The following is a 57,671-nucleotide window of genomic DNA, read 5'->3' as shown; positions in this document are numbered from 1 at the left end:
AGATTGATTGCGCAGCATGAGATTACGATCTGCAAGGCAATGTATGTGCAGGAGCGGCAAGATGACTGATCGGGAGCAAGCAACTGATTTGATCCTGCGAGAACTCAGTGAGACTCTGCCTGCGATTGATGAGAGCCAGTTCGTACAGCTTATAAATGAATTGATGGTACCTGGTAGACGTGTACTTGTAATGGGTGTCGGTAGAGTGCTCATCGCTCTTAAGGCCTGGGTAAAGCGGCTCGTTCATTTGGGGATCGACATCAATTATGTTGGTGATGAGTCTGAGGGGCCGCTGCACAAGAACGATCTTTTGATCGTTGGATCCTCATCAGGTGAAAGCAAACTGCCAGTGAGAATTGCTCAGATTGCTGCTGAAACAATTGGTGCATCAGTATTCTATGTCGGGTGTACTGCTGGGAGCAGTGTTGATCGCCTTGCAGATAGCAGGTTGATACTCAAAGGCAGAACAAAGTTTGCTACCGAAAACGAGTATCCTTCCCAACAACCCATGTCATCTCTTTTTGAACAGCAGGTTTTCCTATTGGGTGACGTGCTTGCATTAGAAATTATGAGAAGGCGAAATTGGACTGAAGAGCGCGTGAAGCAAAATCATGCGAATCTTGAGTAATGCTTGTCGATCTGCAGAGTCGCTAGATCTGCATGCTTCAGTTGTACGGCATATGCGGTCTAGCTGAGAAGGAATGAGGGTCGGCGAGATCTCGCAGGTGCCTCCGCAGCAAAGCGAGGACAGCACCGAAGAGATCTACGCCGACCTCTTCGAGCGTGCACTTTGGTGTCGCTGCGCTCGTTTTTGCTCGCACTTCGCGTCAAATCTGTGCCTGATGGGCAATAAATGTACTAAATTAAACCCCCTATTACCTGAAAGGGGGTATCGTGGATCCATTTTCCTCTGTGTTATGAAGAGCGCATCTGCCAAGATGTCGCACCATCTAAGTTATTGGTTGCAGCCACATGCTTCTTTTATGGACTGTTCGGGCATGAAATTTTTTGCGATACAAGAGGCGAATGTACTTACAAAACGATCCACCCTGTCAGTGATTGAAACACTCTTCAAGTCATTTATTTCAAACTTGAGCACTTTAGAATCCTCTGATAGATACATGCACCTGTTGTTGCTCTGTAATAGGAGAATTGAACGAGCTCCATTTACTTGAAGTACCTGAGCAACTTCATCAAAGCTATCAATCTGCTTTCCGGATGTGTTGTCTTCTGAACTATCAATAATGAGCCAATCTATAAGATGCAAAGGTAGATCGGCAGCGATTTTGCTGTTTTCGCAGGTCACTATGGTTTTGATCCCATGTCTTTGTGTGATTTCGCATGCTTTACGCATGGTTTCAACTGGGATATCGCCTTGAACCAAACAGAGGCTCATTCCATCAAACAGCGATCTCCTCTTTTCAAGATCATGTGCGCTGAGCGTGGAATTCGCTCCTAAAAAAGTTGTAGTTATTACGTTAGTAGCATTACTCAGCACGAGTACACTGCGTCCGGTTTCATAGTCAGCGCGTCGATGGACGCCATCGGCATTTATGCCTTGTTGGTCAAGTTCTCGAAAGATTGAGTCTGAGGCAGAGTCATCTCCAACGTTTCCAATGAGGGAGGCCTTATGTCCAAGCTGAGAAACCATGATAGCTTGACGTGCTCCATGTCCGCCTATCCTTATGGAGGAAGCGGTAGCAAGCGTGTGAGAGTTTTTCAAAAAAGAGTCGGGAGTAGAAAAACACGTTTCGATATTGATATTGCCAATAACGAGTATTCGCTTAGCGCTTTTCTCAGATGGCGAAGCGATAGTATTTTGATTATTCAGAACAAGCTCTTGTGTGAATGTAGTTGGCTCATCTTTCTGTCGCATTCTTGCGATAAGTTTCTCGCAAATGAAGGCACCAAAATCCGCATTCTTAATGGTATAGCTTGAAAGATCTTCCCCCTTTTCAGGGATCTTTTCTGCTCCTTCATCGTTTCTTAATGAGGCAATTGAATAGTCATCGGGTGCATGGTAGTGCAGGTCTTTGAGGAGGGCTTTGAGCTCTTTTGCAGATTCGTAGTGTGAACAAACAACGCCGGTTATGGCACCACTTCCTATTTTGTCGAGCAGCGCATCGGTTGGTTCATGGAATACAGAAGTCTTTCCAAAAGCCAGCCCTTGATCGACAAGGCATTGCTGAAAGCCAGCAATAAAGTCTGGTGTCCGCCTGCCTGCTGCTGAAAGGCATGCAACTTGTTTGTGTCCTTGAGAAACGAGCTCCATGGTTAGTGAATAAGCAGCATCTTTATAGAGCCGCAGTAAGTTTTTCTCACCACCGCTCGGTCCAATTGTTATGAGCTTAGCTGAGCTTTTATTAAATAAAGCCTGATGGATCTTCAAGCTGTTAAGCGAGAGTGGCTCCCAGATAATTCCTGATGATCCTGATCGGAGAGCAGATTGAATGTTGTGGCATTCTTGATCGTGATCTAGATCGCTGATATATACCAGAGGCGTGTATCCATGTGCTTGGCAGGTTCTTAAAATGCCGTCCAAAGTGGAATCGAGCGATGTGCTCGATCTGAAGATAACACTCACCATCCATTCTTTTGGAGCACGAGCTCGAGCGTATGGTTCATAGCGATAACGGCGCACAACATCGAGCACGCGTTCTCGCGTTTTTTCGCTAATGCTTGCGTCTTTATGATTCAGAATTTTTGACACTGTCGAAGGGGAGATCCCTGCCAGCTTAGCTATAGCTTTAATGTCCATGGCTTGCCCCTTCAACGCATCTATCTATCTCATCTTAATCAAGCAGGGCAAACTTTGGGAGTCGTTTTGATTTCTGTATGTATTACCTCTCATCGAGATTAATCAACCGCTGGCCGATCTTTTTATTCTGTGCGCCTAGGCTCTACTATTTTGATAGTAAGGGAAAACAAATTACGAAAATGTTTTCCTAGTTGATGGGACGTGGCAGTGAGCAGAAGAAAGATGTACGAGGTGAAGGGAGGAAGTATGTTTGGGAAATCAGCCCGTCTGCATGGGTTGGATGATCGTTTTTCCACGAAAGCGCTCGTGCTGATTCCAATTGCAGTTGGCATAAACATTATTGGGGGCACATTGTGCTCGATGCTTAAACTTCCGCTTTTTCTCGATACAGTAGGTACGCTGATTGTGGCGTGTCTTTCAACCCCTTTTTCTGCAGCTATAACTGGATTGCTGACCAATATATTTTTGGCATTTGTCGCAAACCCTGTCTTCTTGCCATATGCGGTTGTCAGCATGCTTTGTGGCCTTGTGGTCGGCTTCCTTGTGCGAGTTGGAATGTTTAGAAACGTCTATGGTGCAATTTTTGTCTGGATAGCTTGTACCTTGGTTAATTCCATTTCCGCTGCTCTTATTACGACATTCGTATTTGGTGGTGCAACTGGTGTGAATGGAACGTCATTAATTACAGCGGCATTTGTCGTTGCCATGCGCGACATTCTCCTTTCAGTTTTCTCTTCATCGTTTCTCGAAAACCTCATCGATAAGGGCATCACAGTTTTCATCGCCTATGCCGTCTTTAAGAAATTGCCGCGCAGACTGCTCACTAGCTACGGACCGAGTTTGGATTCTGAGTTGCTCGAAGATGAGGTTGATCGGGAGTTGTAGGAGCTCAACGTGATGCTCGGCAAGATACGCAATGAAGCAGTGAGGAGGAAGAACCATGAAAGAATCTATTCACACTCAACCTTCATCACGTATAGGCATCTTGCATCAACTCAATCCGATCTCAATGCTCAGCTTTGTTTTGTTAGGTGGAGTGGCTGCAGCGATATGGCCAACCGTGCATCTCGCTTCGGTACTCATTGCTTTTTATGCTGTTCTTGCAGTAAGGAATCGTGGTTTCAAAGATTTTTTGAAAGTTATATTGGGATTCGGTATCCCTATGACTCTTATGCTCGTGCTTATTCAAGGCGGCTTCAACGTACGGAACAGTACGCCGCTATTTAGTATTGGCTGGATACATTTTGGAGCAGAAGGCGTACGATACGCCTTGCATACCGTGCTAACCATTTTGGCATTTTTAGCTGGTCTGCTTCAAATGAATGCCGCAGTGAAGCCGGGAACGCTCGTTGCTGCGTTGGGCGAGCGTGGCGTCCCGCCAAAAGTTCAATATCTTGTTTTGGCGAGTCTTTACGTAGTGCCACAGATGCAAAGAAGAGTTCGTGCGATTCGTGAGGCCCAAGAAGCCCGTGGGCTCAAAACGGGAGGTAGCCTTCTTACGCGTATAAAGGCAACTGTCCCATTGTTTGGCCCGGTGATTTTATCTTCGCTTTCTGATGCTGTGGAGCGAGGAATGGCTCTTGAGGCTCGTGGATTTGGACGACCTGGAGCTTCGCATGAAAGCTACGTCACAATTCCAAAGAGTAATAAAGACCTCATTGCTTTGTGCTTTGGTGTACTTCTGCTTATTACATCGCTCCTATATCGTTTCTCGATTTTCCAATCGTGGCTGGTTAGGTGATATCGATGACAGAGTCTGTTATTTCAATACATGATTTTTCTTTCCGATATCCAGGTGAATCGAGGTATGCGCTTCAGCATATAAGCTGCCAGGTTGAGCGTGGGGAGTTTTTTGGCATCGCAGGAGCCAATGGATCAGGCCGATCAACACTTTGTAGTGCATTAGTAGGCCTTATCCCACATTACTTCCGAGGTAAATATCGAGGTAGCATTCATGTTCTTGGTCTCGATACACGATCAGTGCCTGTGTCCGATCTGTCTTCAAAAATAGGATTCGTATTTCAAAATCCATATAACCAATTATCGTGGACGGCTGAGACTGTAGGCGGAGAGCTTGCCTTTGGGCTAAGTAATTTTGGATTCTCGAGAAAAGAAATGATTTCCCGGATCGAAAAGGTCGCTGCTCTTGTAGGTATCCAGGAACTTTTGGATCGTAGTCCCTTTGAGCTGTCCGGTGGTCAGGTTCAACGCGTAGCGCTGGGCTCAGTGCTGGTATTAGAACCCGAGATTCTTCTTCTTGATGAAGCGGCAACACAGTTGGATCCTCTGGGCGCTGAGAGCATCTTTGAAATTGTAAAAGAGCTGAATCAAGGCGGAACTACGGTTATTTCGGTTGATCAGGATATAGAGCGCTTAGCCTCTCTGTCTGACCGAATGATGATTCTGAACGATGGCATGCTTGCAGCCTTAGGCACTCCGTGTGACGTGTTTACGTCACACGATGTTGGACAGTTTGGCGTGCGCTCATCGGATTATTTTGAGATATCTAAGGCTTTGAGAGATGCACGCATGACAGCGCATGAACTGACGTTTAGCCAAAGTGAAGCAATCAGTGTAGTGAAGCAGGTGATCGAAGGATGAATATCGTCTTTCGTGATGTGAGCTTCTGTTATTCGAATGGGGTGCAGGCTCTTTCGTCAGTGAGCGTAAGTATCGATGGACTTGAGCCTGTGGCAGTGGTTGGAAAAAATGGATCTGGAAAAACAACGCTCTTAAAGCACTTGAATGGCATGCTAAGCCCCACTAAAGGTCAGGTCTGCATTAATGGTGTCGATGTTACAACTCGAGCAACTGCCGAATGGGCTCAGTCAATTGGATATGTCTTTCAGAACCCGGACGACCAACTCTTTCTTGAAAGCGTAAGGGCTGAGTTAGAGTTCGGCCCCAAACAAATCGGTTTGGATCACGTCGAAATACGTCATCGGGTTGATGTTATTTCGAAGCTGATAGGTCTTGAGGATGTGCTTGATTGTAATCCCTATGATTTATCACCTTCTGAAAAGAAGTTCTGCGCCTTCGGTTCAGTTCTTACGATGCGTCCCTCCATTCTTGTGCTTGATGAGCCAACGTGTGGTCAGGATGCACGTGATCTGGATCGCCTTGCAGACATCATTGCGAGATTGCAGGATGCTGGCTGTCTTGTTATGGCGGTATCTCATGACATGCGTTTTGTTGCCCGCTGGTTTCCTCAGCTCATTGTGATGTGTGAGGGAGCGGTGCTTGCTGCTGGAGAGACACACAACCTATTGATGCAAAAAGACCTACTCGAACGCGCATGCGTATTGCCGCCTCCCGTAACGCAGGTTGCATTAGGAGCTGGGATCAGAAGCCCGGTTAGTAGCGTAGCCGAGCTAATACGATCAGTCGAACAAGGAAGGAACGACAAATGAGTGATGTAGTCATACAGATTTATGGCATTCGTACGGTAGAAGATGCACGGATGGTTGTATCAAGTGGTGCTTTGCATATTGGCGTGAGTTATGGATCGATACAGCACACACCCGGCCAGCTCACGTGTGAACAAGCGAAAGAAATATTTGAAGGCGTTCAACCTGAGGCGGTACGAGTTGGCTTGACCTGTGCTACAGATATTGACGAGATTACCAATGATTTGAACCAAGCGATGCCAGATGTGCTGCATCTTTCAGGCGATATTGATGGGATCTTGCCAGAGGATGTTTGCGAATTGAAAAGGCGCTTTCCAAAGCTCAAGATCATGCAAGCGATTCCTGTGCTTGACGGAGTGCCGCTACATGAACAAAAGGCTTTGGATTACGTGAGGGCTTATGAAGCTGTAAGCGACTTCTTCCTCATCGATACGAAAGCGCCACATGCTGATGATATTGGTGCAACAGGCTTGACTCATGATCGTGGCATCGATGCGAAAATTGTTGCGTCCACAACAGTACCGTGCATTATTGCTGGCGGACTTGACGAGCATAACGTTGCTGAGGCAATCCATGAGGTCGAGCCATGGGGTGTAGATTCGTTTACACACACGAATTACAGCGATAGTCGTGCACATGGCCTGCGGTGTAAAGATCCAGATAAGGTACGTGCCTTCGTGGAAGCTGTTCGCAATGCGTGAGGTCATTGTCATTGGTGATTCAAATGTAGATCTCGTCGTACATTATCCGCAGGTCAATTCAGTGGAAAGCGCCCGTCAGGTCAAATGGGAATATCCTGAGGTAGCGTGCGGAGGTACTGCATTTAACACAGCGGCCGCTCTTGGTCGTTTAGGCGTACCATGCCACCTCATAACTACCGTAGGCGATGACCCAAATGGAAAAGCTGTTGTTGAAGGACTCCAAGCAGCTGGGGTCGATACAGATGGCGTCATAGTAAATCCCGAGCTTACAACGGTAACGGTCTTTGCCTTTATCGATGATCAGGGTGAGCGGTATCTTTGGGGATGGCCACGGCAGCATCAGTCGTTTCTCGAAATAGACGAGAAGAAAATCGATTTTGATCGAGTGCGTACTGCTGGATGGGTTCATACATCAGGCATGTCATTAGTGCATGATTCATCCGCACGAAAAACAATTGAAATGGTATTACGGGAGGCTCATGAAGCAGGAGTGCCTACCTCGCTCGATTTAAATCTCCGCGTTGATAATGGAGTGCTTGATCAAGAGTTCGCTCATGTGATTGAAGGCATGCTCGACAACGTGAGCTGCTTGTTTGGATCGGGTCCAGATGAATATGCCTATTTAGGCTCAGAAGATTGGATGGGAAACGCACGGAGACTCGCTACCAAAAGCAGGATTATTGTTGCTCGATCTGGGGCGGCTGGATCCATTGTTTTTTCTGATAACGACCAGTGTGTAGTGCCTGCATTTGATGTGCCAGTCAAGGACACCGTTGGAGCCGGTGATGTCTTTAATGCTGGCTTTATCGGTGCTCTTCTTAATGGACAAAGTTTATTTGAGGCGCTGAGGTGGGGAAACGCGGTTTCTGGCTATTCAGTTGCGCACACAGGCGCAAGTACTACACCTTCCAAGCAAGCATTGCTGCAGTTCATCGACTCAGCTGAATATCGTCAAGAAGTAATTCAGGAGGAATGCTGATATGGAGAAGAAGAAAGTCATTCTCGATTGTGATCCAGGTCATGATGATGCGTTTGCAATTATGCTTGTAGCTCAACATTTAGATGTGCTCGGTATTACGACAATCGGTGGGAACTGCTCTTTAGAAAATGTAACGAGAAATGCCATTCATGTTCTTGAGGCAATAGGAAAAGCTGATGCGATTGGGGTGTATCCCGGGCATAGTTGTCCTATGGTTGCACCGCTGGTAACAGCACCCAATTTTCATGGTGAGACGGGACTTGATGGGCCGATATTTCCTGAAGCCACACATGTCGCTTCAACGATGCATGGAGTCGACTTCATTGTTGATACCGTGATGAACACCGATGATGTAACTCTTATTGCAACAGGGCCATTAACGAATATTGCAGCGGCAATAAATAGAGAGCCCCAGGTGGCAGAGCGAGTTAAAGAAATTTGCATTATGGGCGGTTCTGTTACGTTTGGAAATTGGACTCCGGCAGCTGAGTTCAATATTTATGTTGACCCAGAGGCTGCTAGTAGAGTGTTTAACAGCGGTGCCCACATTAAAATGACCGGTATTAATGTAACGAGACAGTGCTGTATTGGTTTGGAGCATGTTGAGCAGTTCCGAAAAATCGGGACGCATGCTGCAGTGCTGGCAGCTGAGTTAACCGACTTCTTTATTGAACAGGATATAAAAGCAGGAGAGCCTCCAATTGCCTGCATGCATGATGCTTGTGCAGCCGCGTGGATCATTGAGCCAAGCCTTATTGTCTCAGCTCCTATGCATATTGACGTTGAACTACATGGATCGCTAACGCGCGGCATGACTGTGTGTGACTATCGCCACCTCAGAGGTGTCGATCCAAAGGTTGAAATTGAACGTCAGGCTCAGATGTCCCTGAGAGGATCTGCAGCAAATGCTGATGGTGCTCTTGAGCTCGACTTTAAGCGCTTTATGGATCTACTGTATTCAACGCTTGCCGCTTATAACTAATGAGAATAGATAGCCTACATAGCACGTGTTCACAGTTCGCCTCGAGTTTCGACTTGGTGATCTGGGATTTTGATGGCACAGTGGCAAACACCGCTGAGGATGTTTGGGGCTCGTTGTCTTTTGCGGCAAAGCAAAAGGGAACAGAGATCCCGGATGTGTTTATGCAGAGTGCAGAATATCTTGCTTTGCCTGTAGCAACGATAGCGAAGCTTCTAATCCCTGATTTAGCAGAACGAGATGTGTTGTCTTTTGAAGCCGATGTGAGTCATCACTATCGTGAACTCAGCGACTTTCCGAAAACGATCCTGTATGGCGGGATGGAAGTACTGCTGGCAGAGCTAAAGCTGAGGCATCAGAAAAGCTATATCGTGACAAATAAGCCTTTAACTGCTTTAGAGCGAATTCTTATGCTGAAGCAATGGGGGTCTTTCTTTGATGGCTGGGTTTCTGCAGAGAAAACGCCAGAGGAGTACATCCCGAAGGGTGAGCTCTTTTTAACTGTTATTGATGGGATGGGTGTAAAAAAAGATAGCTCAATAGTTGTAGGTGATTCGGCGTCTGATATTGACGCTGCACATTTTGCTGGAATTAGAAGTATTGCAGTGACATATGGCGATGGAGATCCGTGTGATCTTATTGCTGCAAAGCCTCATCTCATAGCAACAAGTGTTCAAGAGCTTACACAGCTTCTTTTAGGAGGTGGGAAAGGTGTTGAATAGTTTTGAATTACAGATTGGTACTCGGTTTGTATTTGGTTTAGGTGCTTTGCAACGGATTGGCGAAGAGCTTGAGTCATTAGGCGCTCGGCGGATCATGCTCCATTACGGAGAGGGGGACTATCTGATTCCTCTGCTGCAAGAGATTCGTAAGATCCTCGATTCAGCTAGCATAGAGGTTTTTGAGTTCGATGGTGTTCAGGCAAATCCAAGACTATCGCTTGTTCGGGAAGGAATAAGGCAGGCTCGCGATCAGCATATTGACGTGGTGGTTGCAGTTGGTGGAGGCTCTGCAATTGATTCTGCTAAAGCGATTGCGCTTGGCGCTGCCTCTGAATGTGATGTTTGGGATTACTTTCGTGGTGCCGCTGTTCCGAGGCACACATTGCCAGTAGTCGCAGTTGTTACTATTCCGGCAGCTGGTAGCGAATCAAGTCAAGTGGCTGTATTAAGCGATGATAAGACAAAAAGTAAGCTACTCGTTAGTCATCCAATCATGCGTCCGGCAGTAGCATTGATGGATCCTGGGCTTACATGTACCGTTCCGATAGCTCAGACTGCGAATGGGATTGTGGACATTTTCTCGCATGTTTGCGAGCGCTATTTTAACGAAAGTGCTGAATTCGGTGTTATTGATCGTATGTGCGAAGGCGTCCTGAAGTCCATTGTTTATGCAGGTAAGACTCTTGCTAATCATCCAGAAGATCTTGCAATGAGATCTGAAATTATGTGGATATCTACCATCGCCCAAAACGGTACGCTTGGCGTTGGAAGAGAACAGGATTGGTCAACTCACCTATTGGCAAATGAGCTGAGTGCACTATATGACTGTGTGCACGGGCAAACGATTTCAGCAATCATGCCGGCTTGGATGGTTGCTGCGAGATCAGCGAATACCGCGCGCTTTGCTCGCTTTGCAGAAAAAGTTTTCAACGTATGCGATAACAATGAAACCTCTTGCTCCCAAGCTGCAATTGTTCAAACGGTTAATTTCTTTCGAACCCTTGGTATGCCTTGCTCTATGAAAGAGCTTGGTGTGAGGACTGATCGAATCGAAGAGATGCTCGACGCTATTCCATTTGAGGGTTCAGATCAGGCAATTGGAGCAGTGCGTCGCCTCAATCGCGAAGCATGCAAACACATTTACCTCCAGTCTGCTCAAGGAGCTGATCTCAGCTAAACAGAACGTACAAGAGAGGCGCTTGTTGAATCAAAAAAATGGACTGCTTCCTTTTAGGTAAGTCTTTTGGGGGATGACGAATGAATCTCTTAATTTCTAAACATCGGGGAGTAAATGCCCCATCTACAAAAACTGGACCACCACGCTGCAAAAAGATTCGAGCATGTTTATGAATTGATCCTGTTTATCCCTAGCAAGCTAAAGGAGTTCTGATGTCTGACGCAACTATTACGCGCCAGAATGGCGTTCCAGTCCCAGAAGAAGGGACTGAAGAATGGTTGAAATACAACAAGATGGCGAAAGTTGCGGTGCCCATCGTGTTGGTTATATTTACGCTTGGCGTTCTTATGCTGCAAGCGTTTGGCATGATTTATGTCAATATTGGTGAGCAGCTGGGGGAGCCTGGCTTGGCACCACTCATCACTTCGATACCCGGCATTGTCCTTGGTATCGTATGCGTGATTTACGGCTCGCTCGGCGACTTCCTATCCCTCAAGAAGATGCTTACACTTGGAACGATAGTTTTCGTTGCTGGCTCAGCCTTAGGTCTTTTGGGACATTTGAGTATCTGGATTGTAATCGCGGCTCGTGTGATTCAGTCAGCTGGATGGCAAGTTTCTGGTTCAATCTTTTTGGTGTTGGTTTCTAAATATATTGCGAAGCGAGATCGCGTAATTTGGTATGGCATTTTTGTTGCAGTCTTTAGATTTGCAGCAGCGCTCGGAGTCTTCCTTGCTGGCTATATGACCTTGATCGATTGGCGGCTTCTTTTCGCAATTGGTCTTGTCGCCGCACCTTTTATTCCGATCCTTGCAAAGAATCTTCCAGATGATCATGCTGCGGGGGCAACCATTGATGGCATCGGGTTTACGCTGATTGGTCTTTTTGCAGCATCTGTAACTATGTACTTTACCGACATGTCAACGTTCTGGCTCGTTGCATGTGGTGTAACGCTCATTGCATTTATTGTCTACATCAATAAAGCGAGCAATCCTTTCATTACTCCGAAGATGCTTACAAACCCTGCCTTTGCCATGACCATGGTCGTGATCTTCGTCGGGTACTTCTTTAGTTACACACTCAATGCGGGCATCAACAATATTGGAATGAACGTATTTGGGTTGGATTCCTCTCAAGTATCTAATCTGCTAGTGTGGTCAATCATTCTTGCCGCAGTTATGGGATTTGGTGCTGGTCCAATCATTCGAAGGATTGGGCGCAAAGCATCGGTGATTCTCGCGCTCTCATGCATGGGTCTTGGTTTGATCTTAGTTGCGTTTTGTATACAGCATGGTGAAATTTGGGCGTTGGGCGTGGCTCCGTGTCTCTACTATTTTGGCACCTCCTTCTTCTACCAGCCGATAGTTGATACTGCAACCTTGACGGTGAGCGCTGAAGAATCGGGCCGCGCACTAGGCTTTAATGATTTGTTGCAGGCAATTACTGGCTCTGTTGGCGTTGCCTTATTCGGGCAGATGATGGCAAATGGAGCGATGTCGGGGGGCAGTCTATTTGGAACTCCGGCGGGCTTAGCTTCTACGTACGTGAACGTTTTCATGATCGGTGGAGCTATTGTTCTTGGGGCAATGGTCATCTTCGCGCTCTCGATGAACATGATTTATAGCCGTTCTCGCGCTGCAGAGGATGAGGCATAGCTCTTCGCAGTGGAAATGCTTGTCGATATGTAGAGTCGCTAGATCTGCATGCTTCAGCTGTACGGCGTATGTGATCTAGCTGAGAAGGAATGAGGGTCGGCGAGATCTCGCAGGTGCCTCCGCAGCAAAGCGAGGACAGCACCGAAGAGATCTACGCCGACCTCTTCGAGCGTGCACTTTGGTGTCGTTAGGAGCATGTTTGCCCGCACTTCGCGTCAAATCTGTGCCTAACGGGTAATAAATGTACTAATACTAACCCCCCTATCACCTTGAAAAGGGGTGTTATGGGATCCATTTGCTGTGAGTTTGGCTCGGTGAGCATGTTGGTGCGATTCTCATAAGTGGCAAGTGCTAATAGAGGGGAGTTGCTCGCTCGGTCTGGTGTCTCAGGCAACCCCCGCCCAGTGACCGAACGCAGTCAGTGATCGGCATGCAGCATCGAAACCTAGTGTGCGTTCAGCCACTCGTCACCGCTACAAATCGACCCACATTTAGCGACCAAGCGCTACCTGCGATCAGCGCGGCACGCATCGCAAACCTGTCACGCTCAGCGACGCGCCACTACCTTTGAGCGGTGTGCAGCTTGACGCAGTAGCTCTTGCTTTTTACAATCACATTACAACTTGATGAGGATCGTTACCGGTTATGGGCGACACCGAAAGTTGGGCTCTACCCGCTTTCCGTGTTGCCCGTCCGTTTTCAGTGCTTGGAGCTATTTCGTGCTAACGATCGTCAAGGTGCTCAACAACAACTTTGCTCTTGCTGTCGATGAGGCGGGCAGAGACTGCATTGCTATGGGAAAAGGCATTGCCTTTGGTCGGCGGTTTGGCGATGAGATTGATCCAGAAAAGGTTGAGCGCCTCTTTACCCAGCATGTGCCTGAGCTTTCGCGCAGGCTCGTTGATTTGGCACCGCTGGTGCCTGAGGAATACTTTGATGCGGCTCGCGATATTGTGGATCACGCCCGCCTGCGTCTTGGCCATGAGCTTGATGATGGCATCTATCTGGCCTTAGCAGACCATATTCACTTTGCAGTTGAGCGTGCCCAGTCAGGCATTATGGTTACCAACCACCTCACCTTCGAAATCGGGATGGTGTATCCCGAGGAGTTCGAATGCGCACAAACCGCGCGCGCGTTTCTTGAGCGTATCTTTGACGTGAGCTTGCCGGCTGATGAGGCTGCCTTTATTGCTTTGCATTTTGTGAATGCTGGCACGGGTGTGGGTATGGAAGGCACTGCTGAGATGGCGCGAATCGTACACCGCGCAGTTTCGATCGTGAGCGAGATGCTCGAAATTGAACTCGACCGGGAGTCGCTCGCATACTATCGTTTCATGGTTCATTTGCGCTTCTTTGCCCAGCGCGTCGTGGGCGGTGCGTCTTGTGATTCGGCGCCCTTGCCAGAAGACCGCCGCCTCATCGCCATGGTGCAGCATGAATACAGGGACGCTGCGGCCTGTGCTGAGGCAGTAGCTGAGTTTGTGGAGTGTGAGCATAACGAGGTTGTTCCACCAACTGAGCGGATGTATCTCGCCATGCATATTGAGCGCTTACGATCGGGTGGTCTCAGTGCGCGTCGCGAGGGGGATCCGTAGCCAAGCGGCCTCCGTGCGCGGCGTGACGAGGATCACGAGGGGATCCATAACCCGAGCAGCTTCGCCGATCACCCGCGACGAGGATCCAAACCCCGAGCAGCTTCGTTGATCGCCCGCGCAGTCAGCGTCAAGTTTAGGAAAGGTATGTGAAAGGAGAGATCGTGTTTAAGTATCTGCAAAAGGTCGGGAAGGCCTTTATGCTCCCGATCGCCATTTTGCCAGCAGCAGGTCTGTTGCTCGGCATCGGTGGTGCCTTGAGCTCAGAAGGCACCATTGCAGCGTATCCAGCGCTTGCGGTGTCTTGGCTTCAAGCCATCTTTAAAGTGATGAGCGCCGCCGGAGGCGTGGTGTTCTCCAATTTGGCCATGTTGCTCTGCATTGGTCTTTGCATTGGGCTGGCCCAGCGCGATAAGGGTGTAGCAGCTCTTGCTGGTGTGACGGGCTATTTGGTTATGAATACCTCGTCAGCAACCTTGCTTTCAATTTTCAATCCCGAGGGCGCGGCGATTGATACCGGCGTTGTGGGCGCTTTGGTGATGGGCCTGATTGCGGTAGCGCTTCATAATCGGTATCGGAATATCCAGCTGCCTCAGGTTTTGGGCTTCTTCGGTGGCTCGCGTTTTGTGCCGATTGTTACCAGCATTGCCGGTATTTTTGTCGGTGCCGTCTTCTATCTCATCTGGCCACCCTTCCAGCAGCTGCTTGTTGCAGCCGGTGAGGCAATCTCTGCTGCTGGCGTGATCGGAACCTTCTTCTACGGCTTCTTGATGAGGCTTTCTGGAGCAGTTGGCCTGCATCACATGATTTATCCCATGTTTTGGTATACCGAGCTCGGCGGCATTGCAACCGTTGTTGGCGAGCAGGTAGTTGGCGCTCAGAAGATCTTCTTTGCTCAGCTGGCTGATCCTGCGCACACCGGTCTGTTCACTGAGGGCACGCGCTTTTTTGCCGGTCGTTTCTCAACCATGATGTTTGGTCTGCCTGGTGCGGCGTTGGCGATGTATCACTGCATTCCAAAGGAGCGTCGAAGCAAGTATGCAGGTCTTTTCTTTGGCGTAGCGGCAACGTCGTTTTTGACCGGTATTACCGAGCCGCTTGAGTACATGTTCCTCTTTGTCTGCCCGCCACTGTATGTCCTGCACGCCTTCTTTGATGGCGTTTCGTTCCTCATTGCTGATCTCTTAAAGATCCGCATTGGTAATACCTTCTCTGGCGGCATGATCGACTTCTTGCTCTTTGGCGTCTTACAGGGCAATGCTAAGACAAATTGGCTGCTGCAGATTCCATTTGGTGCAGCGTGGTCGTGTCTCTATTACTTCTCATTCCGTTTCTTGGTTTCCAAGTTCAACGTAAAGACCCCTGGTCGCGATGCTGATGACGATACGGATACCACGCCAGTGGCTGTTCCTAACGCTGCAAGCAATCTCGTAGAAGATGCGCGTGTGATCATTACAGCGCTTGGTGGACCGGAAAATATCGAGGATGTTGATGCCTGCATTACGCGCCTGCGTGTGGGCGTTCATGATTCCAGTAAGGTGGATCGCGATTTGTTGATGAAGCTCGGCGCAGCTGGGGTGATAGACGTGGATGGAGGTATCCAGGCCGTCTTTGGAGCCAAGGCTATTCTGTATAAGAGTGCGATATTGGACGAGCTTGGAATTGAAGAGTAGAGCGGCAGCGTATGAGCTGTTTGAGAAGGGATGGGTGCTATGCCACATGCATTAATTGAGGAGCTCAAAGGAAAGCTGATCGTAAGCGTGCAGGCATACCCAGGCGAGCCACTCCGAACCCCTGAGATTATGGCAGCCATGTCGCGTGCATGCGAGCTCGGTGGCGCTGCGGCTATTCGTTGCCAGGGTCTTGCCGATATTGCTGCTATTAAGGGCAGGGTCGAGGTTCCGGTGATTGGCCTTTGGAAAGACGGTCACGAGGGCGTGTACATTACGCCAACTCGTCGCCACGCCCTTGCCTGCGTACATGCTGGTGCCGATATTGTTGCCGTTGATGCGACCGGGCGTCCGCGCCCTGATGGCAGGCCGTTGTGCGAAACCTTAGATGCAATCAAAGAGGCGGGAGCCTTCGCGATGGCCGATTGCATGACCTTTGAAGACATTGAAGCGGCGGTAGATTTGGGCTTTGATCTTGTCTCAACAACCTTGAGCCACGGAGTTGCTGCAACGGACTGCACGATGGCAGACGGTCCAGATCTAGAACTTCTCCGCCGCGCAACCTCGGTTTTTCCAGATGTTCCTGTCATTTGTGAGGGTCGCGTGCATACGGCAGAAGATGCGCGTCAAGCGCATGCAGCCGGTGCCTGGGCAGTTGTGGTGGGAACGGCCATTACGCACCCAACCTCAATTACCAGCTGGTTTGCAGAGGCCATGCAGTGAGGTGGTGCACGGTAGGCGCTTGTACCCTTTGAGTGAGTATCACTGAGGCGTTTGGATAACCTTGAGGTAAGTCTGAAAGAGCTGGACGGTTTGAGCGGCGATCGCCCGTTAGCCTTGAAGCAAGCCTAAGAGAGCTGGGCGATTTGAGCGGCGATCGCTCGATAGCCTTAATGAGCGCCTAGAAGAGCTGGACGGTTTAGCAGCGAGTACCTGTTTGACCGTTCAGCTCTTTCGTATCTTTGCCGGTTCGAGCCACTCGGCAAGAAGGGGCTCTCACCCCGTGATCACCGGCTTCTCTGCCGCATGCGTAGCATCAGGGTATACTGAAGCTCATCCGCCACGGCCGAGGAGGTCATATGCCAGTTATTCCGAGCAAGCCTCTCACTATTTCGGAGGCTACCGGTAACGCCCCTGATATCGTGATCATCACTGGCATGTCTGGCTCGGGCAGAACCCAAGCCATGCATGTCTTTGAGGACATGGGCTATTTTTGTATTGATAATTTGCCGCCGCGCTTGATCTTGCAGTTGGCGGGCGTCATCGGAATCAATTCCGGCATTGGTCGCCACTTGGCAGTAACCTGCGATCTCAGAAGCCAGGGCCTGTTCGACGAGTTGCTCGATGTCATAAAGAGCCTTGAGGAACATGAGCTGTCTTGTCGCATTGTCTTTTTGGAAGCCTCTGATGAGGTTTTGATCCGCCGGTATAGCGAGAACCGTCGCCGGCATCCTTTGGCGGGCAATAGTGAGACCACAGCCGATGCGATTCAGCGCGAGCGTGTCCAGCTCAGAAGTGTCAAAGAGCGCGCCGATATGGTGATTGATACGAGTAGGCTTCGCACCTCAGCCCTTAGAACGCGCTTACGGAATGCATTCTCAGAGCTGAGTGACCAAGAGCTTATGGATGTACATGTCTTTTCCTTTGGCTTTAAGCACGGTATGCCCGTTGAGGCAGATCTCATGATCGACGTGCGTTTCTTGCCCAATCCATTTTATGACCCAGAAATGCGGCCGCTGACGGGTCTTGATGAGCGCGTGTCTACCTTTGTGCTTGAGCACCCCAAGACAAAAGACTTTTTGGATGCGTGGTTTCGCCTGCTTGATGCGGTGATGCCTGGCTATATTGCGGAAGGAAAGCCCCAGCTCTCCATTGGTATTGGATGCACGGGAGGCCAGCACCGCTCAGTTGCAATTGCTGAGGCAACGGCTCGCTATCTTGAGCGCCATCAGTATCACGTCGGCATTTCACACCGCGATCTGCCCCGTGCGGGTCTACCTTCCTAAGATGGATGTCGCAACACAAAACCCGGCGTTTCGCGTTGTTTCCCTTGGAGGGGGAACAGGTCAGCCGGCATTGCTCCGTGCCCTTAGACGCACCGGGTACCCCCTTGATATTGATGCCATTGTGGCCATGGGTGATGATGGGCGCTCTTCAGGCATTTTGCGCGAGCGCGAAGGAATGCTGCCTCCGGGTGATTTGCGCAAGTGTTTAACGGCGCTTGCGGCAGAGCCAGAAGGCTCGCTTGCCCGCGCTTTTGAGCATCGCTTTGATTATCTGAACAACCATGCCATGGGAAACCTCATGATTGCTGCCCTGGTAGGGGAGGGCGACAGCTTTCCTGCTGCCATTGGGTGCTGTGCGCAGCTTTTAGGCTGCGTAGGAAATGTATTGCCCTCAACTTTGGATCCCATTTCGCTTCGGGGTACGACGATTGCCGGAGAAGAGGTTGCTGGTCAGGCAATGCTTTCATATGGATCGGGAAGGCTGGATCGGATTTGGCTTGAGTCTGCTTTCAAAACGACTGATCAGACACCTCAGGAAGGAACTGCAGCGGGCTCAGGCTCACGCGCACAGCAAGCTGCAACGGATCCAGGTTCGCTCGCGCAGCAAGCTGTAACGGATCCAGGCTCACGCGCGAAACAAGTGGTAGCGGATCCAAGTTCGCTTGCACAAAAAGCGGTAGCGGAGCCTTTGGCCTATGAGCCAGCAGTTCGAGCGATTTTGGCGGCAGATCTCATTGTTATGGGACCGGGCTCGCTTTTTACCTCGCTTCTTCCAAACCTGCTGGTGCCTGGTATTGCCGAAGCGCTTGCAAAAACTAAGGCTCGTCGGCTCTTTATTTGCCCCAAGGCCGATGTTCCCGGGGAGACTGAAGGCATGGATGCCGAAGCGTATATTGACGCGCTTGAGCAGGCGGGTTTTCTGGAGCTCCTTGACACGGCGCTCTTTCATCGGCGCGATTGCAAAGCCCGCCCGTACTTTGTTATGCAAGATCCCCGCGCTGAGCGCTTCTTGGATGTAGAGCTCACACCCGCCGCAGAAAAGCGGCTCTCCCAGCGCATCCCCCACATTATGGTGCGGGATCTAGCTGATGAGCATGCGTGTACTGCCCATGATACGAACGAGCTTGCTGCGGCTCTGCGTGAGGTGATGGACACATGTCCTTCAGCGCAGAGGTAAGAGACGAGCTTGCCCGGAGCGAACCTGCGTGCGAGTATTGCGATCTTGCAACGCTTGCAGCACTGACGCGGGTATGCGGCACCCTTTCAATTACTGGCCCGGATTGTTTTAGTCTCTCAGTAGCTACTGAGACGGGCGCGGTGGCACGTACCATGATTGGTCTTACGCACCGGATTCTCAAGCTAAAGACCGAGTTTACGGTTCGCCGATCGGTTTTGCACAAGGTACGAAACTACCTCATTACGCTTCCCGATCAACCCTCGCTTAAAAAGGCCTTGGTACTCTTGGGCATTCTTGATCGCTCAGGTGCTTTGGTGTCTGGGATTCCTCACCATATTGTGGCTCGTGAGTGCTGCCGGCTTGCTTATATTCGCGGCGCCCTCATTGCGGGCGGCTTTGTTGCCGATCCAAAAGGGGATTTTCATCTTGAGATCGCAGTGCAAAGTGAGGCCTTGGCTCGTGCTTTAATTGAGCTCATTGCGCCGTTGGGCGTGCATGCTCGGGTGAATGCGCGGCGAGGTAGTTTTGCGGTCTATATCAAAAGCGCGCATGAGATTAGAGGCCTGCTTGAGGCAGTGGGAGCGCAGCGCTCGGTTGCCGAGATAGATGATGCACGTGCGGTGAAGTCGGTTAAAAACGATGTGAACCGCCGTGTGAATGCAGAACTTGCCAATCAGGGGAGATCTGCCGTGGCTGCTCGAGATCAGTTGGAGCTCATACGCCAGATTACACGAGCGGGGCTGCGAGGAGATTTACCAGCAGCACTTGAGGAGTTTTGCGCACTTCGAGAGGCGCACCCCGATGTATCGCTGCGAGATTTAGGGGTGCTTGCTCATCCACCGCTTTCTAAATCAGCGCTCTATCATCGAGTATTGAGGCTTGAGCGTCTTGCTGATCGGGAAGGGATCAACCGAGCATAGCTTTCGCATGATTTGCGAACCCATGGTAGCGGTGTCCCCGTGCGCCTTACGAGTAATCGAGCACAGGCTTCTCGTACCTGCTGAGCCTCAAGCGCACATGCTTCGATCCCATAGAGACCAATCCATCGTAGGTCTCGCGAGAGCTGTGAGCCCATGGGTGAGCCGAGAGCGGCGGCTCCCTCATACACCTCACGATCAACCAAACAACGGTTTCGCTTGGCGCGCACGCCATGAAACGTTTCATAGCATCTATGAGCTGCAGAATTGTAAGCGCTTCAATGTACTGGTTTTCTCAAGAATGGTCAGATGTGGCGATTAGGATGGCTGAAACAAGGTATATTCACCTTAGTTGGTTTTGCGGGCTCTGAGCCTCGGACAGAGGAGTTCGTCGCGGAGTCCGACGAAAGGAGACTAATATGGCAGTCAAGGTTGCGATTAATGGTTTCGGACGTATTGGCCGTCTGGCCTTCCGTCAGATGTTCGGCCATGAGGGTTCCGAGATCGTCGCTATTAACGACCTCACCTCGCCCGACATGCTCGCTTACCTCCTCAAGTACGATTCAACTCAGGGCAACTATTCTCGCGACCACGAGATTTCTGCTACTGAGGACTCCATCGTGGTTGATGGTAAGGCCATTAAGATCTACAAGGAGGCAGACGCTTCCAACCTGCCGTGGGGCGAGCTTGACGTAGACGTTGTGCTCGAGTGCACTGGTTTCTACACCTCCAAGGCCAAGGCTCAGGCTCATATCGACGCTGGTGCGAAGAAGGTCGTTATCTCCGCTCCTGCTGGCAATGATCTGCCCACCATTGTGTACAACGTGAATCACGAGACCTTAACGGCCGATGATCACATCATTTCCGCCGCTTCCTGCACCACCAACTGCTTGGCTCCGCTTGCCAAGGGCTTGAATGATTTTGCTCCCATCGTCTCGGGCATCATGACCACCATTCACGCCTTCACTGGCGATCAGATGACGCTGGATGGCCCTCAGCGCAAGGGCAATAAGCGTCGTAGCCGCGCCGCTTCCGAGAACATTGTTCCTAACTCCACTGGTGCTGCTAAGGCCATCGGTCTTGTTTTGCCTGAGCTGAACGGCAAGCTCATCGGTGCTGCCCAGCGTGTCCCGACGCCCACCGGCTCGCTCACCAACCTCTACGCTGTGGTTGATAAGACCGTGACCGTCGATGAGGTCAACGCTGCAATGAAGGCCTATGCAGCTACTATCTCTGAGACCTATGCATACAACGAGGACGAGATTGTTTCTCGCGATATCGTAGGCGAAACCCACGGCTCCATCTTTGACGCTACCCAGACTCAGGTTCAGGATCTCGGTAACGGCCAGAGCCTGGTGCAGGTTGTTGCTTGGTATGACAACGAGAACTCCTACACCTCTCAGATGGTTCGTACCATCAAGTACTTCGAGAAGTTCGTCGCCTAAATGACGTGTGCCCGGACGCATATCGTCCGTTGAGCGTTCGGAAGGGGGCGCGGCCGTATGGTAGAAAGCCCGGCTGCGCCCCTTTTCTCTCTTTCTCACAGAAAGGAAAGTTCCATGGCATTTTCTAAGAAGACTGTTCGCGACGTTCAAGTCGAGGGCAAGCGAGTACTTGTCCGTGTTGACTTTAACGTGCCCGTTGCCGATGGCAAAGTGGGAGATACGACCCGCATTGAGGCAGCACTACCAACGATTTCATACCTCGTTGAGCACAACGCTGCCGTGATTCTCATGAGCCACCTTGGGCGTCCTAAGGGCGACGGTCCTGAGCCTGCGTTTAGCCTCGCTCCGGTTGCTCAAAAGCTCGCTGAGCTTTCTGGGCTTGACGTCACCTTTGTAGACGATACCTATGGTGAGCGTGCTGCTGCTGCCGTTCAGTCACTCAAGCCTGGTCAGGTTTTGGTGCTTGAGAACGTTCGCTTTGATAAGCGCGAGAAGAAAAATGACCCCGAGATTGCCAAGATTTTGGCTTCCTACGGAGACATCTTTGTGCTCGATGCCTTTGGTACGGCTCACCGTGCCCAGGGCTCAGTCGTAGGCCCTGCCGAGCATATTCCGGCCGTTGCTGGCTTCTTGCTTGAGAAGGAAGTCTCGACGCTCTCAGGTCTGTTTGCAGATCCGCGTCGTCCCTTCGTTGCCATTCTTGGTGGGTCCAAAGTCTCAGACAAGATTGGTGTTATCGATCGCTTGCTTGATACCGCCAATACGGTCATCGTGGGTGGCGGTATGGCCTACACCTTTGCTAAGGCTCAGGGCGGCCGCATTGGTGACTCACTTTGTGAGGACGATTGGCAAGATCGCGCCTTGGAGATGCTCGATAAGGCAAAGAAAAACGGGGTTGAATTCCTCTTGCCGGTAGACAATGTGGTGGCAGATGCCTTTGTTGAGGATGCCAATACCAAGATTGCCAAGACCGGAGAGATTGAGGACGGCTGGCAAGGACTCGACATCGGACCTGAGACCGAGAAACTCTTTGCCGATGCGATTGCAGGTGCAAAGACGGTGTTTTGGAACGGTCCTACCGGCGTGTTTGAGATGGAGAAGTTCTCTCATGGCACCCGCTCGGTAGCCGAGGCCATTGCTGCAAATCCTGATTGCGATTCGGTTATCGGCGGCGGAGACTCCGTTGCTGCTGTGAACAAGTTTGGCTTGGCAGATAAAATGACGTTCATCTCAACGGGTGGTGGCGCGTCCATGCAGCTCGTTGAGGGCAAGCCCCTTCCTGGAGTGGAGGCTTTAAATGACGCAGAGTAAGCGCACCCTGCTCATCGCAGGTAACTGGAAGATGAATAAGGATCTTGCTGAGGGAGCCAAGCTCGCCTCTGAGCTCGTCGCGGCTCTTCCTGAGATCCCAGAAGGTGTTGAGGCACTGGTTTGCCCGCCCACGATTGATCTGAAATATGTGGGTTGCCATGGCGGCATTCTTGCAAGCCCCATTAAGCTCGGCGCTCAAAATGTGCACTGGGAGCTTTCGGGTGCATACACCGGAGAGACCTCCGTGCCCATGCTGGCTTCTTTGCCGGTAGCGTACTGCATCATTGGCCACTCCGAGCGTCGCGAGTACTTCCATGAGACTGATGAGGATCAGAATCGCAAGGCTCGCGCCCTTGTTGCTGGTGGCATTGTTCCCATTTTTTGCTGCGGCGAGCCTGAGTCGATCCGCGAGGATGGTACCTATGTAGACTATGTCTGCGCTCAGGTAAAGGCTGGCTTGGAGGGTCTTGAGCTCACCTCTCCTGATCAGCTCGTCGTTGCTTATGAGCCCATCTGGGCAATTGGTACGGGCAAGACGGCTACTGCCGAAGATGCCCAAGAGGTTTGCGCTGCAGTACGCTCGCAGCTCGCCGAAATCTTTGGACAAGAGATGGCCGATGGCATCCGCGTTTTGTATGGTGGCTCTGCTAAACCCGGCAATATTGCTGAGCTTGTGGCTAAGCCCGATGTAGATGGAGCCTTGGTAGGCGGAGCTTCGCTTTCTGCCGAGGACTTCTCTGCAATGGTTATGAAGGCGGGAGCCTAAGGTTTTGCTTGGTGCTTTTCGAAGTGAGCGGGCTAGTCTATACTAGTCCGCTGTTCGAATCCGCACATATAAAAGGAGTTCGTGTGGGACCGTTTCAGTATCTCATTCTCGTTGTGTGGGCAATTTCTGCCCTCGCCTTAATTGCACTGGTGCTTATGCACTCGGGTAAGGGCACCGGTGTATCAGACATGATTGCAAGCTCGCTGTATAACGCAAGTGCTGCTACCGGTGTTATGGAGCAAAATCTCGACAAGCTCACGGTGATCATGTCGGTGATCTTCGCCGCGTGCGTGGTACTTTGCATGTTCTTCTTCCCCCAGGGAATCGTAGGCCTCTAAGCTCAGCAGCACTGTTTGCGGTACGTGCGCAGGTCGTGGCGTGCGAGTGTGAGCTATTGTTACAAATGTATTTCAGCGATGAGTTCCAGTGCGGGGCTCATCGCTTTTTTGCACCCGTCGCACATGCATACATGTAGGATTTTTTTACCTTCGACCCATTATGTGCACAAACTGCGGTCAAACTACGGGTTTCATCTGCGTTTGGCCGAAATCTAAAGCCCTACCTTCATAAAGTGAGTTATGGTATAGCGCGTATCATCGCTTGGGGAGGCGGATTCAGCCCCGGCCTTCCGATGGCGATGTGACGGGAATTGGAGTCGTTTTGGCTTTTTCCCGTGCACATGTATATGAAGGAGGATGGTATGGCTGAGACCAAGATTTCCCGTCGTTCATTCGTCGGCGGCTCGCTTGCTGCGGGTACCCTGGCGCTCCTTGCTGCGTGCGGCAAGAAGGGAGCACCGGCAGCTGGTGGCGGCAGTGCTGCAGCGTCGGGCGGTACGCTCAACTACTACATCAACAATCCCAAGTGCATTGATCCGTACAATGTTCAAGAGGATCAGGGCACCCAGGTTGAGTACCAGATGTTTGATGCCTTAACCACCTATGATTACAACGAGAACAAGCTTGTGGGTCTTGCTGCAGAGAAGTGGGAGGCCAACGACACCGCAACTGAGTTCACCTTCCATCTGGTTGCTGGCGCTAAGTTCCACAACGGTGAGCCGGTAACGGCAGAGGACTTTAAGCGCAGCTTTGTGCGTCTGGTCAATCCCAAGTCCGCTGTGGCTACGGCTTATGCCCCGAGTGAGATATCCTACCACCTTGCTATGGTTGAGGGCTATGAGGCGCTCTCCAAGGGCGAGACTGATGATTTCTCAGGTGTTGAGGCTGTAGACGAGCACACTTTGAAGGTAAAGCTCGCTTCTGCCTACGCAGACTTCCCCTATGTTTGCAGCCATCCGGCTTTAGCTCCGGTTCCTGCCGCTGCTGAGAAAGATGCAAAGAACTTCTACCTTGCCCCGATTGGCAACGGTCCTTTCAAGATTGATGGCCAGTGGGAAGACGGCCAGCAGATCAATCTCGTCCGCTTTGATGATTATTATGGCGAGAAGGCCAAGATCGATGGCATTCACTTTGCCATCATCAAAGACGTAGAGACCGCCTACAAGGAGTTCCAGGCTGGTAACTTGGACGTCTGCGACGTGCCAACCGCCCAGATCACTGCTGCTAAGGAGGATCGCGGCGAGTCCAAGGACGGCTACACTATGTCTGAAGGTCAGCACATGGTGCTCGGTGCTGAGCCTTCCACCTATTATCTGGTGTGCAATACCGCCAAGGAGCCCTTCAACAATGCAGATCTGCGCAAGGGTATTTCCTATGCCATTAACCGCGCCGCCATTTGTGAGACCCTCTTCAAGGGTAGCCGCACCCCGGCAGACGGCATTATCCCGCCGGGCATTGATGGCTACCGCAAGGGCGCTTGGAAGCATGCCACCTACGATGTAGACAAGGCTAATGAGTATCTGAACAAGGTTGCTCCCATGAATGGTAGCTCCCGTGGTATCACGGTCACGCTGTCTTACAACCAGGATGGTGGCCATAAGGAGATCATGGAGTCCGTCATTGGTGACTTGGACAAGGTAGGTATTACCGTTAAGTCTGATACGCCCGAGTGGTCTGCCCTGCTTTCCCAGTATCAGGCTGGCAACTTTGAGTTTGGCCGTCTGGGCTGGATCGCAGACTATCCCATCATGGACAACTTCCTCTTCCCGCTGTTCCACTCTGCCTCCATTGGTGGAGACAACAAGTCTAACTACAGCAACCCCGAGGTCGACAAGCTGATTGATGAGGCTCGTACGGTTATCGATCCGAAGAAGCGCATTGAGACGATGCACAAAGCTGACGATCTCATCGCTGAAGACTTCCCGGTCATCCCGCTTATGTTCTACTCGCATAAGCTCGTTGGCTCTGATCGCGTGAAGCATCTTTACATCGATCCGCAGAAGCTCTGCGATATGGCTGGAGCTGAGATGAGCGCCTAAATGGCGTTTGCCTCGCAGGCCATGCTTGCGTCGGTTATACTGTAGCTTCGCATAGACGGGATGCCCGCAAACCGTGGGCATCCCGTCTAGACTGTATCCCTTCGATAGGGGAGAAGAATGGGTAAGTACATCGTTAAGCGTGTGCTCCAGTTCATTCCGGTCTTTTTGGGCGTTACACTTATTTTGTTTGCGCTCCAAAATATTGTGCCGGGTGATCCGATCAAATTGATCGGTGGAGAGAAGGCATTGCCGCCGGAGACGGAGCTTCAGCTCAGGATCAAATATAACCTCGTTAAATCTGATAGCGAGGGCAGACCGATCCTTGATGAGCAGGGCAAGCCTGTACCTACCGGTCTTCCCGAGCGTTATGTCGCATATATGGGCGGCCTGCTTAAAGGAGACCTGGGTACCTCGTATCAGCGCAAACTCCCGGTCGCAGATATCTTCGCACAAAAATATCCCTATACACTGAAGCTCGCGGTCTGCGCCATTGTGCTTGAGGCCATCATGGGTATTGGTGCCGGTATTATTTCTGCCGTGAAGCGCTACTCATTCTGGGACGTCTTAGTTACGCTTTCTACCTCAGTTCTTGTTGCTGTTCCTGCATTTTGGTTGGGCATGATCTTGCAGCTGGTCTTTGGTGTGATGCTACAGGTCATGCCAATTTCTGGTGCTGGTAGCTCAGCTTCACAGTTCCAAGACTGGATGCACTACATTCTTCCCGCCGTCACCTTGGCTTCGGTATCCACAGCCTATGCAGCGCGTATCATGCGCTCTCAGCTGTTGGATGTTATGAACCAAGACTATATCCGTACGGCTAAGGCCAAGGGTCTTTCTAATCGCGCCATCATTTGGAAGCATGCCCTCAAAAACGCCCTCATTCCGGTCGTTACCTATATTGGTGTTGATTTTGGCGGCATGATGTCTGGCGCAATTCTCACCGAGACCGTATTTAACTGGCCAGGTGTTGGGTATGAGATCTTCCGCGCCATTACTCAGCGCGACTGGCCCATTGTTATGGGTGGTGTCACGCTGATCATCGTTGTTGTCATGGTCGTAAATTTGCTGGTTGATATCAGCTATGCCTTCCTTGATCCAAGGATTCGCTATGACGGCTCGAACAAATCGAATTAAGACCGGGGGAGGAAGCTCAACCATGGATTCGAATCTGGAACCCACAACTGGGACGGATCAGACAAAGGAGGATCGTGCCAGCTCGGCTCCGGCAGAAAGCCGTACGCTTTGGGGTGACGCCTTCAAGCGCATGCGCCGCAATAAGCTGGCCATCGCAGCAGTTCTTTGGATCGTCTTTGTTGTTCTGGTAGCCGTAACGGCAGATTTTTGGGCTCAGGACTGGCTTGGTTCGCCCATCGCTTCAGACTCCACCACGCTGGCAGAAAATTCGCTCTTAGCTCCCGATGCGGCGCATCCCTTTGGTACTGACTCACTTGGCCGCGATATTTTGGTTCGCGTGATCTATGGTGCCCGCGTCTCGCTCATGGTCGGTATTATGGCAACGGCCATCTCCACCGTGATCGGGCTGATCTTGGGCGCACTTGCTGGCTTTTACGGTGGTATTTGGGACACGATTATCATGCGCTCCGCCGATATCTTCTTGGCGTTTCCGTATGTCTTGTTCGTGGTCTCAATGATTGCAGTTATTGGCCGCTCGCTGACGAACGTCTTTATCGCCATTGGTATTTTGGGCTGGCCGGCAATTGCTCGTGTATTCCGCTCGGCAATTCTTACGGTTAAAGAGAATGACTATGTGGATGCGGCTCGTGCCATGGGTGCCTCAGATGCCCGCATTATCGCCCGCCATATCTTCCCTAACTCGGTGGCCTCAATTGTGGTCTATGCAACCATGAACATCGGTGGTGCCATTCTGACCGAGAGCGCCCTTTCATTTTTGGGCATGGGCGTTGTTCCGCCAACACCTTCTTGGGGCTCAATGATTCAAGACGGTCAGGTCTATTTGATGACGGCTCCTTGGGTCATGATCATGCCCGGTTTGGCGATTCTCTCGACGGTGCTTGCCTTCACCTTGCTCGGTGACGGCCTGCGCGACGCCCTCGACGTGAAGATGAAGGATGCGTAAGGCCAGATGACTAAGAAGAAAACCTCATTTGTAGATCTGAAATCTCAGCCGGTTCCTGAAGGCCATCACCTGCTTGAGGTAGACGACCTGAAGATGTATTTTCACACCGAAGATGGCATCGTGCATGCTGTTGATGGTGTGAGTTACACGCTTGATCGTGGAGAGACCTTAGGCGTTGTAGGCGAGTCTGGCTCAGGTAAGTCGGTTACTGCTATGACGATCATGGGGCTCATCCCTATGCCTCCTGGACGTATTGAGGGCGGCAGCGTTACCTATCGTGGCCATGACTTGCTCAATATGTCTGAAGAAGAGATGCAGCACGTCCGTGGCAACGATATTGCCATGATCTTCCAAGACCCCATGACCTCACTGAATCCGGTCTACAAGATTGGTAAGCAGGTGGGCGAGGGCTTGCGCTTGCATCGTGGGTATTCGAAGCAAGAGGCACAAGAGGCAGCTATCAAGCTTCTTGACCTCGTAGGCATCCCGGAGCCTGAGAAGCGTGTGAATGAGTATCCGCATCAGTTCTCAGGCGGCATGCGCCAGCGCGTGATGATTGCCATGGCGCTTGCGTGTGACCCCGATATTCTTATTGCAGATGAGCCTACAACTGCTCTGGACGTAACCATCCAGGCACAGATCATTGAGCTCATGCAGGAGATGCAGGCCAAAAACGGCAACGCCATCGTTATGATTACCCATGACTTGGGCGTAGTTGCCGATATGGCAGATAAGATCATGGTCATGTATGCCGGCCATCCTGTTGAGTTTGGTACGGCTGATGAGATTTTCTATGAGAGCCGCCACCCCTATACCTGGGGTCTGATTCGCTCCATTCCTGAGCAGGCAATCGATGAGAAAAAGCCGCTCACACCCATTACAGGCAACCCGCCCTCACTAGTTAATCTGCCTGCAGGTTGTGCCTTTGCGCCGCGCTGCCCGTATGCAAAAGAGATTTGTCATAGCACGCGGCCAGAGAAGGTTGACTGCGGCCAGGGTCACTACGCTTCCTGCCACTTTGCAGCCGATCCAGATTTTGCGGCTCAGAATGCACCGGATACCTCGCGCTCTCGTGGCAAGATTGCAATTGGGGAGCCGGTAGGGGATATGTCTGCCACTAAGGATGCTGAGGAGTAGCCATGGCAAAAAACCATCAAGAGGCGCTGCTCAAAGTTGAGCATCTGAGCAAAGAGTTTCCCGCTGGTTCAGGTGTCTTTGGCGGGCGTTTTTCTAAAAATGTTGTCTCGGCAGTTTCAGACGTTTCGTTTGAGATTTATCCGGGAGAGACCTTTGGCTTGGTTGGTGAGTCTGGCTGCGGCAAGTCTACAACCGGCAGAACCATCATGCGCCTCAACCGGCCCACGGCTGGCAAGGTCTTTTTTGAGGGCCGCGACGTTGCTTCCATGAACAAGGCAGATCTCAAGGCGATGCGCCGCGAGATGCAGTTCATCTTCCAGGATCCCTATGCGAGCTTAAATCCGCGTATGACCATTGGCGAGATTGTCTCTGAGCCCATGACCATTCACAAAATTGGTACCCGCGAGGAGCGGATGGAGCGCGTTCGTGAGCTCCTCGATTTGGTTGGTCTGAATCCTGAGCACATCAATCGCTACCCGCATGAGTTCTCTGGTGGTCAGCGCCAGCGTGTGGGCATTGCTCGCGCTTTCTCGCTTCGCCCGAAACTTATCATCTGTGATGAGCCGGTATCCGCCCTTGACGTTTCTATTCAGGCTCAGGTTTTGAACCTGTTGAAGGAGCTGCAGGAGCGATTTGGTACGGCCTATCTCTTTATTGCCCATGACCTCTCAGTTGTACAGCACATCTCAGACCGTGTTGCGGTGATGTATCTGGGCAAGATGGTGGAGCTTTCTGATTGGAAGCGTCTCTATGCTCAGCCAAGCCACCCCTATACTCAGTCCTTGCTCTCAGCAGTTCCTGTGCCGGATCCGGATATTCAGCGTGATCGCCGCCGCATTATCCTGGCAGGAGATCCGCCCTCACCAATCAATCCGCCTTCTGGCTGCCGTTTCCATACGCGCTGCCCGATCGCACAAGAGATCTGCTCCAAGGAAGCTCCTGAGTTTAAAGAGACCTCACCCGGGCACTTCTGCGCCTGCCACTTCAGCGAGCCGTTCCCCATCAAGGAGACGCATATCGACCTCTAGGCGGTATGAGGCTTTATAGCCAGCTGGCTCATGGGGCGAACAGGGGCTTGTTCTTGTAGCGGTCTTGCTACTTGCTGGTACCTGTTTGTCCCTGTTTATTCGCTACTTCCGGTCGCGAGGCTTGCCACCGGTGCCTGCTCGCTCTTGCTTGCTTCTGGTGGATGCGTGCTACCACATGCTCGTTTCTGCTTGCTTATCCCTGTGGATACGCTTTCGCTTGCTTGCCGCTGATGCTTGTGTGTTCCAGTCTGCTCTTGCCAACTGCCCTTCCGTGCTATCACCTATTCGCGCTCGCTTTGTCTGACCCTGCCTACTCGCTGCCAAGGAAGGCACCGGATTGGCGGCTCCAAAGCGCATGGTACTCGCCATCGTGCTCAATGAGTTCAGCATGGCTGCCATCTTCTACAACAACTCCATCGCGGATGACAACGATTCGGTCAAGCTCTGCCACGGTAGAGAGACGGTGGGCAACCACAATTGAGGTGCGACCGCGCATAAGCTCGGTTAGGGCATCTTGAATGAGGCGCTCGCTTTCAGAGTCCAGGGCGCTTGTTGCCTCGTCAAGCACAAGGATCGGGGCGTTGGTAAGCATGGCGCGCGCAATGGCAACACGCTGGCGCTGGCCGCCAGACAGGCGCACGCCACGCTCTCCAACTTCGGTGTTAAAACCTTGGGGCAAGGCTTCAATAAAATCGAGTGCATTGGCTTTACGAGCAGCTTCTACAATCTCGGCTTCGGTAGCATCTGGGCGTCCATAGGCAATATTTTCTCGAATGCTTCTGTGAAAGAGCAGAGGTTCTTGGGGCACATAGGCAATTTGCCTGCGCAAGCTCCCTTGATTCACGCTAGAAATATCCTGGCCATCAATGGCAATTTCACCATGAGAGAGATCGGCTAAGCGGAGTAAGAGCGTCGTGAGTGTGGTTTTGCCGGAGCCCGAACGCCCCACCAGACCAACGTGCTGACCTGCGGGGATGGAAAGCGAGAAGTCAGAAAACACCGCTCCACCAACACCTGTGTCCGCATAGGAGAAGTCCACATGAGAAAATTCAATTGCACCTTGCAAGACCCTGAGATCTGGGGCATCCACGGCATCGGCAACAAGGCGGGGTTCATCTAAGGCAACCGTCAGATCGTGTGCCTCGCCAAAGGAACGATTGATCTGCTGGAAGGTTTGAGCCAGCATATTCATCCGCATGGTCAGCGAGTTTGTGTAGGTAAAAATCATAACAAGCGTACCTGCCGAGATGCCAAACCACGAGCTTCCGCCAGCGATGAATACAGCTGCCAAGCCCATCATGAGCACGAGCATTGAACTGGTTACCGCTCCCGTTTTTACGGTACGAAGCATCCGAGCTGAGTCTGCACGTCGCGCCTGCTGGTTGGCATCGTCAAAGATAGAGCGCTCATAGGCTTCGCGGCCTGAGGTTTTAACTGCCAAGATATTGGTAATGGAGTCTGATAGCTCACCAGAAAGGCGATTCTGTGCGGCACTGGCTTCGGCGTTATACGGTAAGATCTTGCGATAGAGCCGCCAAACCACGAGCACATAGATGAGGATGACTCCAGCCACAACGGCTGCATAGGCCGGAACAAGTGGTGCCAGAATAGCTACGGTCAGAATGGCTGAGGCGGCGGTGGGAAGTGCCATATACGTAAATACATGAATGAGCTGAGCATAGGCGCTAATGTATTTTTGCGTTGAGCTTACCAGGGCACCGCCAAACCTGCCGGTATGGAAGGTCATCGACTGGTTAGAAAGGGCATCAAAGGCACGGCAGCCCAAGGTATAGCTGCCAGCAATCTCAAGGCGTTGGCAGGTATAGTCTTGCAGTTTGCTAGAAACCTGTCCCAGGATATTTGCTGCAATGAGTGCCAGAATTGCCGGCCCAAAATGTATGAGTACCTGATCGGCTGGTATCGAGCCTTCACTCACCATATCTACAATTGAGCCCACAATAAGGGGGTTTGCGAAGGTAAGAAAGATAACGTAGCCAAGCGTTGTAGTAACGCAGGCAATAAACATTGGTAGTTCAAGGCGGGTGACGCCCCAATATTGCTGCAGCGTGCGTTTCGCGACCGAAGCTCTTCGCTTGCGTTGTTGTTTCTTATGTGCGCTTGTAAAGTTCACGAGCTGGTTCCTTCCCCATAGCCAGACTCACATGACTCTACCCGTTTTGTGCCAGATACAGCCAAAGGAGTGCACGCGACAATAGTATGGATCGCACCTTTGCTCAGCCTGTTTCGATGTGTTTTAGAAAAGCTCGGAAGTCCTGGAATAAAACTGGGAACGGTATTCCAACTCGGTAGCGGCATGTCCTCGTGAGCAGGTGCGGCGAGTTGCAGAAGATGAAAATGCAGAGACTCGAACTTGCTTGACGGGCGCGAGAATGCGCATTAATCAAAGACCTGTAAAAAAGCTCTTGCGCCTGCTGGATGATTTGGGGTAGTATTCTCCTTGCTGAAACCACGTCGGAGTGGCGGAATTGGCAGACGCGCTAGCTTGAGGTGCTAGTGACCTATTTGCGGTCATGCGGGTTCAAGTCCCGCCTCCGACACCACGCAAATGTTCGCGCGAACCCATTACGGTTCGCGTTTTTCATTCTTTTATGCCGAATCGAATCTGACCGCTGGTCGCATTATTCCAGCCGCTCGCGCCGAAACGCAATCATTCCGAGCGCGATTTCCCACGAAATAAAATTATCGCGCTTTTATTCCGTCCATTCGCGTTTATTTGGATTAGAATAGCGAAGGCGATACGTGAAAAAATTCAATCGTCAACATTTGATCCTACGGTTCACAGGCATGACAGGAAGTGGGGTGATGCCTGGTTGTCTTGAGGTTCAGGAGGGGCGAGCGGTTCCTTGTGGCCGCTTCGCATGAACGAAAGGTAGGTGTTCAATTGGTTGGTATCGTCATAATAAGCCATGGAGATTTAGCTCCAGGTTTATTGCAGGCGGGAAGTATGGTGTTTGGTGACCAACCCTCAGTCGGGGCATGTTCTCTCACACCAGACATGGGTCCGGATGATATCCGAGCTCAGATTGAAGGGACGATTCAGGGCTTTGAAGACCCTGAAAACGTTGTAATCCTTGCAGATCTTTGGGGCGGAACTCCGTTTAACCAGGCCTCTGCTGTGTTAGATGGACATCAAGACACATGGGCAATTGTGACTGGTGTCAATTTGCCCATGCTGATTGAGGCGTACACGCTTCGCATGGATGCAAGCAAGTCTGCACACGATATTGCCTCTCAGCTGGTAGCAACTGGTCGTGAGGGCGTACGTGTTAAGCCAGAATCCCTCGATCACACCAAAGCAGCTCAGCCGACAGGGGCAAAGCCCGCCGCTGCTGATCTGAAAAATGTGGCCGGGGGGGGGCGTATAAAATTCGTCCTTTGCCGTATTGATACCCGTTTGCTGCATGGACAGGTAGCCACCACCTGGACAAAGATGACCAAGCCGGATCGCATCATTGTGGTATCCGACGCAGTTGCCCACGACGAACTGCGTAAATCCATGATCGAGCAAGCCGCGCCTCCTGGTGTGCGCGCACATGTAATTCCTATCAATAAGTTAATCGCTGTCTCAAAAGATCCTCGCTTTGGTGCAACGCGAGCGATGCTCTTGTTTGAGACGCCCCAAGATCTTTTGCGTGCTGTGAAAGGCGGCGTTGAGATCAAGGAAGTCAATCTGGGCTCAATCGCTCATTCTACCGGCAAGGTTGTTGTTACCAACGCTGTTGCCGTGGACGAGGCAGACGTTGCTTGTTTGGAAGAGCTTGCTGATATGGGCATCAAGTTTGATGTTCGAAAAGTTCCCGCAGATGCGAGCATCAGTCTTGCGAACATCATGAAAAAGGCGAAGGCCGAGCTTGCCGGCCGTGTAAAGGAATAGGAGGCCTCATGTCAGCGATTTCGATTATCCTGATCGTTCTCGTCGCTCTCTTGGCCGGTATGGAAGGCGTGCTTGACGAGTGGCAGTTCCACCAGCCCATCGTTGCCTGCACCCTTATTGGTCTGGTGACAGGACACCCCACTGAGGGCATTATGCTCGGTGGCTCTCTGCAGATGATCGCCCTTGGTTGGGCAAACGTTGGTGCCGCTATGGCTCCTGATGCTGCCTTGGCCTCAGTTGCCTCGGCCATCATTATGGTGCTTGCCTTAGACGGTGGCACGGCAGATCCCGCAACTGCCATTACGACCTCAATTGCTCTGGCAATTCCTTTGTCGGTAGCTGGTTTGTTCTTGACCATGATTGGCCGCACCCTCGCTATTCCTATGGTTCACGCCATGGATGCAGCAGCCGCGAGGGGCAATATTTTTGCCCTTGAGGCATGGCACATCGCTGCCATTCTTATGCAGGGTATTCGCATTGCAGTTCCTGCGGCAGCGCTTTGCTTTGTTTCGCCCGCAATTGTGACCGAAGCCCTTCGTGCTATGCCCGCCTGGCTCTCCGGCGGTATGGCAGTTGGCGGCGGCATGGTCGCTGCAGTGGGATACGCCATGGTCATCAATATGATGTCTACTGCTGAGGTATGGCCGTTTTTTGCCCTCGGTTTCGTGGTTGCAACGATCCCCAATCTGACCCTCATCGGCCTGGGCGTTATCGGTGTTTCTTTGGCCATTATTTATCTTGGTCTCAAGAACCAGGCACAGAGCAGTGGTACGTCCGGGGATCCGCTCGGCGATATTTTGAATGACTACGAATAGGAGGGTCTGACCATGGATGAGAAAAGAATCCGCCTCACCCGGGCAGACAGGATGTCCTCATGTCTGCGTCATCAGTTCTTGCAGGGCTCGTGGAACTACGAGCGTATGCAAAATGGCGGCTGGTGCTATGCGATGATCCCTGCGATCCGCAAGCTCTATCCCAATAAGGATGACCGTATTGCTGCGCTCAAGCGCCATATGGAGTTCTACAACACCCATCCGTACGTGTCAGCTCCCGTACTGGGCGTGACGCTTGCACTTGAGGAGGATCGTGCAAACGGTGCTCAGGTGGAAGACGCCACGATTCAGGGTGTGAAGGTCGGCATGATGGGTCCTTTGGCCGGTGTCGGTGACCCTGTCTTTTGGTTTACGCTTCGGCCGATCCTTGGCGCCTTGGGTGCTGGTCTTGCACTTTCAGGCAATATTGCCGGCCCGCTTTTGTTCTTCTTTGCGTGGAACATCATTCGTTTGGCCTTCCTCTGGTGGACTCAGGAGTTTGGGTATCGTGTAGGAACATCGATCACCAAAGACCTTTCTGGTGGTTTGATGGGTCGCATCACCGAGGGTGCCTCGATTCTGGGTATGTTCATCATCGGCGCGCTCGTACAGCGTTGGGTGTCGATTAGCTTTACACCCATTGTTTCTCAGGTACAGCAGTCGCCCGGTGCCTTTATTGACTGGGCAAAGCTGCCGCTTGCAAACGGTGGCGTGACGCCTGAGGGTCTGCAAATGGCACTCATGCAGTATGCAGATCTTGGCCGTAATGGCTTGGATCAGATTAAGACCACGACCTTGCAAGGCAACCTCGATCAGCTGGTGCCTGGCCTGGCAGCAGTTGGTCTGACTCTGCTTTGCTGCTTCTTGCTCAAGCGCAAGGTGTCCCCGATCGCGATTATCGTGGCGCTTTTTGTCGTGGGTATTGCCGGTCGTCTCCTTGGCTTGATGTAAGGTCTGGCTCAAAGAGCCTGTGCTTACGTAAGATCTGTAAGCTGGCATGTGAAGGCTTCCTCTTGTGGCAGGTACATGCTCAAAGCGCCTGTACCTGCTCACAGCTCATGAGCTCTTAGTTTTATGGTTCGCCCGTCGCTCTCGTTTCTCGGTATGCACGTGCATACGGAAGGGGAGCGGCGGTGCAACATTTTGGGAAGGTTGTTCCAGATGGTTCAGTCTCAAAACGCAAAGGTTGAGTACAGTGCCTCGGCCACGTTTCTTTCAGGCATTTTTTCTTATGGAAAGGTGCTTTTGGGAGATAAGAGTTTTGAGTTCTATAATGACCGTAATCCGCAGGACTTCATCCAGATTCCGTGGACTGAGATTGACCATGTAGAGGTCTCCGTACTCTTTGGAGGTCGTGTACTGCCGCGCTTTTGCATTATTACGCGCGAAGGCAGCAAATTTGCATTCTCTTGTAGGGACAATAAGGCATGTTTGCGCGCTATGCGCCAACACGTGCCCGAAGATCGTCTCGTGCGCGCCTTAAGCCCGATCGATGTCGTAAAAGGCCTACTTCGCTCGCGTGCACGGTAAAACACAACGGAATAATCTATTTGAGTCTGCTGGCTTGCCGCTACGGCATATCCGCGTGAGGGTGCGACCGAGCGCGTTTTGCCGTAACCTAGATACGTTCGCCGATCTTGCAAGACTTATCCCGTGAGGAGGCGCTCGTGGAAGCGTTAGCAGAGAAGTGGTTCGCAGAGATCTCACGCTTGGTAGAGATTACGAGTGACGCAGTTGCTCTCTGTGCAAGCGACGGCACGATATTGCACGTGAATCGTCAGCTCTTGGGGATCTTGCATGGTAGACGTGCGGGTATTGTGGGATCAGACATTAAAGATCTCCTGTTTAGCAAAGCCTTTGAGCGCTCGAATCACAAGCCTCCGTTTAGCTGTGATGGAGTGGATAATTCTTTAATGCTCAAGCTCGTAGATGGCTCCTTTGTGCCCGTGCGGGTTCGTGCTCTAAAAATTGCTGGCAAGCGATTCGCACTTGCTCCTGAGCGGCGCGATCGTGAGCGCTTGCTTGTGGTGATCAAAAGTCTTGAAGAAGATTATGCTCGCGACCGGCAAACACGTCGGCTCTTGGGGCAGCTGCAGGCGGCGAATAAGCGCCTCTCAGGTACCTTATCGATCATCATGTCTACTATGGGCACAAAGGATATGCCCCATCTTTTAGATGCTGTTTTAAATAAGCTGGTCGATACCTTAGATGCCGATGGAGCCACCATCTATTTGGCAGAATCGGGCGGCTTTAAGCTCCGGGGGGTTTCCCAAGGTCTGAGTCATGATGCGGTGCGCCCTCCCGATTTTATTCCGTTGGGCTCAGGCGTTGCGACCTATGTGCTGCATGCGGGCGAGGCGCGCCGGCTTTCAGTGGTCTCTACTGGGTCGGGCAAGCGCATGGGCACACTCTACGATCTTGATACCAGGCAGTCGGCATCGCTGCACATGCAAGATGCCCCGCCCTTTCATACACTCGCTGCGGTGCCTATCTTTTTTGGGACACAGGTCTTAGGCATCTTGGAGCTTGGCTGGATGCGGCCAACAACTCCACGCACCAGTGATGTGAGCGTGCTAGAGGTAGTCTGCGATTATCTTTCCATTGAGCTGGTAGAAGTGGTGAGCGCCATGCGCGCGCGCCGGATTGGTGAGCTTACGCGCTCCCTTGATCGTCTGCGCGATATCTTGTTTGCCTCAGGCTCGGATCGAGCAGGGGCGCAAGCAGCCATGCTGCGCGAGGTTTGCGAGATCCTTGGGTGTGAGGTGTATCCGGTTGCCTATGATCCCGATCTTGATTGCCAAGCGGTTGCGTGTGACCCAGATTGCCGTCTCGCACTTTCTGGAAGCATAGAAGATATTTTCTTTTCGGTGCGCACACCTGCTTCAATAACGGGCATTCCAAACGATCACAGTGCATTTAGTACAAGCGCTTCAGATGAGCCTGGTTCTGTGAGGCTGGTGCGCGTTGATCACAGTACGCCAGCTGGGTGTCTTCTGTCCTCACGTGGCCTGCCGTACCAGGGTATTTTTATTGATTTAGGAGAAGATGGGACGGGTCGCTCAACCTTTGGCGGCGAGGGCGCACACGGTCCGTGGCGTCGGATGCTGTTCCTTCGCCGTGCAGGACAAGAGCCCATCGATGACGTGGAGTTTGACTATCTTGAGCGCTTGATGCGCGACTATGAGGCAATCGATGTTGGTGCACGCTCCAAAGAATCCGACCGGCGCATTGCTCAGACCCTTCAGATTGGCATGAGAAGCTCACTTGCTCAGGTTCCAGGCATTGTGGCTGATGCTCTGTATTCATCTGCAACAAAGCATGCGCTGGTGGGAGGAGATTTTTACACGATGCTTCGTTTGCCCGATGAGCGTGCGGTCATGATCTTAGGCGATGTTTCGGGAAAAGGCGTTGAATCGGCCTCCATGTCTGCCATGGCAACAACAGCTCTTACTGCCTACGCTTGGGAGGGCATGACGCCTACTGGCATGGTTTCCTCGCTCAACCGCATGCTCACGGCCTTCTCGCGGGTTGAGGCCTTCTTAACGGTCTTTGTGGTCAAGATCGATCTTCGCGCCCGTATTGCTGCGTATTGCTCAGCAGGGCATCCCCCTTCAATGGTGTTGAGTCACGATGGGGAGGTGGAGATGCTCACTACGCAATCAGGCGTGGTGGGAGCTTTTGAGAGTATGCGCTATGAGAGCGGATCGTTTACCTTTTCGCCCGGAGACATACTTTTCATGTATACCGATGGAGTGATTGAGGCGAGAGACGCTGCAGGCGGTTTTTTTGGAGAGCAGCGCCTGCGTGAGATCTTATTGAATGAATCGGCTGCCGGCGTGCATGGTCTGTGCCGTAAGGTTTTGCACGAGCTCGATACCTTCTCAGGCGCTTCGCTCGACGACGATGTTGCGATGGTTGCCTTACGGCTCGACGGTATTGATGCGTAGGCGATGTACGCTCAGAAGTTGAAGGCGAGCGCGCGTGAGCTTCTTAGGTTGATGTTTGATTGCGGCTCTCTTAGGGAACCATAGCAGTATGAGTGAGGCTAGCGACATATCGGTCATCGTGCCTGCAGGAGACATTGATCTAACGACGGTGCCTGCCTTGCGCGAGCATCTGAATGCGGTGGTTCAGGCGCGCGTACGCCGTGTGCTTATTGGGTGTCAAAATGTCAGCTTTATTGATTCGAGTGGCTTGGCGCTTCTGCTGTGTCATGCGCGAAAGATGGCTGCCTATGGCGGCATGCTTTCGCTCGCCAATGCATCTGAGCCGCTCGCACGTATTTTTCAGATTGCCCGCTTGAGCGATATTTTGCATGTGACGCGAGCGGATCGGCCGCCTGTGCCTATGCTTGAGCAAGATGCCATGCCGTGGTGGAGCCGCACGGTTCGGGTGCATCCTGGAGTTGAGCACTTGGGTGCCTCCCGCAGGCGCGTAGCGGATTTGTTGGTAGGCTTGCCCCTTGATGAAGAGGGGAAGTTTGATACGGCTCTGGCGTGCGGGGAGGCGCTTTCAAACGCGCTTGATCATACCGATGGCTCTGGCTGCCTGTTGACACTTCGTGCCTTTGACGATCGTGTAGTTATTGAGGTGCGCGATTGCGGCTGTGGTTTTGAGATTGCTGATGATGAGTTGCCCGTTGAGAGCGAAGAGCGGGGCAGAGGGATTCGGCTTATGCGCATGCTGATGGATCGCGTTGAGGTAATGAAGCGCAAAGACGCTGAATCTGGCACCTGCGTGCGACTCATAAAACTTTTTCGTCGCGATCCTGTAGCGTGAGGGGTGTGTTGGGTCTTGCACGTGTAGGAGTGTGTGTAGCGTTGGCACAGGCGTGATGATGCGCAGCGTGATGATACGAGGTGCTCAGGGTGATGATGCGCAAAAGGGTTTCTGCAGCGTGGCGACGTTTACTGTGATAGCGCCCGTCGTGACGGCACCTGCAGCAGATCAGAGGCAAAACGAAAAAGCTCAGAGGTATTTTGCTACCCCTGAGCTTTGAGCATGCTATGGAGGCGACGCCCGGATTCGAACCGGGGGTAAAGGCTTTGCAGGCCTCTGCCTTACCGCTTGGCCACGTCGCCGATGAAAAAGGCCGATCTCTCAACCGGCCCTTCACATGCGATGGAGCGGACAACGGGGCTCGAACCCGCGACCCCAACCTTGGCAAGGTTGTGCTCTACCAACTGAGCCATGTCCGCTTGCGAGAAAGTAATATACGCGATTGAGCTATTGGGTGCAAGCGGCAAATTAAAATTATCGGGATCCCTTGAAGATTAAGGCGCGCAAGCGCTCAGCTTAGCGGTCAATACTCACTTACAGCCTTGAAGAAGGATGCACATCTGGAAGACCGTTAGCTTTTCTTCGATTGCAAACGCAAGCCATGGTTGCCAAGGTGTTCGGGTCATCTTTTTCTGGCGGAGCCCTTTACAGGTTACAAGCTGATCAGGTATAGTAGCTCCCGCGCTATGCGCGCGTGGATCTGCTGGGCGTTTAGCTCAGGGGGAGAGCGCTTCCCTGACACGGAAGAGGTCACAAGTTCAAATCTTGTAACGCCCACCAGCGCCACGTAAAAGCCGGGATTTTCCCGGCTTTTTTGTTTTTAGCTGCTGCTAACAGAAGGAGGTAGCTGTGGCGGAGTATAAGCTTGCAAACGGTTCGGTGATCACGGACGACGATATTAATCAGCTGTGTCAAGAGTTTGAAACTGAGTCTTGGGTTGGCCGTTTGGAGCGCATCCACGTGGGGCCTGCTGCTGTGGCCGATGAGCCTTTAGTGTCAGTTACGATCAAATTTCCCGAGTCGATGGTTGCAGCTATTGATGCAAAGACTAAGAATCGCTCAGACTTTATACGCAAAGCGGTAGCAGCACTGTTGTAAAAGCGCTTTGCTCGTTTTCGGCATGGCTTCGAAGCTCAATCGATTCTCAGGTGGCCTTTCTACCGCTACTAGAGGATCCCTAGAGCCTTTGAATCGTGAAGGTTCCATCAAGGCAAAATGTGCTTGCAATATGCGCTTCGAGCATGGCTGCAGGTAGAAGCTTGTTCGTACATTCAAGCTGTCTCAGACAATATGTAAGCCATCCTCATCAATCTCAGATATTTCAGCCCTTCTACCTGTCGAAACACAATATGTAGTATTGAGACTCCCTAAAACCTACCGCATATGGTGAGCTAAATGCAGTACCATAGAGAGGTCTTTCAGAGCTGAAAAGCCTGAAAGACCTGCCGCCTCATCTGCGCAAGCGCGTGTCTGTCCGATTGGCGGCCTAACATCAATGAAGCGCGTGGATCTCAAGCTCTCCCGCTTTGTCGAGGAGAGTTTCGCATCTGCGCTGTAGAGGAACTACGTGGGAAGGGGATCTGCGGTGAAGATCATTAAGCGCAGTGGTGCCGAGGTCGAGTTCGACATCGAGAAGATCGTCAATGCCATTAAGGGTGCAAATCGTGAAGCGCAAGAGTCTGCCCGCTTAACCCCGCGCGAGATTGAGTTTGCCGCTGCCAATGTAGAGGACGCCTGCGAGGTTGCTGGTCATACCGTTTCGGTTGAAGAGATTCAAGACCTGGTAGAAAACGAGCTCATGCGTCTCGGTCGCTTTGAGGTGGCTCGCCGCTACATTATCTACCGTTATCTCCAGAGCTTAAAGCGCACAAAGAACACAACGGATGACAAGATCTTGTCTCTCATTGAGTGCAATAACGAAGAGGTTAAGCAGGAGAACTCAAATAAGAATCCTACGGTCAACTCAGTGCAGCGCGACTATATGGCCGGTGAGGTCTCAAAGGATCTGACACAGCGTGTGCTTTTGCCTGCCGAGGTAGTGGAGGCTCATAACGAGGGCATCATTCACTTCCACGACTCTGACTACTTTGCTCAGCACATGCACAACTGCGATCTGGTGAATTTAGATGACATGCTGCAAAACGGCACGGTGATCTCGGGCACTCTGATCGAGCGCCCGCACAGCTTCTCTACGGCGTGCAATATTGCTACTCAGATTATTGCCCAGGTGGCGTCGTGCCAGTATGGTGGCCAGTCCATCTCGCTCACGCATCTTGCTCCATTTGTAGACGTGAGCCGCAAAAAGATTCACGGCCAGGTTGTGCGAGAGCTTGAGAGTCTGGGTGTTGATGCAAGTGCAGAGAAGATCTCTGAGGTGGTAGAGGAGCGTCTGCGCGATGAGATTCGCCGAGGTGTGCAGACCATTCAGTACCAAGTGGTAACCCTGATGACCACGAATGGCCAGGCTCCGTTTGTAACGGTATTTATGTACCTGAACGAGGCGCGTGATGAGGCTGAGAAGCGCGACCTGGCAATGATCATCGAAGAGACGCTTCGCCAGCGCTATGAGGGCGTGAAGAATGAGTCTGGCGTGTGGGTAACTCCGGCCTTCCCAAAGCTTATCTACGTGCTTGAAGAAGACAATATTGCCGAAGGTACGCCGTACTTCCATCTTACCGAGCTTGCCGCCAAGTGCACCTCAAAGCGGATGGTGCCCGATTACATCTCTGAGAAAAAGATGCGCGAGCTCAAACTCTCCCGTGGCGAAAAGCCCGGCGAGGGAGATACCTATACCTGCATGGGTTGCCGCAGCTTCCTCACGCCCGACCGCTCCGGCAATGGCTATGACAATGTGGCGCGAGCAGGCAACTATGAGCCGGGCAAGCCCAAATACTATGGCCGCTTTAACCAGGGCGTCGTTACCATTAACCTGCCTGACGTGGCACTTTCTTCTGAAGGCGATAAGGATCGCTTCTGGGAGATCTTTGATGAGCGCTTGGAGCTGTGCCATCGCGCCCTGCGCTGCAGGCATGAGCGCCTGAAAGGGACGTTGTCTGACGCGGCGCCGATCCTTTGGCAGTATGGTGCCTTGGCACGCTTGGACAAGGGCGAGCCGATCGACAAGCTGCTCTATGGTGGGTACTCCACGATTAGCCTTGGTTATGCAGGTCTGTATGAATGCGTGCGCTATATGACGGGCGCTTCGCATACCGATCCGGCTGGCACACCCTTTGCCATGCAGGTCATGGAGCACATGAACGAGAAGTGCAACGAGTGGAAGGCCGCAGAGGATATTGATTATTCCATCTACGGTACACCGCTGGAGTCCACAACATATAAGTTTGCCAAGACCTTGCAGCGTCGCTTTGGTGTTGTGCCGGGGGTGACCGATAAGGGCTATATTACCAATAGCTATCACGTACATGTGACTGAAGATATTGATGCCTTCGATAAGCTGGCGTTTGAGAGTCAGTTCCAGCGCCTCTCGCCTGGTGGTGCCATCTCCTATGTTGAGGTGCCCAACATGCAAGATAACCTCAAGGCCGTGCTCCGCGTGATTCAGTACATCTACGACAACATCATGTATGCGGAGCTAAACACGAAGAGCGATTATTGCCAGCAATGCGGCTTTGATGGTGAGATCGCCATTGTGGAAGACGACAATAAGCTGGTATGGGAGTGCCCCAAGTGCGGCAACCGCGACCAAGATACGCTCAATGTTGCTCGTCGTACCTGCGGCTACATTGGTACCCAGTTCTGGAATCAGGGTCGCACCGAAGAGATTCGTGATCGTGTGCTGCATCTCTAGGATCTCAAACGCACGGGAAGGTATTGCGATGCGGGGCTTTGATCGAGATGAGGTCAAGCCCCGCTTGGTATGAGGGAAGTCGTCAAGGGAGTGACGATGAATTACGCCACGATTAAGTATTGCGATATTGCAAATGGTGAGGGTGTGCGCACCTCGTTGTTTGTGTCGGGCTGTCGTCGTGGTTGTCCGTTTTGCTTCAATGAGGCGGCATGGAACTTTAAGGCGGGCACAGCTTTTACGCCTGAGGTAGAAGATCAGATTATCGCGAGCCTTGCTCCTTCGTATATTGATGGCCTTACAGTGCTCGGGGGAGAGCCCATGGAGCCCGAAAATCAGGCTGGTTTGGTGGACTTTTTGGAGCGCGTGCGCAAGGAGTATTCACGGAGCGCAGGCAAGACCATTTGGATCTATACCGGAGATGTGCTGGAGGCAGAACTGCTTGAGGGCGGCAGACATCATACCGAGTTCACTGATCGGATACTGGCGACTGCAGATATTTTGGTTGACGGCCCGTTTGTACAAGAGCTTCATGACATTAGTCTGCGGTTTCGTGGTTCTTCTAACCAGCGGATTATTGACGTGCCAGCAACGCTTGCGCGTATAGCAAACGGTGTAGATCGAGCTCAGGCTGTAGCGCTTTGGCAAGATGATCCGCTCTACGCCGAGCGCGGTATGTAGGCCGTTTGCGCGCGGGTAAGTACTGAAATAAACCCTGTTTTCTCAAAATAAAGACCGTGTACCGAGTAAAGCATGCCGTTTATCCACTTTCTTATTATGTAATATTGTAATAACAATATACTGAAGATGCCGACATCGGAAAGAAGGGTACTAACGGTGCCCGTGTCCGAATGGAAGGAGTGCACATGATTTCTTTCTGGCAGGCAGCACTAATTGGACTGGTTGTGGTTGCAACGCAGCTTGATGGCCAGGTGCTTGGCGAGTGTAAATTGAGAGAACCAATCGTTACTGGCTTTCTCGTTGGGCTCATTCTCGGTGATGTGACCAAAGGACTCATCATCGGTGCACAGATGCAGCTTATGTGGATGGGTGCAACTGCAATTGGACCTACAGCCGGCCTGGATATTGGAACGGGTGGAACTATCGGCGTTGCTGTGGCACTTGCTACAAATACCGGTGTTGAGAGTGCGATTATGTTTGGTGTTCCCGTTTCAGTCATTATGCAGTTTGTTAATACCTTGCTCATGACGCTGTTTTCTGGAGCGATGCTGCTGGCAGATCGTGAGGTTGAGCGTCTCAACTTTAAGGCTTTGGTTTTCATACATCTTGGCTGCACCGTACTGTTAGCCCTGATGTACTGGGGACTTACATTCATGCTGATGTTTTTCGGAAGTGGCTTGATTGATCAAATCGTTGGCGGTCTTCCTGATTGGATGTCGCGTGGTCTGAATGGAATCGCAGCTTTGCTTCCAGCGCTTGGTTTTGCACTGCTGATGCGAATCATCATGAATGGATCCTTGTGGGCATACTTCATCCTCGGCTTTATCCCTGCCGCATTTGTCGGTACAGATATCAATATGGTTGGAATGGCGGCCGTGGCGCTCGCAATTGCGATCATCATTTTCCAGATTCGTTCTGAGCGATCGCCTCGTCCATTAGAAAGCAATGTATACGTGCAAGAGCCTAATTCCTTGGGGGAGTCTACACAGTCTCGCATTGCCTCTGATGAAGAGTGGGAGGATTAAATAATGACTGCTCATAATGCTATGGATGAACGAGAGGTAACGGGTAAGCCTGATTCAAAGCTGACCAGCGCAGACTTTAGAAGCGTAACCTTGCGCAGTCTTGCGCTCATGTCTTCGTTTAACTACGAGAGAATGCAGGCGCTTGGATTTCTTTATGGTATTGGTCGGCCGCTTCGCAAGATCTATGCAGGTGATAATGAGGGACTTCGGGAGGCTATGCGTCGTCATATGGCGGCATTTAATATGACCTGCGCCCCTTCAACATTTGTTATGGGTATCGCGTTAGCAATGGAGGAAATGTACGCCGCAGATCGTTCAATTGATAGGTCTGGGGTAAATGCGATCAAAGTCTCGCTTATGGGACCGCTCTCAGGCATCGGTGATACATTCTTTTGGGGAATCTTTAGAATTCTTGCCTGTTCGCTCGGTGTAAGCTTTGCTGCGCAGGGTAATCCTATAGCGCCATTCATTCTTCTTCTAGTCTTTAACGTTCCCAATATGCTTGTTCGCTGGTTTGGTGTCCAGCTTGGATATCATCGTGGATCCGAGCTGATTGAACGGCTCGAGCGTGGTGGACAAATGAAGCTCGTTACGCATTGCGCGGGGATTATCGGGGCTATTTCAATCGGTACCATGATTGCTATGTGGGTCTCGATTACCTGCCCACTGACGTTTGCTATTGGCGATATGCAAATCATCATCCAAGAATATCTTGATCAGATCATTCCAAAGTTACTACCACTTGTTGCAACACTTTCAGTGTATGGCGCTCTAAAACGCAACATCAAGGTACCTCTAATCATTGCCGCTCTTGTAATTCTTGGTTTTGGGTTGGGTGTTTGCGGCGCTGTGGCTATGTAGAGGAGGGTAGAGTTATGGCAATTGTAGATGTGCGAATAGATGATCGTTTGATTCATGGACAGGTTTGCAGCTATTGGATTCCGTATCATTCGGTTGATCGTATCGTCATAGTTGATGACGGTATTGCTCATGATGAAATGAGAAAGACTGCCTTGAGGTTTGGCTGTCCTGGAGAATGTAAGCTTTCAATTTTTACCGCAGAAAAAGCAGCCACAAAGCTTGCTGCACGGCTTGATCGTGGGATTAATGTCATGGTGCTATGTGCCACCCCGCAGCCTCTGGTTGATATGGCAGATGAAGGATTTGCTGTTCAACAGGTGACTGTAGGAAATATGTCTACCAAGCCATGCGCTCGGCAGATTAGAAAAACGGTTTTCGTTTCTCCTCAAGAGGTGCGTGCGTTTTCAGAGCTAGCATCTCGCGGAATTCGTATCTATGATCAGATGATTCCAAACGCGCAGCGAGAAGATATTACGGCTCTTTTTCAACCGGGCGGCGAAGGTCTGAAATTTGAGCAGGATGAGATGAGAAATAAAGGGGTCAATGATGGGTGAGAAGAAGCAAACGGTATTGGATAACATCAATTATCAGCCGACAGTGCTGCCTGAGGTGTTTGACCGCAGAGCTCTATTTACAGAGCCATTCGTCTCGCTGCTTCAAAGTCGGGATATTAAAAAGGTTGTATTTTTGGGATCGGGCACTTCATACAATGTGTCACAGATTGCTGCCTATTACATGCAGCATTTGGCAGGGATGGATGCAGAAGCTTGCTATCCCACAGTCTTTTGCAATTATGATCGTTTGAGTTGCGCTGGGACTGTACCACCCGAGAACGTGCTTCTTGTTGGAATTAGCCAATCGGGCACTTCTGTTTCAACCTGTCGTGCGATGGCAGAAGGGCACTCTCTTGGATATGCAACCGTAGCGATAACAGGAGATCTGCATAGTAAGATTACACAGTATGTCGATCTAATGGTGCCTTTGCTTGTGGGAGAAGAGCTGACTCCTCCAGAGACGAAAGGCTATACCGTTTCAGTATTGAGCGTATATCTTTGGGCGCTTGCTGTGGCTCATAATCGTGGCACGCTGAGTGAATTGCAGTTTACAGAGCTAATGAAAGAACTGAAAAACCTCCTACAGGGATTTCAAGATGTTCTTACACAGAGCCTGAATTTCTTTGAGAGAAATAAAGCGTCTTTGGTGAGCAGTGAGAGAATTTATATATTGGGCTACGGTATCGATTACGGTTCCATGCTTGAAGGGGTTCTAAAAGTTGGCGAAATGCTCAGAGTCCCGGTTATTGGCTACGAACTAGAAGAATATGTTCATGGGCCATTTATGGCGATTCGAGATAACCAGACGATCATTTTAATTGGATCTGATGAGGCTGAATTTGATCGTATGTTGACGTTTCGGGAGACGTTTAAAAAATACACGCCGCGAGTTCACGTGCTCACAACGCAAGAGATAGATAGCGATGAGCGCGATCTTGTATTTAGCCAAAACGTGAGCAAATGGGTCGGTCCCTTACTCTTTACCGTTCCATTTCAGTATCTAGCTGCTGCTGGTGCGAAAAGTATTTACATCGATACCGGGATTGATCCAACTGATGAACTCCTTGCTCATTATCGTGCGTAGTGTCTGAATTTCATCACAGGCGTTTGGTTGGAGGGCTGTTGGTCTTTAGGTAAAAGCATTGAACGCCTGCATCGCAGTCGGGAGCATGCCATGATAAGGCTAGTCGTTATAGGCCATGGAACGTTTGCATCAGGACTTGTAAGTGCAATCGAGCTTATCTTTGGATCAAGATCATATATCGAAGTCGTCGAGTTTCAGGATGGAGAGACAAAGCGTGAGTTAGACACCAAGGTTGATCTGGCACTGAAGTGTTCGTCGGAAGGTGAACGTATTATTGCTTTGTGCGACGTGTTGCAAGGGAGTCCATTTCAGTCAATTGCCGTGCAGGCACTCTCTCGCAAAGACATGAGAGTCGTATTCGGAGTTAATCTCCCTATGCTGATTGAATGTGTCTCCATGATTGAGGCAGGGGAAAGCGATGCTGACGTTTTGATTGAGCGCATGCTGCTTACAGGACGGGATCAGATCGGTGAATTTGAACCTCGTCTGAGTTCATCTTATCAGGATGATGATTGGAGCTAAGTCCGTACAAAGCTCAGGAAGCATTATGCATGCGTTTGGGTATGCGTTGAATGTAATGTATCAATCCGCTTCTTGTGCTCAGTTAGCGCAGGGAGTGGATTGATCTTTCTTTTGTGGCCGACCTCGAGCTGTCTAGCGTATCCTGTATGCACGATATATAGGCGTACAGATATGGAGTGGATGACAATGGGGTTTGGCTACATCGAGATCGATAGATCTTTGCCGATCCCTCTGTATAAGCAACTTGAGTCGTCAATTATAGAAGCGATAAAAAAAGGCGAGCTAGAGCCGGGAGATAAGTTACCAACAGAAGAGGATCTTGCAGATCGGTTGTCCCTCTCTCGTCCTGTGGTACGACAGGCATACGGATCATTGGTGTCGCAGGGTTTCATATTGAGAGAGCGCGGGCGTGGAAGCTTCGTAAAAGCTCGCAACCTGGGAGACCTCGCAAATAAGATTCTTAGCTTTTCACAAGAGACGCTACTCTTAGGGCATGTGCCTACGACGCGGGTTCTTACATTTGAAAAAACTACTCTGCCGGAATGGGTTGCAGATGGAAAATGCCCTTCCGGCGGGGAATGGTTTTTCCTAGAGCGCCAGCGTTTTGTAGACGGTACTCCATCAGTGTATCTGAGCACATGGGTGCCAGCTGATCGTTTCCCTGCGCTTATCGAATATGACTTTGCTGCGCACTCTCTATATGCCACCCTCGATGAGCTGTATTCCGTTCATCCTTCACTTGCAGAACGGTCCGTATGGGCGGAGCTTGCTCATGTCAAAGTTGCTGAGATGCTAAAAATTCCTGAGCAGTCGGCAGTTGCCATGATGAAAAGCTATGTATACGACGCAGACCGAAATCTATTTGAGATCAGTATTGAAGCTTTTCCTGGAGATAAGACTCGATTTAATTTTGAAGTTCGTTCTGACTAACGAAGGCCGCTCGTGTGAGCCGTGGTTTGCAGCACGCTTTGTTTACATGGGTTTTGGTGTTCGATATTAGGTATTAGCTCGAGCGCGGCGTGCTTGCGTTGCCCATGACGTTGATACCGTGCTCATGCTGATCGGGCGGCTTGACCGTGGTACCATGCCTGCATCTGTGATGGTCAAAAGGAGTGGATATGGTCGATCAGGAGAAGGTTGAGCGGGCGACGCGGCTCTTGCTTGAAGGCATTGGAGAGGATCCCACGCGCCCAGGGCTCATCGAGACTCCTGAACGCGTTGCTCGTATGTATACAGAGCTTTTGGCCGGTATGAATTCCGACGCTTCAGAGTATCTCGTCCGCACCTTCCCGGTTGGTGCAAATGATCTTGTCATTGAGAGTCATATTCCGTTTTATTCGCTTTGTGAGCATCATCTGCTGCCGTTTTTTGGCACCGTCTCGATTGGTTATGTGTCTAACAAAAAGGTGGCAGGTCTCTCTAAGCTTGCACGTACGGTAGAGACCTTCGCCCGTCGTCTCCAGCTGCAAGAACGCTTAACTGCAGAAATCGCCGATGCCGTAATGCAGCACTTGACTCCACAGGGAGCCATCGTTTGTATAGAAGCTGAGCATATGTGCATGGCCATGCGTGGAGTTCAAAAGCCAGGTGCAATTACATCTACACTGGCACGGCGCGGGATTTTTGAGACTGATCGCGACCTAGAGCAGCGCTTCTTTGCCATGTTGAATCAGCGCCATTCATGATTGAGAGCAAGCGCGATTTGAGCAGTCTTTCAGCGCCTGCTCAAGCTATGCCTCGTGTTGAGGCAATTTGGCAGCATCCAATCTTTCAGCGTGAACTTTCGCGGATTGATCACTTAGAAGCTGATCGTCGGTTTTGCAAGCACGACCTTACACACCTGCTCGATGTTGCTCGGGTCGCCTTGATTCGGCTGTATGAGCTTGAGATCGTACTGCCGCGAGATGTGGTGTATGCTGCTTCGTTTTTGCATGATATTGGACGTGCAGAACAGTATGAACGAGGGATTCCGCATGATCGCGCTGGGGCTACGTTAGCAGCAAAAATCTTAGCCACTCTGCCTTCGCACGCTCAGTTTTCGAGTGATGAGGCGCACCAAATCTTAAGAGCGATTCGCCATCATCGCTCTCAGGCGGTGCCACCCAAAACGTGTGCAGATATGAAAGTAGAAGACGCAGACGCGCGCGTGTGTGGTACGGATGCAAACTCAGATACTCAATCCAAGGCCAAGTATGATCCGAGTGCACGTTTTGAGCGCTCAACTGCACCAGAGTACGGTACCGACACGGCTCTTAGTGGCACACTTGTTCCTGAAGATGTGCTTGCCCAGGTCATCGCATGGGCAGATAAAGCCTCGCGTCCTTGCTATGCTTGTCCTGCTCGTGAAGTATGTAAATGGCCAGATGAGCGGAAGAATTTGAGTCCAAGTATTTAGGAGGTTTCATGTCTCAGCATCAATTGCCGGAACGTGTGAATTCTGACGGCCGAGCAGATCTTGCCCGCGCAAAGGAAAGCCTTCCAATTAATATCCATCCCATCGCTCCCGCTCAGACTCTTGAGCTTTCCGGTATCGATAAGATTTTGATCGAAGGACTTGAGGTCTTTGCCAATCATGGGGTATATCCCGCAGAAAATGAGCTTGGTCAGAAGTTTGTAGTCTCCTTAACGCTTTTTGCTGATTTAGTTGCTGCAGGCAAAAACGATGATCTCACCCAGTCCATTGATTATGGCGAAGTCTGCTCAGGTGTTGATACCTTATTGCGCAAACATACCTTCAAGCTCATTGAGGCCGCTGCTGAGCATGTAGCTACTTGGATTTTGACCATGTATCCTAGCGTGCGAGGCGTGCGAGTAAAGATTGAAAAGCCCTGGGCTCCGGTGGGTTTGCCGCTCACTTCTTGTGGTGTAGAAATAGAGCGTATTCGCCGGTAATAAGCTACGTCTGCTCAGCTGCAATTTCCCATGCTGAGCGCTTGAGTTGTGCGAGAGTCGTTGCGCTTTCAGCGCACCAGGCGTTCAAGATCTCATGAAAGCGCGTATTGTGGCTCGGTTCTTTGAGATGCGCGAGTTCATGAAAGATAACGGCGACAAGGCAGTCAGGTGGGTATGCGGCAAGCCGGGCGTTAATACGGATTGCACCTAAGCGTGGCGTGCACGAGCCCCAACGAGAGCTCATAGTGCGAATACTCCACGACGTTGCGGCAACGCCACTGTGCCGCTCTGCCGCTCGTGCGAGCTCTGGTAGGCGGCGTCCCATCTCTTGCTTGTAGATCTGATCGATTGTGTGCTCATCATCTGGCGCGACATGGTTCGGCAGGTTGCAAAGCTTGCCCCAAAGTGGAAATTTTCCGCTTCCTGCCTGTTCCTTTGCACGTGTAAGCGCAGCTCGTTTTTGCTCCTGCTCTGCCAGGCGTGAAGCAATCCAATACAGATGTGCGTTTAAAAATTGCTGGATACGCTCGCTCGAGGTTTTAGTAGGCACGCTTGCTGCAAGCGTTCCATTGCGGCGGATGCGCAGATTCATATTGTGCACTAATGCACGGCGCACCGATACAGGAATAGCACCTCGACCAGGTAGATCGACATGGTAAATCTCCGTGTTTGTACGCGCTGGCACCGTACACCTCCATTTCGCCTGCTCGCGTATGGCAAAGCGCGACCACTGTCGCTTTCATGCATTCAAAGCTCTGCTCCGGCAGAGCTGAGTCAATCCTATATAGTTGTTTCGCAACATTCTATAAGCAGAAAGCGGGTTTTCATGTCCAACGATGGCAAGCACGTGAGCGTCCACTACCGAGGCACCTTGGATGACGGCACACAGTTTGATAGTTCCTATGATCGTGGGGAGCCTCTTGCGTTTACTTGTGGCGCTGGTCAGATGATTGCTGGCTTTGATGCTGCGGTGAAGGATATGGCGGTAGGCGAGAAGCGTACGGTTCGAATTCCTGCGGCGGATGCTTACGGCGAGGTGCGCGACGATATGATCTTCAAGATCGCAAAGGCGCATATGCCTGAAGATCAAGATGTTCGCGTAGGCGATCAGCTCTACCTCGCAAGCCCTGATGGTCAGCCATTCCGGGTTAAGGTAACCGAGATTGGCGTTGAGGAAGTCACCCTTGATGCAAATCATGAGCTTGCCGGTGCCGATCTTACGTTTGAAATTGAGCTGCTAAGTTCCGAAGACTAACTTCTGCAAAATACTTAGCCTCCCGTTAGATATTGCTGGGGGAGGTAGGGCAAAGCGCGTAGCTGTTTGAGGGGTATCGATAGAGGTCGGTGCCCCTTTTTGCATGAAAACATGACAAGTTTTGAGAGCTCGTAGCCTGCGTTAGGTCTGAAATGCTCTGATAGGGCAGCCGTGTTTTGTTAGAGCCATCGATGATGATCGGTCTTGCTCGGCATGGTAGCGAGGGGTAGAGGAGCGGTGAGATCTGTAGCTTGCATTGAGAGGGGAGCGGCGAGTCCCATCAGTCTGGGCTGAAAGAGGAGCGGTGAGATCTCGCAGGTGCCTCCGCAGCGCAGCGAGGACAGCACCGAAGAGATCTACAGCGCTCCTCTGAGTCACTTTGCGAGCGCAGCGAGGACAGCACCGAAGAGATCTACGCCGCATCTTATTAAAGCCCGCCAATGCTGGTTCATATCTCATGCCCATCTTGTACACAAAATAACGCGCGGGGTTTATTTCCTTGACATATGAATGATCATTCATATAATGAGATTCAGATATATGAGCGATCGTTCATATGATGGGAGAAACATGGGAGGATCGCATTGGACACCGCCAGTACATTCCACAGATGGCTCGTCTGCTCAGCTACGTACGTCTCGTGATAACGCAACAGACGCGCCCACCGCGCCTGTGTCCACAGCGCCTGCGCCTCAGTCTATAGACCCTCTGCCATCAGAGGAGACGCTGAGCCTGGTGGCCGATTTGTTTCGCATGTTCGCAGATACCACGCGTGTCAAGATTCTCTGCTCGCTGATGGAAGGGGAGCGCGCGGTTCGAGAAATCGCAGAAGCCGTCGGTTCATCACAAAGTGCCGTTTCACATCAGTTGCGAACGCTCCGCCAGGCGCGGCTCGTCAAGTTCCATCGTGAGGGCAGAAGTGTTCTGTACTCGCTTGATGACGATCACGTGAATACCATCATGCGCCAAGGCATGAGCCACGTGATGGAGCTTGCTGCTCTGCGCGAGCTTTCCGATGAGCCTGATGTCAACGCTGTCCAATCAGCTGCTGTAGCAGTTGCTGGTAGTCATGCCGATCAAGAGGGAAGGAATGCAACCATGAGAAAGACGTTTAAGCTCGATGAGATCGACTGTGCTGCTTGTGCCGCCAAGCTTGAGGAGGATCTGGCAGCTGTGGATGGGGTTCAAAAGGTTTCTATCAACTTTATGACGCAAAAGCTCGCACTCGAAGCTGCGGAAAGCAGCTTTAATGAGGTGCTCGATCGCGTGATTGACCGTATTGCTGAGCTGGAGCCAGACTGTGCTGTCTTGGTTTAGAAATACCCCCTCAGGGCAGGAGCACCTCAAAACACGAAGCTAAGGGAGGGCATCGTGGCTAAGAAGCCGGTACGTAAGCGTCGTCGCCGTGAATCGCTTGCTGCTAAGACCAAGCGGATTGGAATTGCACTCGCCATCTTTGCCATCGTCATGATTGCAGACGAAACAGGAGTGCTCACGCACCTCGTTTCCGCTGATGCCGCCTTTTACGTGGTGTCTGCTCTTTATGTCGTGCCCTATCTCATTGCTGGTCACGATGTGCTCTTTCGCGCTGCTCGCAATATTCGCCGGGGCAGCATCTTCGATGAAAACTTCCTCATGGCTGTAGCAACCTTAGGGGCTTTTGCCATGGTCTTTTTCCCAGACTCCTCTCCGCATATGGCAGAGGGTGCGGCTGTGATGCTCTTTTACCAGGTGGGAGAGATCTTCCAAGGCTATGCCGTTGGTAAGAGTCGCAAGTCCATTGCTGCCATGATGGATATTGCACCTGATTTTGCCAATATCGAGCGCGATGGCACGCTGGTTCAGGTTGATCCAGATGAGGTTGCAGTCGGAGACGTTATTGTCGTGAAGCCCGGCGAGCGCGTACCCATCGATGGTGTAGTTGTCAATGGTAGCTCACAGCTTGATACTGCGGCACTCACCGGAGAGTCGGTGCCGCGTCACGTAGAGGTAGGAAACCTCATCATTTCTGGCTGCATTAATATGACTGGTCTCTTGCACGTGAAAACGCAGCGCCCCTTTGGCGAGTCAACGGTGAGCCGCATTCTTGAGCTGGTAGAAAATGCGAGCGAGAAGAAGGCTCGGACGGAGCGTTTCATTACTAGGATTGCCCGTCTCTATACACCGGCGGTTTGCGCGGCAGCTTTGGCCATAGCTCTATTGCCACCGCTTTTTGGCTTAGGTTCAATCAGCGACTGGGTCTTGCGCGGCCTGACGTTTTTAGTGGTGAGCTGCCCGTGTGCCTTGGTGATCAGTGTTCCGCTTTCCTTTTTTGGCGGCATTGGAGGTGCCTCTAAGCTGGGCATTTTGGTAAAGGGCTCAAATTACCTTGAGGCACTTGCAGCGGTCGATACGGTTGTTTTTGATAAGACCGGAACGCTTACTAACGGCACTTTTAATGTGGTGGCAATTCATCCCGAAGCCGGCTTTGACCCCGACTATGTGCTCTCGTTTGCCGCGCACGCCGAGGCCTATTCAGATCATCCCATCGCGCTTTCGGTCAAGGCTGCCTACTCAGGCCCCATTGATGAGACGCGTTTAGAAGGCGTCTCTGAAGAGTCTGGTCACGGCATTGTGGCGCAGGTCGACGAGTATACGGTGCTTGTTGGCAACGATAAGCTCATGCGTGCTCACGAGTCTCATTTTCATGAGTGCAATCTTGCTGGCACCATTTTGCACGTGAGTGTGGATGGCCGCTATGTGGGACATATCGTTATTGCAGATGCGGTAAAAGAAGACGCGTCGCAAGCAATTCAGGAGCTAAAACAGGCAGGAATTGAGCGTACGGTCATGCTGACCGGCGACCGCGCTGAGGTGGCTGCAGCTGTTGCTGCTGAGCTGAAGGTTGATGAGGTAAAGTCCCAGCTTCTGCCTGAAGACAAGGTCGTGGAGGTTGAGCGTCTGCTTGAAGCTGAGGGCGAACATGGACACTTGGCCTTTGTGGGAGATGGTATTAACGACGCTCCGGTGCTTACGCGTGCAGATGTTGGTATTGCCATGGGTGCTATGGGAAGCGACGCTGCCATTGAGGCGGCAGACGTGGTCTTGATGGACGATCGTCCTTCCAATATTGCCCGTGCGATTCGGATTGCCCGCAAAACCATGGGGATCGTCTGGCAAAACATTATTTTTGCCCTCGGTATTAAGCTGCTCATTCTGGTGCTTGCAGCCCTTGGCATGGCTAATATGTGGCTTGCAGTCTTTGGTGATGTTGGCGTGGCAGTTATTGCAATTCTCAATGCGATGCGTGCCATGCGGGTGCGTAATATCTGAGCAGATTCCTAGGATTTTAAGCGGTGAGTGCTTGACCCTGTTCCTACTCTGGGTATTGTTAATCAGACGAGATTAGTATGATTATCGTCCGGCTGGTGCGCACCGGCACAGCTGGCATGGGGGAAAGAGGAACATATGAGCACCACCGCTTGTAGCGAGCCGTTGCTCAGCCTGAGTGGCGTTACAGCCTCAGTGGAGGACAAGACTATCCTTCACGGAGTTAACTTTGCCGTAAATTCAGGAGAGACCCATGTGCTCATGGGGCCTAACGGCGCAGGTAAGTCTACCATGGGTCACGTCATCATGGGTGATCCGGTTTTTACCCTTACTGCGGGTTCCATTGAGTTTGCCGGGCAAGACATCAGTGAGCTATCGTGCGATAAGCGAAGCCTTGCTGGCATCTTTATGTCATTTCAGGCTCCCGTAGAAATTCCGGGAGTCCCTCTTTCGAGCTTTTTGCGTGCCGTTATAGCTGGCCGCCCTGGACTTGAGATGAAAGGCAAGGAGTTTCGTCGCCGCGTGAAGGAGCTCGCCTCCGCCCTTGATATGGATACGTCCTATCTCAATCGAGAGCTCGGCGTTGGTTTTTCTGGCGGTGAGAAAAAGAAGATGGAGATGCTCCAGCTTTTGCTGCTCCAGCCTCGCCTTGCTATTTTGGATGAGACCGACTCTGGTTTGGACGTAGACGCGCTTTCTGTGGTCTCCAATGGTATGGAACTCTATCGGCGCACAACCGGCGGGTCGCTCGTAATCATTACTCACAATACGCGTATCTTGGAGCATGTGGACGTTGATCGGGTGCATGTGATGGTCAACGGTCAGATCGTGCGCGAAGATGATGCCTCGCTCATCCCGTGGATCGACGAGCACGGGTTTGAGTCATTCGAAACCCCCATCACCGCACCTGCTGGCCTTTCGCAGGAGGCGTAGAGCCATGGCAAAGAAGCGAGCAGAGGTCGCGGATATTGACCGCAGCCTCTATGATTTTACCTATGGCGAGGAGGGCTTTGAGCGCTTAGACGCCGGTTTAACTCCGGCGATCGTGCGTGAGATCTCCGAGCGCAAACATGAGCCAGACTGGATGCTTGAGCTGCGGCTCAAGTCGCTCGAGATTTACCAGAATACGCCAGGCCCTGTGTGGGGGCCGAGCATTTCTGGCCTTGATATGGACAATATTGTTACGTATGTAAAGCCCAATACGGAGCAACAGGCTGACTGGGATTCGGTGCCAGAAGATATTAAGAATACCTTTGAGCGGCTAGGAATTCCGGAGGCGGAGAGGAGTTATCTTGCCGGCGTGGGCGCTCAGTACGACTCTGAGCTCGTGTATCACAATATGCAGGATACCGCCGCAAAGATGGGCATTGTCTACTCTGGCATTGAGGAGGCTCTTGAGGATCCGCGCTGGGAGGCGATCATTCGCGAGCGCTTCATGACGCTCATTCCGCCAACTGATCATAAGTTTGCAGCTCTCCATGGAGCGGTGTGGAGCGGCGGTTCCTTTGTGTATGTGCCCGCCAATACCAAGCTCGATTTTCCGCTTCAGAGCTATTTTCGCTTAAATGCAAAGGGTGCTGGTCAGTTTGAGCACACCTTGATCATTGTGGAAGACGACGCTGATTTGCACTTTATTGAGGGCTGCTCGGCTCCAAAATATAACGTGGCAAATCTTCATGCTGGTGCCGTTGAGCTCTTTGTGGGCAAGCGAGCACACCTGCGCTATTCAACGATCGAGAACTGGTCCAAAAATATGTATAACCTCAACACCAAGCGTGTGCGCGTTGAGGAAGATGGCGAGATTGAATGGATCTCGGGTTCTTTTGGAAGCCACGTAGGCTATCTCTATCCCATGAGTATTCTGGCAGGTCGGCGTGCAAAGAGCTCATTTACGGGCATTACCTTTGCCGGTGCTGGCCAAAATCTCGATACGGGTTGCAAGGTGGTGTTAGGAGCGCCTGAGACCACGGCCTCCATTGAGAGCAAGGGCATCTCGAAGGGCGGCGGTGTGCAGACCTTCCGCAGCTCAATTGTGGCCGTACCTGCTGCTCGGGGTTCTGCTGCAAGTGTATCCTGCGCCTCATTGATGCTCGATAACGAGTCGCGATCAGATACCATTCCAGCTATGGATATTCGCGCCAAGGACGTGAATATCGGGCATGAGGCCACGATTGGCCGCATTGGGGATGACAAGGTGTTTTATCTCATGAGCCGAGGGATCTCTGAAGAAGAGGCAAGAACCATGATTGTGAATGGTTTTGCGAGCCCAGTCTCAAAAGAGCTTCCGCTGGAATA

The 57,671-nt window shown here is 51.5% G+C and carries 53 protein-coding genes and 4 tRNA genes (2 of these 57 cut by a window edge); 52 read left to right on the top strand and 5 right to left on the bottom strand.

From position 1 onward, the window contains the following. Nucleotides 1-69: the end of a galactitol-1-phosphate 5-dehydrogenase gene (locus tag K6V98_RS01605; RefSeq protein ID WP_222198777.1), read on the top strand. Its footprint begins 1,041 nt before the window's first position; 69 of the gene's 1,110 nt are visible here — the last part of the coding sequence; its start codon lies beyond the left edge, outside the window; its stop codon occupies nt 67-69. Beyond that, entirely contained in the window at nt 62-628 is a 567-nt protein-coding gene (locus K6V98_RS01600; protein WP_222198776.1) for a phosphoheptose isomerase family protein, read from the top strand. The genes K6V98_RS01605 and K6V98_RS01600 overlap by 8 nt, the downstream gene beginning before the upstream one ends. A 327-nt stretch (nt 629-955) precedes the next feature. Here K6V98_RS01600 and K6V98_RS01595 read toward each other — a convergent pair whose 3' ends face one another. After that, complete coding sequence (locus tag K6V98_RS01595; protein WP_222198775.1) at nt 956-2,758, bottom strand: PfkB family carbohydrate kinase; 1,803 nt, start codon at nt 2,756-2,758, stop codon at nt 956-958. A 246-nt stretch (nt 2,759-3,004) separates the two neighbouring features. Between K6V98_RS01595 and K6V98_RS01590 the strand changes: the two genes are divergently transcribed. The 25 genes from K6V98_RS01590 (at nt 3,005) to K6V98_RS01470 (ending at nt 29,902) form a co-directional block, all read left to right on the top strand. After that, nucleotides 3,005-3,643 carry an ECF transporter S component gene (locus tag K6V98_RS01590; protein WP_222198774.1) on the top strand — a complete coding sequence of 213 codons (639 nt, stop codon included), beginning with the start codon at nt 3,005-3,007 and terminating at the stop codon, nt 3,641-3,643. Between the two features lie 55 nt (nt 3,644-3,698). Next, nucleotides 3,699-4,499, top strand: a complete 801-nt coding sequence (locus K6V98_RS01585) for an energy-coupling factor transporter transmembrane component T (RefSeq protein WP_222198773.1) — start codon at nt 3,699-3,701, stop codon at nt 4,497-4,499. Between the two features lie 5 nt (nt 4,500-4,504). After that, nucleotides 4,505-5,359, top strand: coding sequence for an energy-coupling factor ABC transporter ATP-binding protein (locus K6V98_RS01580; RefSeq protein ID WP_222198772.1), 855 nt, complete (start codon nt 4,505-4,507; stop codon nt 5,357-5,359). Beyond that, nucleotides 5,356-6,168: an energy-coupling factor ABC transporter ATP-binding protein gene (locus K6V98_RS01575; protein ID WP_222198770.1), complete on the top strand. Its 813-nt coding sequence runs from the start codon at nt 5,356-5,358 to the stop codon at nt 6,166-6,168. Before K6V98_RS01580 ends, K6V98_RS01575 begins: the two co-directional genes overlap by 4 nt. Beyond that, entirely contained in the window at nt 6,165-6,866 is a 702-nt protein-coding gene (locus K6V98_RS01570) for a phosphoribosylanthranilate isomerase (protein ID WP_222198769.1), read from the top strand. The genes K6V98_RS01575 and K6V98_RS01570 overlap by 4 nt, the downstream gene beginning before the upstream one ends. Beyond that, nucleotides 6,859-7,845, top strand: a complete 987-nt coding sequence (locus K6V98_RS01565; RefSeq protein ID WP_222198767.1) for a carbohydrate kinase family protein — start codon at nt 6,859-6,861, stop codon at nt 7,843-7,845. The genes K6V98_RS01570 and K6V98_RS01565 overlap by 8 nt, the downstream gene beginning before the upstream one ends. 1 nt (nt 7,846) lies before the next feature. Further along, a complete protein-coding gene (locus K6V98_RS01560) occupies nt 7,847-8,827 on the top strand; it encodes a nucleoside hydrolase (RefSeq protein ID WP_222198766.1) in 981 nt (326 codons plus the stop codon). After that, on the top strand, nt 8,827-9,546 hold the full coding sequence (locus K6V98_RS01555; protein WP_306792656.1) for an HAD family hydrolase: 720 nt from the start codon (nt 8,827-8,829) through the stop codon (nt 9,544-9,546). Before K6V98_RS01560 ends, K6V98_RS01555 begins: the two co-directional genes overlap by 1 nt. Further along, nucleotides 9,536-10,723, top strand: coding sequence for an iron-containing alcohol dehydrogenase (locus K6V98_RS01550; RefSeq protein WP_222198763.1), 1,188 nt, complete (start codon nt 9,536-9,538; stop codon nt 10,721-10,723). Before K6V98_RS01555 ends, K6V98_RS01550 begins: the two co-directional genes overlap by 11 nt. Before the next feature lie 212 nt (nt 10,724-10,935). After that, complete coding sequence (locus tag K6V98_RS01545; protein WP_222198762.1) at nt 10,936-12,378, top strand: MFS transporter; 1,443 nt, start codon at nt 10,936-10,938, stop codon at nt 12,376-12,378. A gap of 719 nt (nt 12,379-13,097) precedes the next feature. Next, nucleotides 13,098-13,973 carry a PRD domain-containing protein gene (locus K6V98_RS01540; protein ID WP_222198760.1) on the top strand — a complete coding sequence of 292 codons (876 nt, stop codon included), beginning with the start codon at nt 13,098-13,100 and terminating at the stop codon, nt 13,971-13,973. Nucleotides 13,974-14,134: 161 nt separating this feature from the next. Continuing rightward, nucleotides 14,135-15,643 (top strand): PTS transporter subunit EIIC, encoded by a 1,509-nt coding sequence (locus K6V98_RS01535; protein WP_222198758.1) that lies wholly within the window; start codon nt 14,135-14,137, stop codon nt 15,641-15,643. Nucleotides 15,644-15,682: 39 nt separating this feature from the next. Beyond that, nucleotides 15,683-16,363: an N-acetylmannosamine-6-phosphate 2-epimerase gene (locus K6V98_RS01530; protein ID WP_222198757.1), complete on the top strand. Its 681-nt coding sequence runs from the start codon at nt 15,683-15,685 to the stop codon at nt 16,361-16,363. Nucleotides 16,364-16,719: 356 nt separating this feature from the next. Continuing rightward, nucleotides 16,720-17,646: an RNase adapter RapZ gene (gene rapZ / locus K6V98_RS01525; RefSeq protein ID WP_222198756.1), complete on the top strand. Its 927-nt coding sequence runs from the start codon at nt 16,720-16,722 to the stop codon at nt 17,644-17,646. A gap of 1 nt (nt 17,647) precedes the next feature. Then, the gene (locus tag K6V98_RS01520) at nt 17,648-18,823 is read left to right on the top strand and encodes a gluconeogenesis factor YvcK family protein (protein WP_222198754.1); all 1,176 of its coding nucleotides are present in this window, start codon (nt 17,648-17,650) and stop codon (nt 18,821-18,823) included. Continuing rightward, nucleotides 18,802-19,743 carry a DNA-binding protein WhiA gene (gene whiA, locus K6V98_RS01515; RefSeq protein WP_222198753.1) on the top strand — a complete coding sequence of 314 codons (942 nt, stop codon included), beginning with the start codon at nt 18,802-18,804 and terminating at the stop codon, nt 19,741-19,743. The genes K6V98_RS01520 and whiA overlap by 22 nt, the downstream gene beginning before the upstream one ends. Before the next feature lie 416 nt (nt 19,744-20,159). Then, nucleotides 20,160-21,185, top strand: coding sequence for a type I glyceraldehyde-3-phosphate dehydrogenase (gene gap / locus K6V98_RS01510; protein WP_222198752.1), 1,026 nt, complete (start codon nt 20,160-20,162; stop codon nt 21,183-21,185). 114 nt (nt 21,186-21,299) lie between these two features. Then, nucleotides 21,300-22,496, top strand: a complete 1,197-nt coding sequence (locus K6V98_RS01505; protein WP_222198751.1) for a phosphoglycerate kinase — start codon at nt 21,300-21,302, stop codon at nt 22,494-22,496. Next, the gene (gene tpiA, locus K6V98_RS01500) at nt 22,483-23,262 is read left to right on the top strand and encodes a triose-phosphate isomerase (RefSeq protein ID WP_222198750.1); all 780 of its coding nucleotides are present in this window, start codon (nt 22,483-22,485) and stop codon (nt 23,260-23,262) included. The genes K6V98_RS01505 and tpiA overlap by 14 nt, the downstream gene beginning before the upstream one ends. An 83-nt stretch (nt 23,263-23,345) precedes the next feature. Next, nucleotides 23,346-23,600, top strand: coding sequence for a preprotein translocase subunit SecG (secG, locus tag K6V98_RS01495; protein ID WP_222198749.1), 255 nt, complete (start codon nt 23,346-23,348; stop codon nt 23,598-23,600). Nucleotides 23,601-23,962: 362 nt separating this feature from the next. After that, nucleotides 23,963-25,639 (top strand): peptide ABC transporter substrate-binding protein, encoded by a 1,677-nt coding sequence (locus tag K6V98_RS01490; RefSeq protein WP_222198748.1) that lies wholly within the window; start codon nt 23,963-23,965, stop codon nt 25,637-25,639. Between the two features lie 117 nt (nt 25,640-25,756). Next, nucleotides 25,757-26,773, top strand: a complete 1,017-nt coding sequence (locus K6V98_RS01485) for an ABC transporter permease (RefSeq protein ID WP_222198747.1) — start codon at nt 25,757-25,759, stop codon at nt 26,771-26,773. Between the two features lie 22 nt (nt 26,774-26,795). Continuing rightward, entirely contained in the window at nt 26,796-27,737 is a 942-nt protein-coding gene (locus K6V98_RS01480; RefSeq protein ID WP_222199012.1) for an ABC transporter permease, read from the top strand. A 6-nt stretch (nt 27,738-27,743) separates the two neighbouring features. Then, entirely contained in the window at nt 27,744-28,874 is a 1,131-nt protein-coding gene (locus K6V98_RS01475; RefSeq protein ID WP_222198746.1) for an ABC transporter ATP-binding protein, read from the top strand. Between the two features lie 2 nt (nt 28,875-28,876). Further along, a complete protein-coding gene (locus K6V98_RS01470) occupies nt 28,877-29,902 on the top strand; it encodes an ABC transporter ATP-binding protein (RefSeq protein ID WP_222198745.1) in 1,026 nt (341 codons plus the stop codon). A gap of 310 nt (nt 29,903-30,212) precedes the next feature. On the opposite strand, the gene K6V98_RS01465 is transcribed toward K6V98_RS01470, so the two are convergent. After that, nucleotides 30,213-32,033, bottom strand: a complete 1,821-nt coding sequence (locus tag K6V98_RS01465) for an ABC transporter ATP-binding protein (protein ID WP_371734496.1) — start codon at nt 32,031-32,033, stop codon at nt 30,213-30,215. Between the two features lie 340 nt (nt 32,034-32,373). Here K6V98_RS01465 and K6V98_RS01460 point away from each other — a divergent pair. The 7 genes from K6V98_RS01460 (at nt 32,374) to K6V98_RS01430 (ending at nt 39,388) form a co-directional block, all read left to right on the top strand. After that, nucleotides 32,374-32,463: transfer RNA gene (locus K6V98_RS01460), tRNA-Leu, on the top strand. 341 nt (nt 32,464-32,804) lie between these two features. Further along, nucleotides 32,805-33,797, top strand: a complete 993-nt coding sequence (locus K6V98_RS01455; protein WP_222199010.1) for a PTS sugar transporter subunit IIB — start codon at nt 32,805-32,807, stop codon at nt 33,795-33,797. Nucleotides 33,798-33,805: 8 nt separating this feature from the next. Then, nucleotides 33,806-34,612 (top strand): PTS mannose/fructose/sorbose transporter subunit IIC, encoded by an 807-nt coding sequence (locus tag K6V98_RS01450; protein ID WP_222198744.1) that lies wholly within the window; start codon nt 33,806-33,808, stop codon nt 34,610-34,612. A gap of 12 nt (nt 34,613-34,624) precedes the next feature. Continuing rightward, nucleotides 34,625-35,560, top strand: coding sequence for a PTS system mannose/fructose/sorbose family transporter subunit IID (locus K6V98_RS01445; RefSeq protein WP_222198739.1), 936 nt, complete (start codon nt 34,625-34,627; stop codon nt 35,558-35,560). Nucleotides 35,561-35,770: 210 nt separating this feature from the next. After that, nucleotides 35,771-36,139 carry a DUF956 family protein gene (locus K6V98_RS01440; protein WP_222198738.1) on the top strand — a complete coding sequence of 123 codons (369 nt, stop codon included), beginning with the start codon at nt 35,771-35,773 and terminating at the stop codon, nt 36,137-36,139. A 137-nt stretch (nt 36,140-36,276) separates the two neighbouring features. Continuing rightward, nucleotides 36,277-38,556 carry a GAF domain-containing SpoIIE family protein phosphatase gene (locus tag K6V98_RS01435; protein WP_222198737.1) on the top strand — a complete coding sequence of 760 codons (2,280 nt, stop codon included), beginning with the start codon at nt 36,277-36,279 and terminating at the stop codon, nt 38,554-38,556. Between the two features lie 88 nt (nt 38,557-38,644). Then, nucleotides 38,645-39,388, top strand: a complete 744-nt coding sequence (locus K6V98_RS01430; protein ID WP_222198735.1) for an anti-sigma factor antagonist — start codon at nt 38,645-38,647, stop codon at nt 39,386-39,388. A 228-nt stretch (nt 39,389-39,616) separates the two neighbouring features. On the opposite strand, the gene K6V98_RS01425 is transcribed toward K6V98_RS01430, so the two are convergent. Together K6V98_RS01425 and K6V98_RS01420 are read right to left on the bottom strand one after the other, a co-directional pair. Next, nucleotides 39,617-39,690, bottom strand: a tRNA-Cys gene (locus K6V98_RS01425). 41 nt (nt 39,691-39,731) lie between these two features. Further along, nucleotides 39,732-39,807, bottom strand: a tRNA-Gly gene (locus K6V98_RS01420). Nucleotides 39,808-40,093: 286 nt separating this feature from the next. On the opposite strand from K6V98_RS01420, the gene K6V98_RS01415 reads away from it, so the two are divergent. From K6V98_RS01415 to folB, 13 genes are all read left to right on the top strand, one after another. After that, nucleotides 40,094-40,168, top strand: a tRNA-Val gene (locus tag K6V98_RS01415). Nucleotides 40,169-40,237: 69 nt separating this feature from the next. Further along, complete coding sequence (locus K6V98_RS01410) at nt 40,238-40,486, top strand: ribbon-helix-helix domain-containing protein (RefSeq protein ID WP_222198734.1); 249 nt, start codon at nt 40,238-40,240, stop codon at nt 40,484-40,486. 487 nt (nt 40,487-40,973) lie between these two features. Beyond that, the gene (nrdD, locus tag K6V98_RS01405) at nt 40,974-43,196 is read left to right on the top strand and encodes an anaerobic ribonucleoside-triphosphate reductase (RefSeq protein ID WP_222198732.1); all 2,223 of its coding nucleotides are present in this window, start codon (nt 40,974-40,976) and stop codon (nt 43,194-43,196) included. Between the two features lie 96 nt (nt 43,197-43,292). Continuing rightward, entirely contained in the window at nt 43,293-43,874 is a 582-nt protein-coding gene (gene nrdG, locus K6V98_RS01400) for an anaerobic ribonucleoside-triphosphate reductase activating protein (protein WP_222198730.1), read from the top strand. A gap of 185 nt (nt 43,875-44,059) precedes the next feature. Then, on the top strand, nt 44,060-44,899 hold the full coding sequence (locus tag K6V98_RS01395) for a PTS mannose/fructose/sorbose/N-acetylgalactosamine transporter subunit IIC (protein ID WP_222198729.1): 840 nt from the start codon (nt 44,060-44,062) through the stop codon (nt 44,897-44,899). 3 nt (nt 44,900-44,902) lie between these two features. Continuing rightward, nucleotides 44,903-45,760 carry a PTS system mannose/fructose/sorbose family transporter subunit IID gene (locus K6V98_RS01390; RefSeq protein WP_306792654.1) on the top strand — a complete coding sequence of 286 codons (858 nt, stop codon included), beginning with the start codon at nt 44,903-44,905 and terminating at the stop codon, nt 45,758-45,760. A gap of 14 nt (nt 45,761-45,774) precedes the next feature. Continuing rightward, nucleotides 45,775-46,314: a PTS sugar transporter subunit IIB gene (locus tag K6V98_RS01385; RefSeq protein ID WP_222198728.1), complete on the top strand. Its 540-nt coding sequence runs from the start codon at nt 45,775-45,777 to the stop codon at nt 46,312-46,314. After that, on the top strand, nt 46,307-47,398 hold the full coding sequence (locus K6V98_RS01380; RefSeq protein ID WP_222198727.1) for an SIS domain-containing protein: 1,092 nt from the start codon (nt 46,307-46,309) through the stop codon (nt 47,396-47,398). The genes K6V98_RS01385 and K6V98_RS01380 overlap by 8 nt, the downstream gene beginning before the upstream one ends. A gap of 90 nt (nt 47,399-47,488) precedes the next feature. Next, a complete protein-coding gene (locus K6V98_RS01375) occupies nt 47,489-47,920 on the top strand; it encodes a PTS sugar transporter subunit IIA (protein WP_222198725.1) in 432 nt (143 codons plus the stop codon). A 171-nt stretch (nt 47,921-48,091) separates the two neighbouring features. Next, the gene (locus K6V98_RS01370) at nt 48,092-48,850 is read left to right on the top strand and encodes a GntR family transcriptional regulator (protein ID WP_306792653.1); all 759 of its coding nucleotides are present in this window, start codon (nt 48,092-48,094) and stop codon (nt 48,848-48,850) included. 188 nt (nt 48,851-49,038) lie between these two features. Next, nucleotides 49,039-49,605 (top strand): GTP cyclohydrolase I FolE, encoded by a 567-nt coding sequence (folE, locus tag K6V98_RS01365; protein ID WP_222198724.1) that lies wholly within the window; start codon nt 49,039-49,041, stop codon nt 49,603-49,605. After that, entirely contained in the window at nt 49,602-50,315 is a 714-nt protein-coding gene (locus tag K6V98_RS01360) for an HD domain-containing protein (protein ID WP_222198723.1), read from the top strand. Before folE ends, K6V98_RS01360 begins: the two co-directional genes overlap by 4 nt. A gap of 8 nt (nt 50,316-50,323) precedes the next feature. Further along, complete coding sequence (gene folB / locus K6V98_RS01355; RefSeq protein WP_222198722.1) at nt 50,324-50,812, top strand: dihydroneopterin aldolase; 489 nt, start codon at nt 50,324-50,326, stop codon at nt 50,810-50,812. 4 nt (nt 50,813-50,816) lie between these two features. Here the strand turns inward: folB and K6V98_RS01350 are convergent, their stop codons facing one another. Then, complete coding sequence (locus tag K6V98_RS01350) at nt 50,817-51,497, bottom strand: M48 family metallopeptidase (RefSeq protein ID WP_222198721.1); 681 nt, start codon at nt 51,495-51,497, stop codon at nt 50,817-50,819. Nucleotides 51,498-51,638: 141 nt separating this feature from the next. Here K6V98_RS01350 and K6V98_RS01345 point away from each other — a divergent pair, with 141 nt between their 5' ends. The 5 genes from K6V98_RS01345 to sufB all read left to right on the top strand — a co-directional run. Then, complete coding sequence (locus K6V98_RS01345; protein WP_222198720.1) at nt 51,639-52,067, top strand: FKBP-type peptidyl-prolyl cis-trans isomerase; 429 nt, start codon at nt 51,639-51,641, stop codon at nt 52,065-52,067. Nucleotides 52,068-52,607: 540 nt separating this feature from the next. Further along, on the top strand, nt 52,608-53,384 hold the full coding sequence (locus K6V98_RS08650; RefSeq protein WP_306792652.1) for a metalloregulator ArsR/SmtB family transcription factor: 777 nt from the start codon (nt 52,608-52,610) through the stop codon (nt 53,382-53,384). Between the two features lie 54 nt (nt 53,385-53,438). Continuing rightward, nucleotides 53,439-55,379: a heavy metal translocating P-type ATPase gene (locus K6V98_RS01335; RefSeq protein WP_442779682.1), complete on the top strand. Its 1,941-nt coding sequence runs from the start codon at nt 53,439-53,441 to the stop codon at nt 55,377-55,379. Nucleotides 55,380-55,514: 135 nt separating this feature from the next. Then, entirely contained in the window at nt 55,515-56,309 is a 795-nt protein-coding gene (gene sufC / locus K6V98_RS01330) for a Fe-S cluster assembly ATPase SufC (protein WP_222198719.1), read from the top strand. A gap of 4 nt (nt 56,310-56,313) precedes the next feature. Continuing rightward, a protein-coding gene (gene sufB / locus K6V98_RS01325; protein ID WP_222198718.1) for a Fe-S cluster assembly protein SufB crosses the window boundary here: on the top strand, nt 56,314-57,671 show its 5' portion. It continues 55 nt past the right edge of the window; 1,358 of the gene's 1,413 nt are visible here — the first part of the coding sequence; its start codon is at nt 56,314-56,316; the stop codon falls past the right edge of the window.

Origin of the sequence: Collinsella ureilytica, from assembly GCF_019795105.1 — a bacterium.
GTDB classification, from domain to species: Bacteria; Actinomycetota; Coriobacteriia; order Coriobacteriales; family Coriobacteriaceae; genus Collinsella; species Collinsella ureilytica.
The sequence above is the reverse complement of the archived record's forward strand: the minus strand, read 5'-3'. Positions and strand labels throughout refer to the sequence as shown.

Bases quoted from the DNA above. Each gene is read 5' to 3' on its own strand.
- K6V98_RS01600 (WP_222198776.1), top strand. From the start codon at position 62: ATGACTGATCGGGAGCAAGCAACTGATTTGATCCTGCGAGAACTCAGT.
- K6V98_RS01595 (WP_222198775.1), bottom strand. From the start codon at position 2,758: ATGGACATTAAAGCTATAGCTAAGCTGGCAGGGATCTCCCCTTCGACA.
- K6V98_RS01590 (WP_222198774.1), top strand. From the start codon at position 3,005: ATGTTTGGGAAATCAGCCCGTCTGCATGGGTTGGATGATCGTTTTTCC.
- K6V98_RS01585 (WP_222198773.1), top strand. From the start codon at position 3,699: ATGAAAGAATCTATTCACACTCAACCTTCATCACGTATAGGCATCTTG.
- K6V98_RS01580 (WP_222198772.1), top strand. From the start codon at position 4,505: ATGACAGAGTCTGTTATTTCAATACATGATTTTTCTTTCCGATATCCA.
- K6V98_RS01575 (WP_222198770.1), top strand. From the start codon at position 5,356: ATGAATATCGTCTTTCGTGATGTGAGCTTCTGTTATTCGAATGGGGTG.
- K6V98_RS01570 (WP_222198769.1), top strand. From the start codon at position 6,165: ATGAGTGATGTAGTCATACAGATTTATGGCATTCGTACGGTAGAAGAT.
- K6V98_RS01565 (WP_222198767.1), top strand. From the start codon at position 6,859: ATGCGTGAGGTCATTGTCATTGGTGATTCAAATGTAGATCTCGTCGTA.
- K6V98_RS01560 (WP_222198766.1), top strand. From the start codon at position 7,847: ATGGAGAAGAAGAAAGTCATTCTCGATTGTGATCCAGGTCATGATGAT.
- K6V98_RS01555 (WP_306792656.1), top strand. From the start codon at position 8,827: ATGAGAATAGATAGCCTACATAGCACGTGTTCACAGTTCGCCTCGAGT.
- K6V98_RS01545 (WP_222198762.1), top strand. From the start codon at position 10,936: ATGTCTGACGCAACTATTACGCGCCAGAATGGCGTTCCAGTCCCAGAA.
- K6V98_RS01530 (WP_222198757.1), top strand. From the start codon at position 15,683: ATGCCACATGCATTAATTGAGGAGCTCAAAGGAAAGCTGATCGTAAGC.
- rapZ (WP_222198756.1), top strand. From the start codon at position 16,720: ATGCCAGTTATTCCGAGCAAGCCTCTCACTATTTCGGAGGCTACCGGT.
- K6V98_RS01520 (WP_222198754.1), top strand. From the start codon at position 17,648: ATGGATGTCGCAACACAAAACCCGGCGTTTCGCGTTGTTTCCCTTGGA.
- whiA (WP_222198753.1), top strand. From the start codon at position 18,802: ATGTCCTTCAGCGCAGAGGTAAGAGACGAGCTTGCCCGGAGCGAACCT.
- gap (WP_222198752.1), top strand. From the start codon at position 20,160: ATGGCAGTCAAGGTTGCGATTAATGGTTTCGGACGTATTGGCCGTCTG.
- K6V98_RS01505 (WP_222198751.1), top strand. From the start codon at position 21,300: ATGGCATTTTCTAAGAAGACTGTTCGCGACGTTCAAGTCGAGGGCAAG.
- tpiA (WP_222198750.1), top strand. From the start codon at position 22,483: ATGACGCAGAGTAAGCGCACCCTGCTCATCGCAGGTAACTGGAAGATG.
- K6V98_RS01490 (WP_222198748.1), top strand. From the start codon at position 23,963: ATGGCTGAGACCAAGATTTCCCGTCGTTCATTCGTCGGCGGCTCGCTT.
- K6V98_RS01485 (WP_222198747.1), top strand. From the start codon at position 25,757: ATGGGTAAGTACATCGTTAAGCGTGTGCTCCAGTTCATTCCGGTCTTT.
- K6V98_RS01480 (WP_222199012.1), top strand. From the start codon at position 26,796: ATGGATTCGAATCTGGAACCCACAACTGGGACGGATCAGACAAAGGAG.
- K6V98_RS01475 (WP_222198746.1), top strand. From the start codon at position 27,744: ATGACTAAGAAGAAAACCTCATTTGTAGATCTGAAATCTCAGCCGGTT.
- K6V98_RS01470 (WP_222198745.1), top strand. From the start codon at position 28,877: ATGGCAAAAAACCATCAAGAGGCGCTGCTCAAAGTTGAGCATCTGAGC.
- K6V98_RS01450 (WP_222198744.1), top strand. From the start codon at position 33,806: ATGTCAGCGATTTCGATTATCCTGATCGTTCTCGTCGCTCTCTTGGCC.
- K6V98_RS01445 (WP_222198739.1), top strand. From the start codon at position 34,625: ATGGATGAGAAAAGAATCCGCCTCACCCGGGCAGACAGGATGTCCTCA.
- K6V98_RS01440 (WP_222198738.1), top strand. From the start codon at position 35,771: ATGGTTCAGTCTCAAAACGCAAAGGTTGAGTACAGTGCCTCGGCCACG.
- K6V98_RS01430 (WP_222198735.1), top strand. From the start codon at position 38,645: ATGAGTGAGGCTAGCGACATATCGGTCATCGTGCCTGCAGGAGACATT.
- nrdG (WP_222198730.1), top strand. From the start codon at position 43,293: ATGAATTACGCCACGATTAAGTATTGCGATATTGCAAATGGTGAGGGT.
- K6V98_RS01395 (WP_222198729.1), top strand. From the start codon at position 44,060: ATGATTTCTTTCTGGCAGGCAGCACTAATTGGACTGGTTGTGGTTGCA.
- K6V98_RS01390 (WP_306792654.1), top strand. From the start codon at position 44,903: ATGACTGCTCATAATGCTATGGATGAACGAGAGGTAACGGGTAAGCCT.
- K6V98_RS01385 (WP_222198728.1), top strand. From the start codon at position 45,775: ATGGCAATTGTAGATGTGCGAATAGATGATCGTTTGATTCATGGACAG.
- K6V98_RS01380 (WP_222198727.1), top strand. From the start codon at position 46,307: ATGGGTGAGAAGAAGCAAACGGTATTGGATAACATCAATTATCAGCCG.
- K6V98_RS01375 (WP_222198725.1), top strand. From the start codon at position 47,489: ATGATAAGGCTAGTCGTTATAGGCCATGGAACGTTTGCATCAGGACTT.
- K6V98_RS01370 (WP_306792653.1), top strand. From the start codon at position 48,092: ATGGAGTGGATGACAATGGGGTTTGGCTACATCGAGATCGATAGATCT.
- folE (WP_222198724.1), top strand. From the start codon at position 49,039: ATGGTCGATCAGGAGAAGGTTGAGCGGGCGACGCGGCTCTTGCTTGAA.
- K6V98_RS01360 (WP_222198723.1), top strand. From the start codon at position 49,602: ATGATTGAGAGCAAGCGCGATTTGAGCAGTCTTTCAGCGCCTGCTCAA.
- folB (WP_222198722.1), top strand. From the start codon at position 50,324: ATGTCTCAGCATCAATTGCCGGAACGTGTGAATTCTGACGGCCGAGCA.
- K6V98_RS01345 (WP_222198720.1), top strand. From the start codon at position 51,639: ATGTCCAACGATGGCAAGCACGTGAGCGTCCACTACCGAGGCACCTTG.
- K6V98_RS08650 (WP_306792652.1), top strand. From the start codon at position 52,608: ATGAGCGATCGTTCATATGATGGGAGAAACATGGGAGGATCGCATTGG.
- sufC (WP_222198719.1), top strand. From the start codon at position 55,515: ATGAGCACCACCGCTTGTAGCGAGCCGTTGCTCAGCCTGAGTGGCGTT.